Annotated in this window: 46 protein-coding genes and 1 riboswitch (2 of these 47 only partly in view); of the genes, 26 read left to right on the top strand and 20 right to left on the bottom strand. The window is 48.2% G+C overall.

The features are described 5' to 3' along the window. The 9 genes from F0316_RS18165 to F0316_RS18125 form a co-directional block, all read left to right on the top strand. Positions 1–857: the 3' portion of a TolC family protein gene (locus F0316_RS18165; RefSeq protein WP_149560799.1), read on the top strand. It extends 523 nt beyond the left edge of the window; the window shows 857 of its 1,380 coding nt (coding positions 524–1,380); its start codon lies off the left edge, out of view; its stop codon occupies positions 855–857. A gap of 4 nt (positions 858–861) precedes the next feature. After that, the gene (locus F0316_RS18160; RefSeq protein ID WP_149560798.1) at positions 862–2,571 is read left to right on the top strand and encodes an efflux RND transporter periplasmic adaptor subunit; all 1,710 of its coding nucleotides are present in this window, start codon (positions 862–864) and stop codon (positions 2,569–2,571) included. Beyond that, complete coding sequence (locus F0316_RS18155) at positions 2,568–5,693, top strand: efflux RND transporter permease subunit (RefSeq protein WP_149560797.1); 3,126 nt, start codon at positions 2,568–2,570, stop codon at positions 5,691–5,693. Before F0316_RS18160 ends, F0316_RS18155 begins: the two co-directional genes overlap by 4 nt. Positions 5,694–5,766: 73 nt before the next feature. Further along, positions 5,767–6,318, top strand: a complete 552-nt coding sequence (copI, locus tag F0316_RS18150) for a copper-resistant cuproprotein CopI (RefSeq protein WP_149560796.1) — start codon at positions 5,767–5,769, stop codon at positions 6,316–6,318. A gap of 195 nt (positions 6,319–6,513) precedes the next feature. Further along, positions 6,514–7,026, top strand: a complete 513-nt coding sequence (locus F0316_RS18145; RefSeq protein ID WP_149560795.1) for a cupin domain-containing protein — start codon at positions 6,514–6,516, stop codon at positions 7,024–7,026. 102 nt (positions 7,027–7,128) lie between these two features. Further along, entirely contained in the window at positions 7,129–8,583 is a 1,455-nt protein-coding gene (locus F0316_RS18140; RefSeq protein WP_149560794.1) for an ATP-binding protein, read from the top strand. Next, complete coding sequence (locus F0316_RS18135; RefSeq protein ID WP_172626083.1) at positions 8,580–9,230, top strand: response regulator transcription factor; 651 nt, start codon at positions 8,580–8,582, stop codon at positions 9,228–9,230. Before F0316_RS18140 ends, F0316_RS18135 begins: the two co-directional genes overlap by 4 nt. After that, positions 9,227–10,057, top strand: a complete 831-nt coding sequence (locus tag F0316_RS18130; RefSeq protein ID WP_149560792.1) for a DUF2861 family protein — start codon at positions 9,227–9,229, stop codon at positions 10,055–10,057. The genes F0316_RS18135 and F0316_RS18130 overlap by 4 nt, the downstream gene beginning before the upstream one ends. A 103-nt stretch (positions 10,058–10,160) precedes the next feature. Further along, the gene (locus F0316_RS18125) at positions 10,161–12,392 is read left to right on the top strand and encodes a glycoside hydrolase (protein WP_149560791.1); all 2,232 of its coding nucleotides are present in this window, start codon (positions 10,161–10,163) and stop codon (positions 12,390–12,392) included. A gap of 118 nt (positions 12,393–12,510) precedes the next feature. Here F0316_RS18125 and F0316_RS18120 read toward each other — a convergent pair whose 3' ends face one another. After that, a complete protein-coding gene (locus F0316_RS18120; RefSeq protein WP_000078533.1) occupies positions 12,511–13,161 on the bottom strand; it encodes a CatB-related O-acetyltransferase in 651 nt (216 codons plus the stop codon). A 380-nt stretch (positions 13,162–13,541) separates the two neighbouring features. Between F0316_RS18120 and F0316_RS18115 the strand changes: the two genes are divergently transcribed. Further along, complete coding sequence (locus tag F0316_RS18115; protein WP_149560790.1) at positions 13,542–14,942, top strand: alpha-amylase family protein; 1,401 nt, start codon at positions 13,542–13,544, stop codon at positions 14,940–14,942. Between the two features lie 173 nt (positions 14,943–15,115). Continuing rightward, a complete protein-coding gene (locus F0316_RS18110) occupies positions 15,116–15,649 on the top strand; it encodes a cytochrome b (RefSeq protein ID WP_114741440.1) in 534 nt (177 codons plus the stop codon). 99 nt (positions 15,650–15,748) lie between these two features. Here the strand turns inward: F0316_RS18110 and ulaG are convergent, their stop codons facing one another. After that, positions 15,749–16,816, bottom strand: coding sequence for an L-ascorbate 6-phosphate lactonase (ulaG, locus tag F0316_RS18105; protein WP_149560789.1), 1,068 nt, complete (start codon positions 16,814–16,816; stop codon positions 15,749–15,751). Between the two features lie 125 nt (positions 16,817–16,941). Next, positions 16,942–17,697: an HTH-type transcriptional regulator UlaR gene (gene ulaR / locus F0316_RS18100; RefSeq protein WP_142564571.1), complete on the bottom strand. Its 756-nt coding sequence runs from the start codon at positions 17,695–17,697 to the stop codon at positions 16,942–16,944. Between the two features lie 365 nt (positions 17,698–18,062). Between ulaR and F0316_RS18095 the strand changes: the two genes are divergently transcribed. The 7 genes from F0316_RS18095 (at position 18,063) to F0316_RS18065 (ending at position 24,092) form a co-directional block, all read left to right on the top strand. Next, positions 18,063–19,823 (top strand): PTS ascorbate-specific subunit IIBC, encoded by a 1,761-nt coding sequence (locus tag F0316_RS18095; RefSeq protein WP_149560788.1) that lies wholly within the window; start codon positions 18,063–18,065, stop codon positions 19,821–19,823. 97 nt (positions 19,824–19,920) lie between these two features. Beyond that, entirely contained in the window at positions 19,921–20,427 is a 507-nt protein-coding gene (locus F0316_RS18090) for a PTS sugar transporter subunit IIA (protein WP_000523577.1), read from the top strand. Positions 20,428–20,435: 8 nt separating this feature from the next. Next, entirely contained in the window at positions 20,436–21,128 is a 693-nt protein-coding gene (locus tag F0316_RS18085) for an L-ribulose-5-phosphate 4-epimerase (RefSeq protein ID WP_000286770.1), read from the top strand. A gap of 5 nt (positions 21,129–21,133) precedes the next feature. Further along, entirely contained in the window at positions 21,134–21,955 is an 822-nt protein-coding gene (locus F0316_RS18080; RefSeq protein ID WP_053055850.1) for a Cof-type HAD-IIB family hydrolase, read from the top strand. A gap of 5 nt (positions 21,956–21,960) precedes the next feature. Beyond that, positions 21,961–22,608 carry a 3-keto-L-gulonate-6-phosphate decarboxylase UlaD gene (locus F0316_RS18075; RefSeq protein ID WP_000165653.1) on the top strand — a complete coding sequence of 216 codons (648 nt, stop codon included), beginning with the start codon at positions 21,961–21,963 and terminating at the stop codon, positions 22,606–22,608. Between the two features lie 11 nt (positions 22,609–22,619). After that, the gene (locus tag F0316_RS18070) at positions 22,620–23,504 is read left to right on the top strand and encodes an L-ribulose-5-phosphate 3-epimerase (RefSeq protein WP_142736371.1); all 885 of its coding nucleotides are present in this window, start codon (positions 22,620–22,622) and stop codon (positions 23,502–23,504) included. A 156-nt stretch (positions 23,505–23,660) separates the two neighbouring features. After that, on the top strand, positions 23,661–24,092 hold the full coding sequence (locus tag F0316_RS18065; protein ID WP_000770688.1) for a hypothetical protein: 432 nt from the start codon (positions 23,661–23,663) through the stop codon (positions 24,090–24,092). A 2-nt stretch (positions 24,093–24,094) separates the two neighbouring features. On the opposite strand, the gene F0316_RS18060 is transcribed toward F0316_RS18065, so the two are convergent. Together F0316_RS18060 and F0316_RS18055 are read right to left on the bottom strand one after the other, a co-directional pair. Next, the gene (locus F0316_RS18060; RefSeq protein ID WP_001221471.1) at positions 24,095–24,769 is read right to left on the bottom strand and encodes a response regulator transcription factor; all 675 of its coding nucleotides are present in this window, start codon (positions 24,767–24,769) and stop codon (positions 24,095–24,097) included. Continuing rightward, positions 24,750–26,360 carry a HAMP domain-containing sensor histidine kinase gene (locus F0316_RS18055; protein ID WP_000490338.1) on the bottom strand — a complete coding sequence of 537 codons (1,611 nt, stop codon included), beginning with the start codon at positions 26,358–26,360 and terminating at the stop codon, positions 24,750–24,752. The genes F0316_RS18060 and F0316_RS18055 overlap by 20 nt, the downstream gene beginning before the upstream one ends. Positions 26,361–26,643: 283 nt before the next feature. On the opposite strand from F0316_RS18055, the gene F0316_RS18050 reads away from it, so the two are divergent. Further along, positions 26,644–27,213 (top strand): phosphoribosyl-AMP cyclohydrolase, encoded by a 570-nt coding sequence (locus F0316_RS18050; RefSeq protein WP_001189466.1) that lies wholly within the window; start codon positions 26,644–26,646, stop codon positions 27,211–27,213. 117 nt (positions 27,214–27,330) lie between these two features. Here F0316_RS18050 and F0316_RS19910 read toward each other — a convergent pair whose 3' ends face one another. From F0316_RS19910 to vctA, 4 genes are all read right to left on the bottom strand, one after another. Then, the gene (locus F0316_RS19910; RefSeq protein ID WP_172626082.1) at positions 27,331–29,970 is read right to left on the bottom strand and encodes a hypothetical protein; all 2,640 of its coding nucleotides are present in this window, start codon (positions 29,968–29,970) and stop codon (positions 27,331–27,333) included. A 435-nt stretch (positions 29,971–30,405) separates the two neighbouring features. Beyond that, positions 30,406–31,599: an acetate/propionate family kinase gene (locus F0316_RS18035; protein ID WP_149560787.1), complete on the bottom strand. Its 1,194-nt coding sequence runs from the start codon at positions 31,597–31,599 to the stop codon at positions 30,406–30,408. 269 nt (positions 31,600–31,868) lie between these two features. After that, entirely contained in the window at positions 31,869–32,189 is a 321-nt protein-coding gene (locus F0316_RS18030) for a DUF2218 domain-containing protein (RefSeq protein WP_000098211.1), read from the bottom strand. A 57-nt stretch (positions 32,190–32,246) separates the two neighbouring features. Next, positions 32,247–34,226 carry a TonB-dependent iron chelate receptor VctA gene (gene vctA, locus F0316_RS18025; protein ID WP_149560786.1) on the bottom strand — a complete coding sequence of 660 codons (1,980 nt, stop codon included), beginning with the start codon at positions 34,224–34,226 and terminating at the stop codon, positions 32,247–32,249. Positions 34,227–34,312: 86 nt separating this feature from the next. Between vctA and F0316_RS18020 the strand changes: the two genes are divergently transcribed. Beyond that, positions 34,313–35,329, top strand: coding sequence for a helix-turn-helix domain-containing protein (locus F0316_RS18020; protein ID WP_001181425.1), 1,017 nt, complete (start codon positions 34,313–34,315; stop codon positions 35,327–35,329). Positions 35,330–35,375: 46 nt separating this feature from the next. Here F0316_RS18020 and vctC read toward each other — a convergent pair whose 3' ends face one another. The 5 genes from vctC to F0316_RS17995 form a co-directional block, all read right to left on the bottom strand. Then, positions 35,376–36,140 carry an iron chelate ABC transporter ATP-binding protein VctC gene (gene vctC, locus F0316_RS18015; protein WP_000615306.1) on the bottom strand — a complete coding sequence of 255 codons (765 nt, stop codon included), beginning with the start codon at positions 36,138–36,140 and terminating at the stop codon, positions 35,376–35,378. A 2-nt stretch (positions 36,141–36,142) separates the two neighbouring features. Continuing rightward, complete coding sequence (vctG, locus tag F0316_RS18010; protein WP_001154099.1) at positions 36,143–37,093, bottom strand: iron chelate uptake ABC transporter permease subunit VctG; 951 nt, start codon at positions 37,091–37,093, stop codon at positions 36,143–36,145. Beyond that, entirely contained in the window at positions 37,083–38,021 is a 939-nt protein-coding gene (gene vctD / locus F0316_RS18005; protein ID WP_000735136.1) for an iron chelate uptake ABC transporter permease subunit VctD, read from the bottom strand. Before vctD ends, vctG begins: the two co-directional genes overlap by 11 nt. Before the next feature lie 52 nt (positions 38,022–38,073). Then, on the bottom strand, positions 38,074–38,985 hold the full coding sequence (gene vctP / locus F0316_RS18000; protein WP_000842240.1) for an iron chelate ABC transporter substrate-binding protein VctP: 912 nt from the start codon (positions 38,983–38,985) through the stop codon (positions 38,074–38,076). A gap of 335 nt (positions 38,986–39,320) precedes the next feature. Then, positions 39,321–40,079 carry a class II glutamine amidotransferase gene (locus tag F0316_RS17995; protein ID WP_000336883.1) on the bottom strand — a complete coding sequence of 253 codons (759 nt, stop codon included), beginning with the start codon at positions 40,077–40,079 and terminating at the stop codon, positions 39,321–39,323. Between the two features lie 592 nt (positions 40,080–40,671). Here F0316_RS17995 and F0316_RS17990 point away from each other — a divergent pair. After that, on the top strand, positions 40,672–40,944 hold the full coding sequence (locus F0316_RS17990) for a hypothetical protein (protein WP_032471107.1): 273 nt from the start codon (positions 40,672–40,674) through the stop codon (positions 40,942–40,944). Between the two features lie 84 nt (positions 40,945–41,028). Beyond that, the gene (gene prtV / locus F0316_RS17985; protein ID WP_148526693.1) at positions 41,029–43,785 is read left to right on the top strand and encodes a M6 family metalloprotease PrtV; all 2,757 of its coding nucleotides are present in this window, start codon (positions 41,029–41,031) and stop codon (positions 43,783–43,785) included. Between the two features lie 75 nt (positions 43,786–43,860). On the opposite strand, the gene F0316_RS17980 is transcribed toward prtV, so the two are convergent. From F0316_RS17980 to hlyA, 4 genes are all read right to left on the bottom strand, one after another. Then, on the bottom strand, positions 43,861–44,715 hold the full coding sequence (locus tag F0316_RS17980; RefSeq protein ID WP_149560785.1) for a lipase secretion chaperone: 855 nt from the start codon (positions 44,713–44,715) through the stop codon (positions 43,861–43,863). A gap of 9 nt (positions 44,716–44,724) precedes the next feature. Beyond that, the gene (locus F0316_RS17975; RefSeq protein WP_001033424.1) at positions 44,725–45,663 is read right to left on the bottom strand and encodes a lipase family alpha/beta hydrolase; all 939 of its coding nucleotides are present in this window, start codon (positions 45,661–45,663) and stop codon (positions 44,725–44,727) included. A 346-nt stretch (positions 45,664–46,009) separates the two neighbouring features. Then, positions 46,010–47,656: a methyl-accepting chemotaxis protein gene (locus F0316_RS17970; protein WP_095464793.1), complete on the bottom strand. Its 1,647-nt coding sequence runs from the start codon at positions 47,654–47,656 to the stop codon at positions 46,010–46,012. Positions 47,657–47,956: 300 nt separating this feature from the next. Continuing rightward, positions 47,957–50,182 carry a cytolysin VCC gene (gene hlyA / locus F0316_RS17965; protein ID WP_001125272.1) on the bottom strand — a complete coding sequence of 742 codons (2,226 nt, stop codon included), beginning with the start codon at positions 50,180–50,182 and terminating at the stop codon, positions 47,957–47,959. 972 nt (positions 50,183–51,154) lie between these two features. Between hlyA and F0316_RS17960 the strand changes: the two genes are divergently transcribed. Beyond that, positions 51,155–52,411 (top strand): SGNH/GDSL hydrolase family protein, encoded by a 1,257-nt coding sequence (locus tag F0316_RS17960; protein WP_149560784.1) that lies wholly within the window; start codon positions 51,155–51,157, stop codon positions 52,409–52,411. 120 nt (positions 52,412–52,531) lie between these two features. Then, positions 52,532–53,611 (top strand): GGDEF domain-containing protein, encoded by a 1,080-nt coding sequence (locus F0316_RS17955; protein ID WP_000178904.1) that lies wholly within the window; start codon positions 52,532–52,534, stop codon positions 53,609–53,611. Here the strand turns inward: F0316_RS17955 and F0316_RS17950 are convergent. Further along, positions 53,602–53,868, bottom strand: coding sequence for a hypothetical protein (locus tag F0316_RS17950; RefSeq protein ID WP_000949610.1), 267 nt, complete (start codon positions 53,866–53,868; stop codon positions 53,602–53,604). The genes F0316_RS17955 and F0316_RS17950 overlap by 10 nt on opposite strands. A 252-nt stretch (positions 53,869–54,120) precedes the next feature. On the opposite strand from F0316_RS17950, the gene emrD reads away from it, so the two are divergent. Together emrD and F0316_RS17940 are read left to right on the top strand one after the other, a co-directional pair. Beyond that, positions 54,121–55,326: a multidrug efflux MFS transporter EmrD gene (gene emrD, locus F0316_RS17945; protein WP_001276492.1), complete on the top strand. Its 1,206-nt coding sequence runs from the start codon at positions 54,121–54,123 to the stop codon at positions 55,324–55,326. 152 nt (positions 55,327–55,478) lie between these two features. Continuing rightward, positions 55,479–55,651, top strand: a riboswitch (Lysine riboswitch). A gap of 78 nt (positions 55,652–55,729) precedes the next feature. Beyond that, positions 55,730–57,310: a Na+/H+ antiporter NhaC family protein gene (locus F0316_RS17940; RefSeq protein ID WP_001046719.1), complete on the top strand. Its 1,581-nt coding sequence runs from the start codon at positions 55,730–55,732 to the stop codon at positions 57,308–57,310. 77 nt (positions 57,311–57,387) lie between these two features. On the opposite strand, the gene F0316_RS17935 is transcribed toward F0316_RS17940, so the two are convergent. Beyond that, a protein-coding gene (locus F0316_RS17935; protein WP_149560783.1) for an ABC transporter substrate-binding protein crosses the window boundary here: on the bottom strand, positions 57,388–57,671 show its 3' portion. Its footprint extends 691 nt past the window's final position; only the last 284 of its 975 coding nucleotides appear in the window; its start codon lies beyond the right edge, outside the window; its stop codon occupies positions 57,388–57,390.

The raw sequence follows: 57,671 nt of genomic DNA, 5'->3' as shown, positions 1-57,671 counted from the left end.
GCACCAACTACTCCATCGGTAAAAATGAAGCGCAAGATCTGCTGAATGCTCAACTGCAAGTCAGCCAGTTAGAAGAAAAACTGCAAGCGAACCAGCAAATGCAGCGTCGGCTTCTCTCGCAAATGTCTGAATGGTTGGGCAGTGAATGGCTCTCCAATCAAGTTCAGTTGAAAACCAGTAATCAGATGGATTGGCAAAAGCTGGATGATTTGCTCGAAACCACGTCATCAGGCAAGTATTTCCCACTCTTGGCGCAGCACCCTATGGTGCGTATGGCCGATGCCAATATTGCGGTGAACCAAACTCAAGTGGAATTGGCTGAGCAATCGTACACACCACAATTTGGGGTGGAAGTGATGTACGCCTATCGCCAAGCCAACAACATGAAGGGAGAACCCGCTTCCGATCTGGTGAGCGCCTATTTAACGATGGACATCCCATTGTTTACGGGTAATCGCCAAGATCGCACCCATGCCGCCGCGCAATACCAAGTGGGAGCCGCCAAATCGCAAAAAGATCTGCTCCTTGCGCAGATGAATGCCAAGGTCAATGCCCTATTGGTTGACCGAACCAACCTTGAGCAACGCCTCGAACGTTACAAAACCACTTTGCTTGATCAAGCCAAAGCGCGCACCAAAGCAGTGGAACGTGGCTATCAAAATAATACTTCGCAGTTCAACGATGTGATTACCGCCACTCGTGATGAACTGGCTGTCGAATTGGAATGGCAGCGTCTCATCACTGACTACAACCAAGTCAGCAGCAATTTAGCCATGTTGCTTGGCGGGTTTGATTACTCCGTCACCCAACCTGAACTGAATGCTGAATCTAGTCGTCGCTCATCTGCCAAGGAATAACCTCATGAAAACATTAAAAACCACAACCATTGCTTTACTGATTGGCGGCGCACTGGGCTTTGCGGCTAACCAATACTTCAATAGCCACGATATGAGCGCGATGGCTTCCACTGCTGACAACAAAGGGGCGAATGAACCACTTTATTGGGTTGCGCCAATGGACCCGAATTACAAACGCGATAAACCGGGCAAATCACCGATGGGGATGGATTTGATCCCAGTTTATGCCGAGGATTTGGCGAGCAGTAATGATAAGCCGGGCACAGTGAAAATCGATCCGGCGGTCGAAAATAATCTGGGCGTGAAAACGGTGCAGGTCGAACTCAGCAAATTGTCACCTCGTATTGAAACTGTCGGTTATATCGCGTTTGACGAAAGCCAACTTTGGCAAACCAACGTGCGCGTGTCCGGTTGGGTAGAAAAGCTCTACATCAACGCCGTGGGCGAGCAAGTGAAAAAAGGCGATGTACTATTTACCCTCTACTCTCCCGAGTTGGTCAAAGCACAAGAAGAGTTGTTGAACGCGGTGCGAACTGGTCGTGAGGGTCTGGTCAAAGGGGCAACCGAAAGGCTCAGCTCACTTGGCGTAGACCGCGAACAGATCAATCAAGTGATTCGCCGTGGCAAAGCTTCCCAAACCATCGAAGTGAAAGCGTTAGCCAACGGCGTGATTGCCAGCCTGAATATTCGTGAAGGGGGATATTTATCTCCAGCGCAAGCCGTGATCAGCGCAGGCCCACTCAACGAAGTGTGGGTGGATGCCGAAGTGTTTGAGCGTCAGGCTCACTGGTTAAACAAAGGTAGCCAAGCCAGCATGACTTTGGATGCCCTTCCCGGCCAAGAGTGGCAAGGCAAAGTCGATTACGTTTACCCCATTCTTGATCCTAAAACGCGCACACTCAGAATGCGCCTGAAATTTACTAACCCGAATGGCGAACTCAAGCCCAATATGTTTGCCAATATCACCTTGCAGCCGGTGAGTGATTCCAAAGTGCTTACGGTACCAAAATCGGCCGTGATCCGCTCCGGTGGGATGACTCGTGTGGTACTGGCAGAAGGCGAAGGCAAATACCGCTCAGCGCGTATTGAAATTGGCCGCGAAGCAGATGACAAAGTCGAAGTGCTGCAAGGCTTAACGCAAACCGATCGCATCGTCACCTCCGCGCATTTCATGCTCGATTCAGAATCAAGTCAAACGGCAGATCTTTCGCGCATCAATGGTGTTGAAGCCCCTGCAGAAACAGCATGGGCCAAAGGTGAAATTACCGATGTGATGGCCAATCACGGCATGTTAACCATCAACCATCAACCGGTTTCTCAATGGAATTGGCCCGCCATGACCATGAACTTCAATGTCGCCAAAAGCGTTGATCTGAGCGGACTGAAAAAAGGTCAGCCGATTGAGTTTGAAATGCAGAAAAACGACTCCGGCCAATATGAGATCATCGATGTCAAAGCCGGCAACTCGCAAGTCGCGGGGGAAATGTGGATCAACGGCGATGTGTCCACCTTAATGGCCGAATTCGGCATGGTGACGCTATCGCACCTTCCGGTTGCCGAATGGAGCTGGGATGCAGGTCAAATCAACTTTTCCGTGGGCGATAACATCAACCTTTCCGGCTTTGAAGAGGGTCAGAAAGTCCGATTTCTAGTGGCTAAAAATGGCTCGGAATACTCACTGAAACAACTGGAAGCCATCGGAGGTCAACAATGATCTCTGCCATTATTCGTTGGTCTCTCAACAACCGATTTCTCGTGCTCATCGCTACCCTTTTTCTCACCTTGGGTGGTCTTTATAGTGTGAAAATGACGCCGGTGGATGCCTTGCCGGATCTGTCGGATGTACAAGTCATCATCAAAACCAGTTATCCCGGACAAGCGCCACAAGTGGTGGAAGATCAAGTCACCTACCCGCTGACAACCGCCATGTTAGCGGTGCCGGGGGCAGAAACCGTTCGCGGCTACTCGTTCTTTGGCGATTCGTACGTTTACATCATTTTCAATGATAAAACCGACATGTACTGGGCACGTTCGCGCGTGTTGGAGTATTTAAGCCAAGTAGCCCCGAAACTGCCTGCCAATGCTAAACCGACATTGGGCCCAGATGCCACTGGGGTGGGCTGGATTTACAGCTATGTGTTGCAAGATAAAACCGGCAAGCATGATTTAGCCCAACTCAGAAGCCTGCAAGATTGGTTCTTAAAATACGAACTGCAAACGGTGGAAGGAGTATCGGAAATCGCGACCGTTGGCGGCATGGTCAAGCAGTATCAAGTGCAGATCGATCCGGCAAAACTGCGCGCGTACAACCTGACTTTGCAACAAGTCAACATGGCGATTCAAAACGGCAACCAAGAAACCGGAGCATCGGTCATTGAGGTCGCCGAAGCGGAGCACATGGTGCGCACCACGGGTTACTTAACCAGCATTGAAGATATTCAATCAGTGCCACTTAAAGTGACCGATAAAGGCACACCACTGCTGCTTGGCGATATTGCCGACATCAACATCGGCCCACAAATGCGCCGTGGCATTTCCGAGTTTAACGGCGAAGGTGAGGCGGTGGGTGGCGTCATCGTGATGCGTTTTGGTGAAAACGCCAGTCAGGTGATCGACAACGTCAAAGCCAAGTTGGCAGAACTGCAACGCAGCTTGCCGGAAGGGGTAGAAATCGTCTCCACCTATGACCGTTCAACGTTAATCAATGCTGCGGTAGAGAACCTTTGGAAGAAACTGGCGGAAGAGTTCATCGTTGTGGCGATTGTCTGCGCGCTGTTCCTGTTCCACATCCGTTCTTCCTTGGTGATCGCGCTGAGTCTGCCTGTCGGTATTCTTTCCGCCTTTATCGTTATGCATTGGCAAGGTATCAACGCCAATATCATGTCACTGGGGGGGATTGCGATTGCGATCGGTGCGATGGTGGATGGTGCGATCGTAATGATCGAAAACGTTCACAAGCATATTGAGCGAACGCCACTCACGGATAAAAACCGCTGGCAAGTGATTGGCAAAGCGGCAGAAGAAGTCGGCGCGCCACTGTTTTTCTCGTTGCTGATCATCACCTTAAGCTTTGTGCCTGTGTTTGCTCTGGAAGGTCAAGAAGGGAAAATGTTCTCTCCCCTCGCCTTCACCAAAACCTACGCGATGGCGGCGGCAGCAGGTCTAGCCATTACTTTAGTGCCAGTACTGATGGGGTATTTCATCCGTGGGAAAGTGCTTTCTGAGCATAAAAACCCAGTCAACCGTGGTTTAATTGCTCTGTATCGCCCGCTTTTAAACCTCAGCCTGAAATACCCGAAATCCATGATTGTGTTGGCCTTGGGTTTGATGGCCTCAGCTTACTACCCCACCAGCCAACTCGGCAGTGAGTTTATTCCACCATTGGACGAAGGCGATTTGATGTACATGCCCACCACATACCCGGGCATTTCGGTTGGTAAAGCACGTGAGTTGCTGCAACAAACCAATAAGCTGATCAAAACCGTGCCGGAAGTACAAACGGTATGGGGAAAAATTGGCCGTGCGGATTCCGCCACCGACCCTGCGCCGCTCACCATGATTGAAACTGTGATTCAGTTGAAACCTCGTGACCAATGGCGTGAAGGTGTCACCACCGAATCGCTGCGTAAGGAGTTTGATAATCTGGTGCAGTTCCCCGGCTTAACGAATGCTTGGGTTATGCCGATTAAAACACGTATCGACATGCTCGCAACCGGTATTAAAACGCCCATCGGGATCAAAATCTCAGGCCCAGAGCTGAAGGAGATTGAGAAAATTGGTGCGCAACTTGAGCCGATCCTGAAAAGTGTTCAAGGCACGGCATCGGTTTATGCCGAGCGAGTGGCGGGTGGACGCTACGTGACCATCGATATCAAACGCCGCGCCGCCGCACGTTATGGCTTGAGCATTAAAGATGTGCAGCAAGTTATCTCCACCGCTGTTGGCGGAATGAATGTGGGGGAAACCATTGAAGGACTGGAGCGTTACCCGATTAACGTTCGCTACCCGCAAGATTACCGTGACTCGGTGGTAAAACTGCAAAACTTACCACTCGTCACTCCAAACGGTGCGCGTATTGCGCTGGCTGATGTCGCTGACATCCGCTACGAAGATGGCCCACCGATGATCAAAACCGAAAACGCACGCCCGAATGGCTGGGTGTTTGTGGATATTGATGGTCGAGATCTGGGGACTTACGTGCAAGAAGCACAAAAAACCGTAGCCGAGCAACTGGTTCTGCCTGCAGGTTATGCGCTGACTTGGTCTGGTCAATACGAATACATGGAACGCGCCAAAGAGCGTTTAAATGTCGTGGTGCCAATCACGCTCGCCATCATCATGCTGCTGCTGTATTTCAGCTTCCGACGCGTGGGCGAAGTGCTGATCATCATGGCGACACTTCCTCTCGCCATGGTGGGTGGCCTGTGGTTAATGCATTACCTAAACTATAACTTATCGATTGCAGTTGGCGTTGGCTTCATTGCTCTTGCTGGGGTTGCCGTTGAAATTGGGGTGATCATGTTGGTTTACCTCAACCAAGCATGGCACTACAAAAAGTTGGATGCCGAAGAGAATCATCAGCCACTGAGCATGAAAGATCTCACTGAGGCTATTCGTGAAGGGGCCGGTTTACGCGTACGCCCAGTCATGATGACGGTTCTGACGGTGATCATTGGCCTTATCCCCATTATGTATGGCGAAGGTACAGGATCGGAGGTGATGCAACGCATCGCAGCCCCAATGATTGGCGGTATGGCATCCGCACTCTTGCTGACTCTGCTTGTGTTGCCCGCCATTTTCAAACTCTGGAAAAGTAAAGAGCTTCCAAAACACTAGGATCGCGGGGCAAACCGCCCCGCTCAATAACCTAAAAATCAAACAAAGCGAAACCCAAAAAAGGAACATAACAATGATGAAGAAAACACTGATTGCGATGGCACTGACTTTCACCGCAACCACCACTTTTGCTAACACTATGGATCACTCCAAGATGGATCATGGCAACATGGGCAAATCCGAAATGAGTGGAAAAATGGACCACAGCATGATGAACATGGATCATTCCCAAATGATGGGTATGGAAGGTATGTCTGATGTGGGGATGCCAGCACCGGGCGCGAAAGCAAACAAAGTGGTGCACGTCATTTTGAGTGATGACATGAAGATCACGTTCAAGAAAGACGTAACCATTGAACCTAACGATGTGGTTCAGTTTGTGGTGATGAACACAGGCAAAATCGATCACGAATTTTCGATTGGCTCAGCCGCGGAGCAACTGAAACACCGTGAAATGATGCGTCAAATGGGTAACCATGAACACGACAGCGGCAGCACTGTCACCGTGAAACCGGGCAAAGCCAAAGAGCTGTTATGGCATTTCCAAGGTGACAACAAAGTGGAGTTTGCTTGTAACATCCCCGGCCACTCTGAAGCGGGAATGGTGAAAAGCATCGAGTTATAACCGCTTGACCTGAGTCCATATCGGGCAATGATTAATCCACTATTGGCAGCAACGGAGAATGTAAAAACAGACTTTGCTGCCAACTTCCCTCCTCTTTCCTGTTTGTTGACACTCGGATTACAAATCAAATTACAAAGCCATTACTATGCCTGAAATTGGATTACCTCAGCACTGGCGCAACAACAGGAGAAGAAAATGGATCGTCATCCCTGCATCAAACATTGGAGTGAACTACAGGAAAAGGAGCCTCGTTACTACTCTGGTAGCCAAGAGCCGCTGTCTATTGGCTGCGCGCTTGGTCACTATTTTGGCTTCGCGCGGATCGGCATTCACCATGAAATTGTCGAGCCCGGACATCGCACCAGTTGGCCTCACGCGGAAAAAACGGAAGATGAATTTGTGCATGTATTAGAAGGCACACCCGATGTCTGGCTGGATGGCGTCCTCTATCGACTACACCCGGGCGACTCGGTTGGCTTCAAAGCGGGTGATGGCCTCGCACATACCTTTATCAACAATACCGAGCAGATCGTCCGCTTATTGTGTATCGGAGACACCGAACGAGAAGATAACCGCATTCACTACGCCGTTCATCCCGAACGTAATGCGCGCCTTGGCAAGCTCAACTGGCATGATGTGCCCGATCGCGAGCTGGGTGATCACGATGGTCTACCGGACAGACTTCGTGCTAACAACGGGCCGTTCTAAGCGATCACGGCGTTTGACAAGCAGATTTGTTGACACCCAAATTACAAATCTTGTGATGAAGCGGCTACTATTGGCATGAACCCAATTCTAAGTGTTTAGATCATGACCTTGCTGCTGACTCACCGCTGGTTAAGCCTCTTACTGTGTAGCTTATGGGCAGTTCCCACACTGGCCAGTATTGACCTGCCTGAAACTCAGCGTTGGTCGATTTTTTATCGCGCAGCACTTGAGCAGCAAAGCACCCCTCTAGTGGCGAGCCAAACCCTCAATCAATACCCGTTTGCGCTACTCAGCAGTCACAGTCAATATCCTGATTTTACTCAATATATGTGGCAAGACATCGCAGATTTAGCCGCCACAGCCAAGCAGTGCCAGCCGCTAAACTCCTCTTCGCCGTATTTGGCGAAAGCGGTCGAATTTGAGTTGGCGTTATGTCGCCAAACGCCGCTCGACGCAGAGTGGTTTCAACGTGTTGCGTGGCAACATCCGGCGGGAGGCAGCTACGCAGATCGCTATATTGAACACTTACCAGATGCAGAACAGGCAAGCTTTGCTTCGACGCATCCAACACGTTTTACTTTGGCGAGTCGCTATCATCCGTTGCATACCTTGTGGCAACGACCGGGCGCTGCGGGGGTAGATGCACTGCTCAACGGTTTTCGTCTCTATCTTGCGCCAAATGATGAGCTGTGGCTAAGCAGCGAAGCGGGCTGGCATGTGCTTTCGAGCGTGCAGTGGCGCGCACTCACCGCACCACTGCCATTCACGCTTGAGCCTTATCAAGCACAAAAGCCTTGCGATGAGCGTTACAGCAACCTCTGCTTTAATCAGCGAGTCAGCAGTCATGCGTTGCTGTATAGCGTTTTGGTGATCGGCGTGTTGCTTGCGTTTGGCGCTGCGCTGCGTTCACTTTGGCTGCGCTATCAAGAAGGACGCGAGCGGCGCTTTATTTTGCAACTGCTGACTCACGAACTGCGCACGCCCATCACCAGTTTAGGGTTTACCGTCGAATCACTACGCAGCCAATTTGATGAGTTATCCCCTAAGGCGCAAGAGAGCTTATGGCGATTAATGGCCGATCATCAGCGACTGGCACAACTGAGCGAAACCAGTCGCCACTACTTGAGCCCGAGCCACGATACTATGGCGAGCCACCCAGCGCAGTTGAGTGACTTTATCGAGCATTGCATTGAGGACTTTGAGCTTGAGCTTCATCTCAAACACGATCCGATACTCGAACTGCCCTATTACTGGCTTGGACTGTGCGTCACCAACTTACTCAGCAATGCCAAACAACATGGTGCGCCGCCCATTCGCCTTACGGTGAGTGTGGTTGCACAAACGCTGCGCATTGAAGTGGATGATTGCGGTGAATTTCCCTCTTTCTACCAACGTCTGTACAAACGCTTCTCGATGCCCAGAAGCATAATCTCTCGTCCAAGCCCGGATAACATGGGGGTTGGCTTGCAGTTGGTGCGAAAACTCATCACCCAAATGGGCGGCAAACTGGTTATCCGTCGTCATCCAACCCGTTGTATTTTGGAGCTGCCGCTATGAAGCGTATTTTGCTGATTGAAGATGACACCTTACTCGGCCAAGGTCTGCGCGATTATCTGCATGACCATGGTTATGCATGCGAGTGGGTAACGCAGAGCCAACAGGTCGAAAAGCTCTGGTTCAGTACCGATCTGGTGATTTTGGATCGGCAATTGCACGATGGTGACAGCTTGAAACATCTGCCGCACTGGTTGATGCTTAAAGCCCTGCCAGTGATCGTACTGACCGCCAAAATTGAAGTGGAGCAACGGATTGAAGGGCTCAAAGCGGGGGCGAAAGATTATGTGCTCAAGCCCTTTTCCCACCAAGAGTTGCTGGCACGCATCGAAGCGCAACTGCGCCCGCTCGGCAGTAGCTTACTCAGCTACGCGGATATTGTGGTCGATGTGGCTAATCGATCTGTGCTGCATAACCAAACGCCGGTTGAGCTCAAACCGAAAGAGTTTCAACTGCTGCTGATGCTATTGCAAAATCCGGGGCGCGTTTATCACCGTGATGAGCTGCTCAATCTTATTTGGGGTTATCAATATTTCCCAACCACGCGCACCGTGGATAACCACATTTTGCATTTGCGGCAAAAACTGCCACAACTGGATATCGAGACCCTGCGCGGCGTGGGTTATCGCCTCAAAGGAGCCTCCGTATGATCTGCGCCTCTTTTCGCAATCACGTTACGCAACTTGGTATGCTCAGCGCGTTAGTAAGCGGCGCCGCGATAGCGGAAACGCCGCCAAGCCCCACCCATGCTTGGTTTCGCACCACACCGCTGCAAAGCAGTTACCAGCTATTGGTTGAGGGGCATCCCACGCAAGCATGGCACGAGCTCATCCACACACTGTCTACCACGCCCGTAGCCGAGCCTTTTTGGCAACCAATTAAAGAGGCCATTCTCAGTCAAACCCAATGCGGACAAGCACTTCCAAGCACATCGCATAACGATCTCGCGATTGCGGTGACTTTTATTCATAAGTTCAATCAGACCTTTCAAGGCTACCAAGTGAGGCTGAGCGCCGAAAACCTCACCCAGCCGCTGGCGGTGCGTCTGGCTTCTGCGCAAGGTGCAACCTTGTTAGCAGCAGAGCTTGCGCCTGCCGATTACGCCGAAGTGGAAAGTCGCGATCTGCTTTCACCGTATGCCGCAGGTGTCTATTGGCTCACTCTGGGCGAGCAGCGCATGGCGCTGCTGATTTCGGCCCCTTCCAGCACACCGTGGATTGAACAATCCAGCGCGGCCGATCTCACTATCCGCTTCCCCGCCACGCCTTCGGGCTGCGCATCGTCACTGGCTCGTTGGCAATTTTTTGATCAAAACTTTACCCTGCTGCACTCACAAACCGTCAACCGTGATCAGCATCCTGCCCCACCCACAGCCCCTTCTCAAGCGCGCTGGCGTAGCCTCAGCGTTATCCAAAGTGAATACCAAGGCACCATTCGCGTGGAGCAAATGCAGCGTCTGACGATACCGATTGACTAAACCACCTTTCACTTTGTTCAGGCAAAAGTGGGAAAGACATACTGGTGACAAAACCTATCGATGGACGAGGTTAAATATCTGTGTTACTCGATAGGAGACCGATATGAAATTGACCTTTTCCTCACTGGGGCTACTGCTGCTGGTGAGCGCGCCGAGCTTTGCGTTGACCTTAAAACAGGGCGATCAGTACTGGCAGATTGACCCCGACACACTGGCCATCAGCCTCAAGCAAGACTCACAAACTTTCGCTATCAACCAAGGCAGCTTACAGATTGATGGACAGAGGCAACAGGCAACGCAATTAACCCAAAGCGCCGAGCAAACAACATGGACACTTAAGCCAAGTGGCGTGCAAGTGTCTGCACAGTTACAACAAGGGTTGAACATCGATTTTCGCTGGCCAAGTGCTCGTGAGATTGAACGCCAAGCTCCTAAAGCACTGCGCTGGTTTGATCTCAGTGAAGCATCGACCCAAACGCTGTTACTGCCGTTTGACGAAGGAATGCGAGTGCCGACCGATAACCCGACTTGGACACGTTATTTGATAGACAATCATTCGGGTGCCAATACCACGCAAGATCTCAAAATGCCGTTCTGGAGCGCGCAACAGGGCGAACACTTCATCAGCTATCAACTGCTCAACGCCACCAATAACCAGCTGCACTTTAGTGAGCAGCAAAATAAGCTGGACTTACAAGCGGAGCACTGGTTTACCCCGCTGAACCAAAGTGAGCCTTTTAGCGTGCGCATCACCGTGGGCGATGAGATGCTGGCCGGAGCCAAAGCCTATCGCGACTGGCGCGAAGCCGCGGGGCTGCGTGTTTCACTTGCGGAAAAACGCAAGGCAAATCCGCAGATCGAAAAAATGATTGGCGCAAGCCACGTCTATCTGTTCGGGCGTGATTTAATCGCAGTGCAAGATGTGGTGGATTGGTGGGGACTGCGCGATTGGTTTTGGCGCTCTGAGTTTACCCCTTCACCAGAATTACAAAAGGAATTGGCGAGCCTAAAAAAAGGCCAAGACTGGCTTAATCAGTATCAGAAAAAATTGCTGGTCGGTGAGATAAACCAAGCCTTGAACCAGAAGTTCAACGCCGACCCATCGTCCATTCAAGCGCAGTACCAAGCCGCGCAGCAGCGCAAAGCGTGGCTGACTGAACACGCTGGCGTATACCTCAAACCGAGCGATCATTGGGGACAAGGATTAGCGCAACCCATGATCAGCACCCTCAAGAATGCGGGATTAAGCAAACTCTGGCTAGGTCTCGATAACTGGATGCCAGCCTTTTATCAGCCGCAAGTGGTCGATAGCGCCAAACAAGCCGGCTATCTGATTGGCGTGTATGACTCATACAATACCGCGATTGAAAAAGGCATCAACGACAGTTGGCTGACCGCGCAGCTGCCGGATCGCATGCGCGCAAACTGCGCGATTGAAAAAGCCGATGGCACGTTGCAACTGGGCTTTCGCGGTAACGGCTTTTATCTCAATCCCTCCTGTGAACTCGGTTACGTTAAACAGCGCGTGCAAGATATTCTCCATTTCGGGCGCTTTAACAGCCTGTTTCTCGATGTGGATGGCACCGCCATGGCGCGTGAAGATTACCGCTCGCGCAGCAACGAAACCGCGATGCTAGCCGCCTTTAACACCCGAATGCAGGATATTGCAAACACGCAGAAGCTGATTTTGGGATCGGAAGATGGCAATGCCCTGACCACTCAAGGGCTGGTGTTTGCTCATGGTATGGAAACAGTCGGCTTTGGCTGGAGAGACCAAGCGATGAAGAGTGACAAGCAGTCACCTTATTATTTGGGCAACTGGTATCCCGATGAAAAGCCGGATTTTTTCTTTAAATCAGCGCAAGTCAAAGAGCCTTATCGCAGCTTACTTTTTGCCCCAGAGTACAAAGTGCCGCTCTATCAAGTGGTGTTTCATGATGAGCTGATCAGTAGCCACCACTGGCACAGCGACAGTTTGAAGTTTTCGAATGTCAAAGCCGTGCGTGATTTGCGTGCCATGCTGTTTAACACTCCGGCGATGGTGCATTTAAGCCGCGATGAAGCGCGTAAAAACTCCGCGCGTATCGAGCAGCTCAAGCACTATCAACAAGGGTTTTTGCCCTTGCATGAGCAGTTGTGGGATAAAGCCTTGGTCGATTTTCGCTGGCTGGATAAGCAAGGCCAAGTGCAACAAACGCGCTTTAGTGATGGCTCGATTCTCAGTGCGAATTTTAGCGCGCAGCCGTTTAAGCTCGCAGGAGGAGAAGTGATCGAGCCACACAGCCTATTGGCTCAATTGGCGAATGGGCAAACCCATCAATGGCAACCTAAATAGAAATCGGACAAATAACAATCAAACGAATAACCATCGCGAGCGAAAACCGCGCGATTGGGCAGTTCAATCAAGGCTGTGACCTTATGGGTTCACAGCCTTGTGATGAAGCAATGAAAAGCTAGCTCAATGGGTTATGCGGCTCGGCATCATATTGGATGACCGCTTGCTTGAGCGCCGCCAAATCCGATGCGCATAAGTACGATTTGAGCGCCGTAAATTTCTCCGGCGGCCAGTCGTACACTTTCAACGCAAGCAGCTCGTCAATCACCTTTGCGTCAAAACGGTACTTCACCAACTGGGCTGGCGATCCCGCCACAACGCTGTAAGGCGCCACATCTTTGGTCACGACACTGTTGGCCGCCACAATCGCCCCTTCACCAATCTTGACACCCGGCATGATCATAGCGCGCATCCCTAACCATGCACCATCACCAATCTCGGTATTCCCTTTTCCTACGTAGGCTTGTTCAATCACATCCATAAATGGATAGAGACAGAACCAATCGGCTCTATGGGTATGATTACCGCCCATTAAAATCACGACTTCCGCCCCGATACAAACGTAGTCACCAATCACCAGTTGATCGATTTCCCATAACGGGTCCCAACGTTGGCTAATCTCATCGCCATGTAAATAGCGCACAACCGACGCTTCAAAACCGGCATCCCAGCAATCGCTGTAATAGCTGTGTTTACCTTTGATAATGATGTTTGGATTTTTCACTACTTCATGCAGCAGTTGGACTTTTGACCAATGCTTTTGACTCATATTCCACCTCAAATTCGTGGTGTGCAGACGCTTTCTACTTGCTCTCAAGTAGACCTATTCAGAAAAAATGATACGAATAAGCAAAGTCAATGAATTCGGGGCTGTTTTAATAACGGGATGAGTTTCATGCAAGATCCAAAAATAAGCGGCGGCTAAAGATACCACAGCCTAGGCACACACCCAAAACCAGAGATAAATCACTATTTGTAGCCATACGAATAACCGACAACAAGCTGTACAAATTTTCAACTGTGCCACAATTTTTTGACTTTCAGCCCTACACAGCTTGAAGGTGATCAATGATTCTTCACACTTAACATTCACAGTATCAATGTGAGCTTTATGATGCTTCAAAATACCGTAAATAAGAGAGGCATCTTATGAAATCATCGTATCTTGTTCTTTGTGCCACATTCGCGGCAGCAAGTTTTACTAGCAGCGTACAAGCAGAAGCCATTTTGCATGCTTTTAACTGGAAATATGCAGATGTCACTGCGAATGCAGCACAGATCGCCGCCGCAGGTTATAAAAAAGTGCTGATCTCACCAGCATTGAAATCCAGCGGTAATGAATGGTGGGCTCGCTACCAACCTCAAGATCTGCGAGTCATTGACTCACCTCTTGGCAACAAAACCAACTTACAAACACTGATCAAAACGCTGCAAGATTACGGTGTTGAAGTATATGCGGATGTGGTGTTTAACCATATGGCAAACGAAAGTTGGAAGCGTAGTGATCTCAATTATCCGGGCAGCGAAGTACTAGCCAGCTACACTAACCAAGCTTATTACTATCAACAACAGAAACTGTTCGGTGATTTGTCGCACAATCTCTTTTCACAAAATGATTTTCATCCTGAAGGTTGTATTACTGATTGGGGCAACCCCGGTCATGTTCAGTATTGGAGGCTATGCGGTGGCGCAGGTGATCGCGGTCTACCAGACTTGGATGCCAACGCTTGGGTCATCAATCAACAGCGAGCCTATTTACAAGCGCTTAAGCAAATGGGTATCAGAGGATTTCGAATTGATGCGGTTAAGCACATGAGTCAATACCACATTGACCAAGTCTTCACACCAGAGATTATTTCGGGCATGCATGTGTTTGGCGAAGTGATCACGAGTGGGGGTCAAGGTGATGGCAGTTATGATGCCTTCCTAGCTCCTTATCTGAATAACACCACACACGCCGCATACGACTTTCCTCTATTTGCCTCCATTCGTGCCGCATTTTCTTATCAAGGTTCGATGAGTCAATTGCATGATCCACAAGCCTATGGACAAGCATTACCAAACGCCCGCGCCATCACGTTTGCGATTACCCATGATATTCCCACTAATGATGGATTCCGTTATCAGATCCTCAACCCGCAAGATGAGCAACTCGCTTACGCTTATCTACTCGGGAAAGATGGTGGAACACCGCTGATTTATAGTGATGATCTGGCTGATCACGAAGATAAAGATAATGGTCGTTGGGCGAATGTTTGGAATCAACCATCAATGCAACATATGCTGCGCTTCCATAACGCAATGCAAGGTAAACCTATGACGGTTATGTATAGCGACTCATGTTTGCTGCTCTTCAAACGGGGTAAGGAAGGTGTCGTAGGTATTAATAAATGTGGTGAGTCAAAAAATGTCACCATAGATACTTATCAGCATGAATTTAACTGGTATCAGACCTATCAAGATACTTTAAGTGACGACCGCTTTAGAGTGAGCAGTCGCTACCATACGTTAACTATCCCAGCACGTGTTGCGCGCATGTGGATGCTGTAACACCATCAAGAGTGATCTCTGATCACTCTTTTTCATTCCCGTTATTTCTCCCAATACTCATCGTTAGTTACCTTGACTGCTAGCTTTACCTAAATTTACTCAGACAAACTGTTCACAATCTAAGCTAATCGCGCATAATAGCCATACCCTTATGAAACTTGTGGAAATGGATTATGGATAACACAAAAACCTATTCGAAAACCTCGATTGCTCTGCACTGGATAGTTGGTCTGGCCTTTATTGGCGTATTTATAGTCGGAGCCTATCTATCCGACTTACCGCGTGGGCCAGAAAAAATGGAACTGGTGGCGCTGCATAAATCGTTTGGCATGCTGATCTTGCTGCTCGCGCTCGCGCGGGTCTTTTGGCGAATCAAAGAAGGGGCGATTCCGCCAGCCTCTGTGATGCCAGTTTGGCAAGAAAAAGTCGCGAAAGCGGTTCATGGTTTATTGTTGCTCGCCACGCTGGCAATGCCACTTTCTGGGATCGCGATGAATATCGGCGGAGGGCGTGCACTGGAAGTGTTTGGTTATACGCTGGTTGCAGCAGGTGAAAAGGTGGTTTGGTTGCAAGAGCTTGGCGCAGCCGTTCACAAAACTGCGCCTCCCATCATTATCGCTATCGTGCTGCTGCACATCGCGGCGGTGCTTAAGCATCAACTGATTGATAAAGATGCCACTATGGCTCGTATGTTAGGCCGTGGTTAATATCCTAGCCTCTCATGCTGTCCATCGTGCCTAGCGGAAATTATTAGGTGCAAGCATAGAAAAAGCCACCAACGCATGGTGGCTTTTTATCATTCATCCTTACAAGAAGGCTTTGTAAGGCAGTTCTGGTTCATTTTTGAAGATATCTTGGAAGCCGCGGAAATGCTGGTAATGCATGCGTCCTTTATCAGCTGGGTAGGTGTATTTACCGCCAACTTGCCAGAAGAACGGCGCAAATTGGTACTGTAAGCGATCTTTTTTCATATTCCACAGCACTTCGATTTCACGCGGATCATTTTGGAAGTTCGCCCAGATATCGTGGTGGAATGGCACGACAACTTGGCAATCGAGCGATTCTGCAGCGCGCAATACATCCGAAGAGGTCATTTTATCGGTCACTCCGCGTGGGTTCTCACCGTATGACAGCAGCGCCACATCAATCTGGTAATCGTTACCGTGTTTCGCATAGTAGTTTGAGTAGTGTGAATCACCGGAGTGGTACACAGAGCCACCAGAGGTTTCTATCAAGTAGTTGACGGCTCGCTCATCCATACCATCCAAAATCGCTTTGTCGTAAGACGATACGCCTTTCGGTAGTGTCACTAACGCCGTGCGATCGAACGAATCCAGCACGCGAATCTTAACATCGCCGATTTCAAGCACATCACCGACTTTTGCCACAATGCAGCGCTCCTGCGGTACACCCCATCCTAGCCACAAATCAACACAGGCTTGTGGGCCAATGAATTTTACGTGCTCGCCGCAGTTTTGCAGCACCGCTGCAGCAACGTTAACGTCAATGTGGTCAGCGTGATCGTGTGAAGCCAGCACCGCATCAATCTCTTTAATCGCAAACGGATCGAGTGGGAAAATCGAGGTACGCAAGTTCGGTTGCAACGCTTCCACACCACCCATACGCATCATCTGATGCTGGGTATTCATCAAGCGGTTTTTCTGCGTTTTTTTACCGGTTCCGCACCAAAAGTCGATGGAAAGGTTGGTGTTGCCAGCACTCTTTAGCCAAATCCCCGTACAGCCTAGCCACCACATCGAAAAGGTATTTGGCTCCACAACCGTTTGCTCAATCTCTTCATTTAGCCAAGTTCCCCACTCAGGGAACGTACTCAAAATCCAGGATTCGCGAGTGATTTCATTCACTTTACTCATAACAACACCTCTTGTTTCACAACGTTAAGATAAATTTTGGATGTAGGGAGCCAAGCGCCGAAATCCTGAGGATTGGCACTGGCCAGTTGGGTTAGTTTTTTAATTTGGTAAAAGTGAGTGAAACGCTACACTAAAATCACTTGCGTCCCTTGCGCTTCAATGGCTTTCACCACTTCAGCATTCGCCTTTTTACCGGTGATGACGATGTCAATTTTGCTGGTAGGGCAAAACAGCATGCCGGTACGCTGCCCGACTTTTGAGCTGTCCACCACTACAACTAGCTTATCGATCTGCTCTAGCATCTGCTGTTCAGCAACCGCTGTGAGCATATCGGTTTTGTACAATCCCGCTTCGGTTAGCCCTTTGCCAGAGGTAAACATCCATTTCCCCGCATAACCGCCAAGAGAATCTGGCGCGGGGTTGAGGAAAATGCTTTGCGCTCGATTGTATTGTCCGCCAATGATGATCACATCATCGTGATCTTCATTGATCAGATAGCTCGCCAAAGGAAAATAGTTGGTCACAATCTGTACATTTTCGCCACACAACTGCTGGCCCAGCAAAAAGGCGGTCGAACCACAGTTGATCACCACGCTATCACCTGGTTGGCACAGCTCAGCCGCTTTCAAGGCAATCAGCGATTTCTCTTCATAATGCTCTGTGCTGTTAATATTGAGCGGTGACCATTTTCTTTTTTGATTTTCAATGCGCTCTGCCCCATTACGCACTTTGCGCAGTTTACCTAGCTCATCAAGCTTAGCGATATCGCGCCGCGCCGTGGCTGGAGAGACATTAAAGCGCTCAATAATGTGCGAAACGTTAATCGCTTGATTCTCTTCAAGCAGAGACAAAATACCGTTATGTCGTTGGACTTCATTCATACCATCACCTAACTGAGAAAAAACTCACCGAATGTCGACTTAGTGATTATTTGGTGATTAATCTTGATTGGTTTTGATTCTATTAATCATCGTAAATCTTGTCAAACTTTCTGCACATAGAAATCATACATTTATCACAATTAAATTTAAGTTATTGATTTTTAATAAAATCACAAAAACCAAAGTGATCTACCTATCATTTGTGTGGTTTTCTTTTGGGCAAAATTGATAAAAATCAAAATAATCACAAATGAGCATTGAATGATTACTTTTGATTGTTAAAGTCTATTCCGTGAGCAAAAGGAGCGATTTTACGCACCACCAAAAATCACTCTTCCTACATCAAAACAACTAAGGGTAGAGATATGGAGTTCTTGTACGACGTTTTCTATATTTTTTACAGCCAAGTAATGACCAAAGCCCCTTTGCTGCTAGGGCTAGTCACCTTAATCGGCTATTGGCTGCTAAGACGCGATGCGACAACCATCATTAAAGGTTCAATCAAAACCATTGTCGGTTTTATGCTGGTACAAGTGGGCGCAGGCACACTGGTCGCCGGCTTTAAACCTGTGATTGAAAAGCTGTCGCAATACCACGGTTTAACCGGATCAGTGATTGACCCCTACACCTCGATGATGGCCACCATGGAAACCATGGGCGATAACTATTCATGGGTCGGGTACGCCGTGCTGCTAGCACTGGCGATCAACATTCTGTTGGTGCTGTTTCGCCGCTACACCGGCATTCGTACCATCATGTTGACTGGACACATCATGTTCCAGCAAGCGGGGTTGATTGCGGTGTTCTACTTTGTGCTCGGCGCTGGCATGTGGGAAACCATCATTTATTCGGCGGTATTGATGGCGCTCTACTGGGGCATCTCTTCTAACATCATGTTCAAACCGACCGAAGAAGTCACTGGCGGCGCGGGTTTCTCCATCGGCCACCAACAGCAAGTCGCTTCATGGATCGCCACCAAAATTGCTCCCAAATTGGGGGATAAAAAAGACAGTGTTGATCACCTGCAACTGCCTAAATGGCTGCATATTTTCCACGACAGCATCGCTGCCACCGCGATTGTGATGACGGTGTTCTTCGGCATCATTCTGCTCTCTTTCGGTCTGGATAATCTGCAAGAGATGGCGGGCTCCACCCACTGGACTATCTACATCCTCGAAACGGGTCTTAAGTTTGCCGTCGCGATCCAAGTGATTGTGGCCGGTGTGCGTATGTTTGTCGCCGAGCTGTCCGAAGCCTTTAAAGGCATCTCCGAGCGCGTTATTCCTAACGCAGTACTCGCGATTGATTGTGCGGCGATCTACGCCTTCTCCCCCAATGCCATGGTGTTTGGCTTTATGTGGGGCGCACTCGGCCAGTTTGCAGCAGTCTTAGCCATGCTGGCGTTTAATGCGCCAATCATGATCATCCCCGGCTTCATTCCTATGTTCTTCTCCAACGCAACGATTGGCGTCTTTGCGAACCATTTCGGCGGTTGGAAAGCGGTGATGAAGATCTGTTTTGTGATGGGCATTATCGAAGTGCTCGGCTCGGCATGGGCAATTCACCTCTTCACCCAACAAGGCACCGAATTCAGTGGCTGGATGGGCATGGCCGACTGGGCTTTGGTCTTCCCACCGATTATGCAAGGTTTGTCCGCCTCGAAACTTTTCTTCTTCGTACTGGTTGCACTGGCGTTGGTCTACATGTTCTTTGCTTCCAAACAGTTACGCGCCGAAGAAGATGCACAAGGCAGCATCACGGTCAGTGACGAGCCGGAAGTGATTGAAGCGGTTGAACAAACTCTACAAGCCGCGCAAGGCACTCGTCCAGTGAGCATTCTGGCAGTGTGCGGTAACGGCCAAGGTTCATCGATGATGATGAAGATGAAAATCGGCAAGTATCTGGAGCAAAAAGGCATTCCACACGTGATGGATTCTTGCGCGGTGTCTGATTACAAATCCAAACTCGCGACGACCGACATCATTGTCTCCTCGAAACACCTCTCAGCCGAGATGGAACCGGGCGAAGGTAAGTTTGTGCTCGGGGTGCAGAACATGCTTAACCCAAACTCGTTTGGCAATGAACTGCTCGACATTATCCATAACCATTTTGTGAAAATTCGCTAGCTCGACAGGCGGTGGGCAGCCGCACCACTCTGGTTGCCTACCGCCCCCTACGACAATAAGAAGCTGGTTTGATCAGCTCTACTCTGGAGATAGAACCATGGGACTCAAACAATCCTTAATCGAAAACAACTCAATCCAACTGCAAGCCAAAGCCAATAACTGGCGTGAAGCGATCAAAATTGGTACCGATATGTTGATTGCCTCAGGGGCAATCACGCCAGCCTATCACGAGGCGATCATCGCCAGTGTCGAGCAGCTCGGTCCCTACATCTGCATCGCTCCTAATCTTGCCCTACCCCATGCGCGCCCTGAAAACGGCGTGTTGAGAACCGCTTTTGCGCTGGTGACCTTACAAGAGCCGATCTATTTCGAAGGCGAAGATGAGCCAGTGGATGTGCTGATTACCTTAGCCGGCAGTTCCTCCGATGAGCATATGGAAGGACTGATGGAAGTGACGCAAGTGCTGGATGATGAAAACAGCGCCAGCGGAGTCGATCTGGATAAGCTTCGCCGCTGCCGCGATAAACAGCAAGTGTATGCGGTGATTGATCAAGCCCTCTCGCAACAAGCTTCTGCCCAACAAGAATTAGCGCACATCGCGTAGGAGGGAGTATGTACAGCGAACTGAAACAGCGCGTATTCAACGCCAATCTCAAATTGCCCAAATACGGCTTAGTGACTTTTACTTGGGGCAATGTGTCGGAAATTGACCGCGAACGCGGCGTACTGGCGATAAAACCGAGCGGCGTCGAATACGATGCGATGCGCGCCGAAGATATGGTGATTGTAGACCTCACGGGCAAAGTGGTGGAAGGCAAATTGAACCCATCGAGCGATACCGCAACCCATATTGAACTTTACCGCGCCTTTCCCGACATCGGCGGCGTAGTGCACACCCATTCGCGCAGCGCCACGATTTGGGCTCAAGCGGGCATTGATATTCCCGCGCTCGGGACAACCCATGCTGATTACTTTTACGGCGACATTCCCTGCACGCGTAAGCTTTCGCACAGCGAAATTGCTGGTGAGTATGAAAAAAACACCGGCCTAGTGATCGTCGAAGAGTTTCGTCATCGTCATATCGATCCGATGGCGGTACCGAGTGTGATTGTGGCCGGACACGCGCCTTTCTCTTGGGGCAAAAATGCCGAAGATGCGGTGCACAACGCCGTGGTGCTGGAAGAGATCTCCGCAATGGCACTCGCCACTCGCTCGCTCAATAGCGGCATCAAAATTCAGCCCGAATTGTCCGATAAACACTACCTGCGCAAACACGGCGCGAACGCTTACTACGGCCAGAGGTAATCGCTATGTATAAAGTGCTCGCCTTGGATCTTGATGGCACTGTGCTCAGTGACGATCACACCATCCATCCACAAGTCAAAGACGCGATTCGCGCAGCTCAGCAGCATTGTCATGTGCTTATCGTCACGGGTCGTCACCACACCGCTGCGCGCCCTTACTACGATGAACTGGGTCTGACCACGCCCATCATCTGTTGCAACGGCACGTATGTGTATGACTACGCAAGCGAAACGGTGCTGGAGCACAATGCGATCGATAAGCAAGATGCGCTGACCTTTATCGATCTGGCCCAAGAGTTTCAGCTCAAGCTGGTGATGTACATCAAAGATGCAATGACTTACTCGCAGCGTAGCCCCATCGCGTACATGCAAGCATTGGAAAAATGGGCGCAAGCGGCCTCTCTCACTCATCCGCCGCAAATCTATGCGATTGACTCCTTTCACCAAACTGCGCGCGACTCTGAGTTTGTGTGGAAATTTGTCGTCGAAGGTTTACCAAGCTCGGTCGAACGACTCCTAGAGCATCCGTGGGTGAATACCCGTTTTAATGGTGAACGCTCTTGGTCAAACCGCATTGATTTTGCCGCCAAAGGCAACAGTAAAGGCCAGCGCCTTGCGCAATACGTCGCTCAGCTTGGCTACGCCGCCAACCATGTGATGGCGATTGGCGATAACCACAATGACATCTCCATGCTGTGCTATGCGGGCCACGGCGTGGCCATGGCCAATGCCGATGACACCGTGAAATCTTACGCGCGCAGCCTTTGCCCTACCGATAACAACCAAGCTGGGCTTGCCCAACTGATACGTGAACATATTCAAGGATAAACAGTATGACCAAACCAATGATTCAAATCGCCCTCGACCAAACCAAACTAACCGATGCCGTGGCCGTAGCAAGTAATGTCGCCAGTTACGTCGATGTGATTGAAGTTGGCACCATTTTGGCTTTCGCGGAAGGAATGAAAGCGGTGTCGACTCTGCGCCACAACCATCCGGATCATATTCTGGTGTGTGACATGAAAACCACCGATGGCGGAGCCATTCTCTCGCGCATGGCATTTGAAGCGGGGGCGGATTGGATCACCGTCTCAGCCGCCGCGCACATCGCGACCATTGCCGCGTGTAAAAAAGTGGCGGATGAGTTAAATGGCGAAATCCAAATCGAGATTTATGGCAACTGGACAATGCAAGATGCTAAAGCGTGGGTCGATTTAGGCATCACTCAAGCCATTTACCACCGCTCACGCGATGCGGAATTGGCAGGGATTGGTTGGACAACGGACGATCTCGACAAAATGCGCCAGCTCTCTGCGCTAGGCATTGAGCTTTCGATAACTGGCGGCATCGTACCAGAAGATATTTACCTGTTTGAAGGGATCAAAACCAAAACCTTTATTGCCGGACGTGCATTAGCAGGCGCCGAAGGCCAACAAACTGCGGCGGCTCTGCGTGAGCAGATCGACCGTTTCTGGCCATAACAGGAGGCAGCATGTATCAACATTTACTGCGCCACCGCGTTGGCTTGTATGAAAAAGCGCTGCCCAATCACTTAAGTTGGGAGGAGAAACTGGCCTGCACCAAAGAGCTCGGTTTCGATTTTCTGGAGATCTCGGTGGATGAAAGTGACGAGCGCCGCAGCCGCCTCGATTGGGATGATGCCACCATTTATTCATTGCGCCGCCTTTGTGAGGAGTATGGCGTGCCGCTGCAATCCATGTGCCTTAGCGCTCATCGCAAGTTTCCGTTTGGCTCGGCCGATCCCGCGCTGCGCGATGAGGCACTGAAAATTATGCAAAAGGCGATTACCCTCGCCTACAAATTGGGTATTCGTACCATTCAGTTGGCAGGGTATGACGTCTATTACGAGCCCGCCAACTCAGCCACTGATCAGCGTTTTATTGAGGGCATGCAACACGCCGCCCGTTTAGCTGAGCGCGCTGGCGTGATGTTAGCCGTTGAGATCATGGATACCCCTTATCTCAATGCGCTGAGTAAATTTGAAGTGTTGAATCGGCAGATCCAATCGCCCTTTTTTACGGCGTATCCAGACGTTGGCAACATCTCAGGCTGGAATTATGACTTGCTGACCGAACTCTCGTTAAGCAAACCTCACATCACTCAAATCCACCTCAAGGACACTTACAAGGTGAGCGAACAGTACGCCGGACAGTTTCGTGATTTAGTGATTGGCGAAGGCGACGTCGACTTTGATGGGTTGTTCTGCCGCTTAAAAGCACTGGATTGCGTGGTGCCGTTAGTGATTGAAATGTGGGCGCACGACGAACAGTGGCAACAGCATATTCACACCGCGCAGCGTCGATTAAACCAAGCTTGTGATCGCGCCGAACTCCCTCGCTTGTTCCCTCATCTTTAAGCTCCTGAGCCGCGCAACGCGGCACTTCCCGAACAGGGAATGTGCGGTAGGTTTCCCCCAACCTACCGCACTTTTTCAAGCTCATCTTCATGGTTGACTTCATCCGCACCTTGACGCACAGTGGCGGCTGTTTGTTTGAAATTCCAACCGGTTAGCATGAAATTACTCCACCTTCAGCTGTTTTGGTACGAAAAGCACCACACCCTACTTGAATTAGAGGCCCTGCCACAACTGAGCCCGGCACAACAGCAAGAACTTGAAGAGTGGATCAAAACACGGCGCAAAATTCTCAGTTATGAAGTGCATCAACACGCGTGGATTAAGGTCAACGCTGATGGTTTTTCATCACTGCTGACCTTTAAACCCAACGGCACCTTGATTGAGAAAGACATGTTCAGCGACAAAGCCCTGCATGGTTTGTGGAAAGTGATGGATGGCTTTTTATTCGTCAAAGTGATCAGCGGCGAGTTTATTGTCGAATACCAAATTGTCGGCCACCAACCTCACCCAGTGCACTGCGGCATTGAATACATCAATGGCCGCGTGAGTAGCTACAGCAAGTTTGCCCAATTGGCGTCAAAAGAATAGGGTTAAGCGTCACCTAAGTAATACCCCATACCCCGCTTGGTTTGGATCAGCGGCTGGGCAAAAGGCATATCGATTTTCTTGCGTAAACGACGCATATAGACATCGACTACATTGGTCAGCGGATCTTGGTGAATACCCCACACATTCGCCAAAATTCGCTCCCGGCTAAAAATATGCCCCGGTTTACGCAAAAAGAGCTCAAGTATTGAAATCTCTTTTGCCGTCAGCTCTATCGGTTGATCGGCACGATACACGCGCATGGTGGATAGGCAGAGCTCTAAATCAGCAAAACGCAGTTTATTGCTGGTGTGGGTTTGAATATTACGCCGCTGCAGTGCCTCGATGCGTGCCAACAGCTCTTCAAAATGGAAAGGCTTGGCGAGGTAATCATCCGCACCGGTGCGCAATCCTTGGATGCGTTCCTCCACCTCGCCCAAAGCGGATAACATTAGGATTAAAACCTGATTACCCGTCGCACGGATTTGCTGGCATAGGGTTAACCCATCCACATGGGGCAACATGCGATCTAAGATCAGCAAGTCCGGCTCGCTGCTTTTCACGGTTTCTAATCCGTATTGACCATCTTTCAAACGGTGGATTTGGTGCCCTTCCGCTTTTAAGCCTCGCTCAATAAAACGGGCAATTCTTTCATCATCTTCAATCAATAAGATTCGCATCTTGCTCCTCTCCTCGCGGAAAAGTTAACGTCACCGTCGTGCCTTGTTCCAACACACTTTCGATGCGGATTTCACCATCCAGTTGTTTTACGATACTTTGCGCCAGCGTTAAGCCAATGCCTAGCCCATCAGGGCGATACCGCTTGCCATTTTCTGCACGAAAATAGCGTTCAAAAATCACACTCAGATCCGCTTCAGCAATCCCAATACCTTGATCTACCAATTGCACACGCCATGCCTCTTCATCCAGCTCAAGATTCAATCCTATCGGTCGCTGCGTCGGATCATAGCGTAAAGCGTTATCCACCAAGATACGGATCACCATCAGCAATTTATCGCGATCCGTATAGCAAAGCTGTGTTTGCCACTCACCCTGCGCTGGCGTATTCACCGTCAACTCAACTTGCTGCGCGTGAGTCAACAAACTGGCTTGCCGCACCACTGCTTGCCAAATTTCACCTAAGAGCAACTCGGTTAACGCAGGATGAAACAGGCGCTCATCGTGTCGGATCAACATCAATAAATCTTCAATCCGAAATGCCAGTTGCTCTGCCGACTCACTGATCCGCAGCAGGGTTTGCCGATATTCGTCATCACTATTGTGCCGACTGCGCAGAGTAATTTGCGCCTCACCTAAAATCGCAGTGGCAGGAGAGCGCAGTTCATGGCTGACATTAGCGAAGAACTCTTTTTGTTGATGTTTAGCTTTCTCCAACGTTTGTAAAGCTTGCGCCAGCTCTTGGGTTCGGTCTGCCACTTCTCGCTCAATTAATTGGCGTGACATCCGCTCTTTTTGCTGCGCTTGCTCAAGACTTTGCGCCATATAGTTAAAATGGCGCGCCAGCGTTTTAAGTTCATCAGGCCCGCTGATCGAAATGCGGTGATCCAATCGGCCCTGCTCTAGGGCGGTAGTACTTTTCACCAACTCAGCCAGCGGCTTAGAAAGGGTACGCAATAACCAAACGCCAAGCAGAGCCCCCGACACCATGCCAAAAACCGCTAAGCTGGTGATGACCGCTCTCACATTCGATAACGCATCCAACGCTGCTTCTTCATAACGCGAGGTACGTTGCTGCTGGAGGCTAATGGCTTGCGTCAACAGCTGGCGTAAATCGGTATCATCGACCCGATCGAACGACTGGCTCAACAATAGCCAGCGTTCATCATCGTCAGTAATTTTGGCAATTTCCCATGAACGCAACGCCTTTTTTAAGCTGGCAAAGTTGGTTTCAAACAGGGAGATTACCTTGATCTGCTGGTTTATTTCTGAGAAATCTTGCACGGTTAAGCTGTGCTGCTGAGCTTGCTCCGTCAAAAGATTGAGCTTGTGTAGCAGCGCTTCAATTTTGGAAAAACGCATATCCCTTTTCAGGGTACTGCCATCTTTAATAAGAAGATACTCGGCGAGCCAGACTTTAAGTTGCTGTTTCTCGGTACTCAACTGCATAAAACCTTGCAGAATTTGGCTTGAGATTTGCCCACGCAGCAGATGCTGATTCGCAACTTGATTTGACCAATAAGCCACCCCGGCCTGCGCCAAAATCAAGGTCAATAGTAATGCGAGTACAAACGCAAGCCGATATCGAAACATAGTCATTTCCCAAAATTGTCTTCTTTCTATGAGTCTCAACTACTCGCAGTGGCAAATAGGCGACCAATGAGTCCATCTCCATCAGCATAGACACACTCGGTGTTTAAGATGAATCAGCGTCGCCAAGACCGCGTTAAGTAGCAAGGAGATATGCAGATTACGTGATCCTCTACCCAAGGGTAAATCTTGTTAATCTGAGGTTAATCTTTGCGCTCGGTTTACATTCATCGAAACCTCGTAGAGTAGCGCTGAACCTACTGCAAACATTTAAGGAAGGCAGATTATGCAACGTATGACTCGTACTCTATCCGTTTCCGCCCTGATTCTGTGCGGCTTATTACCTTTCACGACTCAAGCTGCCGATCTTGTCGTGAATAACAACATCACTCACGAAGATGTGCTGAAAGCCCAACAAGCTTGGGGCGAAGCGCTGATTAAAATCAGCGATACTTATCAAAAACAAGGCATCAAAGCGGCAACTGAGCTTGCGAACCAAGTGTTAGATCAAGCCTATGGCTACCAACAAGGCGCAGTATTGTTTAAACCGACCCTAGCCAGTGGCAAGCAAACCTTCCGCACCGATACAGAAGGCGCACTCTCTTACTTTGTTGGCAACAATAAAAGCTACCCGCAAGATTCGGGCTTTGCCCTAAAAGGCTGGAAGGAATACCGTTTTGAAAATGCCGCGGTTTACATTGATGGCGATCTTGCACTCACCACAGGCAATGTCTTCCTAGTGAATGATAAAGGGCAGGAAACTGTGGTAGATAAAAGCTGGGCTTTTAAGAAAGATGAGCAAGGCCAACTGCGCATTGTACTGCACCACTCCTCGCTGCCTTATCAGGCGAAGTGATGCCATTAGCACCGATATTAGTTTTGGGATAACAGAATATCCGAGCGCACTACGCGCTCGGATTGATTGAGATGAGTTATAAACTTTGATTTATTCTCATCGTCAGAGAAAAAGCAACTAGTTAATAGCAGGCAATGACTTCGCTTCCATGACGAGATAAGCATCCCAAGATTGTTCATCACGAATACGTTTTACGAAGCCGCGGTTGGTCAACCAGCTTTCACTCGTCTCTGTAATAGCAGGCTTAGTCAGCTTAGTTTCACGCGTCACTTTACAAGCTTCAAACGTGCCTGCTGCAACTACAACAGTTTCTTTACCCACATAGGTATCCGAGTAACTAAAATCCGAGTTAGGCCATGCCTTAGTAATCTCCGTCAAATCTGTTTGTTGGGTTACAGTGCGTAAGCCTTGCACAGTTGAATCGCCAGCGTTAAAGCTCGCCAAAGGCGCATTGATTGCAGGACCTGAAGTGACTGGGATGCCCAAACGTTTTTCACTAGCGGAAACTGATTTTTCTAAAGCTACCTTGGCAATGCCCCAACCAAAGGAACCATCGGGGTTAAAACCTTCTTGGCCCAGATCGTAGCCCTGTGCAGAATAAGCCTCTTCATAGCCTAATAAATTCCCATTCAGGTCCTTAACATCGATGATGGTTTTTTCCAGTGAACCATTCCACTTATTGATCCAACTTGGCATTCCTGAGACTAAATTCACCTCCGTGAGCCAAGAATAATGGTTGCCAGAATAAGAATATTCAAAGATCAATTTTGAAGGTTTGTCACTAACCGTGCGATCAACAGCATATACCACTTTGTCTCCCACTTGCTTTGTATAGCCAGCATCAGGTAGCGAAGCTAAACATGCTTCTAATGTTGCCGGTGATGTTGGTGTGGGTGGTGTTGACTGTGAATAATTATCAACAATCAACTGCGCAGCAGTAGAATCAAACAGATAGTTTGAATCTGATTCATCCTTTTGATCTACAAAATGGGCAATTCGCACGAAACCATCGAATTCCGTAAGGTACAGTGTATTATCCGCTGTGTTGAAATTGCTCCAAGTTGTCTTGCCAGCAATAGAAGCAGGCAGTGTCACTTTGCGTAGCGCTTTTCCATGGTGAGTAATCTCTTGCCACTCACCTTGATCGGCATACTTAACAAAGTTCTCATTCCAGTCCCAACCTCTTGAGTAATACACCACTTTGCCATTAGATAATAATTGAGCAAAAACATGACCATCAGCCAAACCTGCGATTGGAATTAAGTCAACTGAATTAGTGGTACCTTCACGGCTTTGGGCATTAGCGGCTACCGTATCAACCAATGTGGCAATCCATGTATCTTTCTCATTTTTAATAGCACTGATGCCATTACACATTTGATTTAAGGCTGCATAGCGCTCAGGGCTGTCCTCCTTACACCAACTTCCTTTATTAAAGGTATAAAAGCCACCTTCTAGTTTTTCGGACGAAACCAAGTAGCCATAAGTGTTGGAAGGGAACATCAAGTCTTGTGGGATAACACTTGCCCACACTTCATCGTCAGCACTCTTCTTAAGCACCGAGCTCACATTCAGACCACTGAGATCCATTTTTTTCGCTGAAACTTTTTCATTCTTTGACGAATTACCCGTTTCTAAAATAATAGAACCATCATTGTTGAGGGTGATTTTTACAATGGCATCAGTCTCAGCTTCCCAACCCTCTTTATCTAGAATTAATTGTTCAGGATTAGCCATGTTGGTAACTGGAACAAACGAATCTGAGGCATGATCAAGCTCATATTCTTGATCGATCACCTCATCATTCTTACCCAGTGCCACAAAGCCGTAGCTCAATTCTTTGAGACCGTTTTCTTCTTCGCCAGCAAACCATGTCAATGTTTCATTTTTAATCAATTCAGCTAAGTTAGCCTCAGTGGCACTCTTCGCAGCTTCGTTGATATTCACTTTATCTTTTAGGTTCTCAACACTGATGCCCACATGCTGTTTATCAATGTCTTGGCCTGCTTTAATAGGGTCAAAATTCTCCCCTGCAGTTTCAACCGTAGTCACGACATTTGAAAGCACCTTACTGACTTCAGTTGCAATCAGCGACGTTAGCTTGTCAACACTGATACCTGCATTGGCAGCTGCTTGCTCTAACTTATCGGTATTTTCGGCCATGATGGTAGCGGTGACTTGTGCGATGCGGTGAAGTCTTGCGAATTCTTTTTGATCGGCAGCGCTAAGCTCTTTTGATGATTTACCTGCGACATAATCCGCGGCTAAATCGAGCTTCGTACCTAGCTTAGCTTGTACTGCTGCTTTAGCTTCTTCAAGCGTGCGACCATTTTCAATTTCGTTATGCACTAGCGTAGTCAATGGGCTGATAAATGGAGAGCCTGAAGGTGCACTTAAGCGGTAGCTTTTTGTCAGTGGCTTGTCACCATAATCAGCATCTTTGGTTTGACCTGCGACAACCTCAATCAACAGGCTGCCTTTAGCAATCTGATCTGGAGTCAAACCTTGTAGCGTGAACTGCCCATTTTCACCAGTGGTTGCCGAAGGCTCATCACGATCACACATTTTATTGGCATTAAGGTCTAAACACGCATTTGCGCCAATTAGATAGCCGTCTGCAGCACGCGCTGTCAGCGACATATCTGGACTTGGCTTATCAGCACTTGGTTGGCTAATATTTGACTGAGGGCTATCACTTCCACACGCAGCCAATGTTAGAGCGATCGCCATAGCCAATACTGAACGTTGAGGGCTCATAATAATCTCCATTAATATAAAAATTTCGCAGTTATCCGTGACAGCTAGTCTATTTAGCCATCATTACTTATTACCCTGAGTAATCGAATCGCAAAATAACAGAACGAATTTTTATCTAACCTCTGTGTGATCATGATTCATAATCAGAAATTATAGAAATAATGTTTTTTATTAAATTTTTGCGAGTCACTTCTAAATGCTCAATAAAGTAACCCACTGATTTAATATGACTATTACTTACATTTTTAATGACTGAAAATGCTTTGTTCATCTCTTCTAGAAAGCGAATTTATGATTTATCCAACCGGAAGTTTGGTCAGCTTCTTATCAAATCGATTTATAATTGACCAAATACAAAGCATTTAGATTTTTAAAAGCAGGAAAAAACAAAGGCGAGCCAACGGCTCGCCTTTTATCGATATTTCGTCGTAACTATTACAATAGCTCAACCGACTGCTGGGCAATCACGAATTCTTCATTGGTCGGGATCACCATGGCTACGGCGTTAAGCAGCTCAGATTTTGCGATGATGCCCGCTTTACCAAAACGCGCTGCTTCGTTGCCTTTTTCGTCTTCCACGAAACCAAGCAGATTTAGGTTGCCGAGAATTTCGCGGCGAATCGGCAGTGAGTTTTCACCAATACCACCGGTGAAGATGATCGCATCCAGATGATCTAGCGGGATCAGGTAAGAGCCGATGTATTTGGCGACACGGTAAGTAAACACTTCAAACGCCAGTTTCGCCCCTTCGTGACCGTTTTCCATCGCTTCCAAAATACCGCGAGCATCTGAAGTCAGGCCAGATACCCCCAAGAAACCGGATTTCTTGTTCAGGGTTTCAAAGACTTTCTCTTGGCTCCAGCCTTTTTTCATCAAAAATTCGATGATGCCGGGATCTAAGTCGCCAGAACGTGTACCCATCATCAGACCTGCCAATGGGGTGAAGCCCATGGAAGTATCGACCGATTGACCATTGCTGATCGCACAAACTGAAGCGCCGTTGCCCAAGTGAACCGAGATGAAGCTCGCTTGCTCAATCGGCTTGTTGAGCATTTTGGCCGCTTCACGGCTAACGTAGTAATGGCTGGTGCCGTGGAAACCGTAGCGGCGGATACCGTATTGTTTGTACAGTTCATGAGAGATAGCACCAGTGAATGCCTTTTTCGGCATCGTCTGGTGGAAGGCGGTATCAAACACTGCGAACTGTGGCAAGCTTGGGAAAGCCGCCATCGCCGCTTGGATACCTTTCGCACCGGCCGGGTTGTGGAGCGGAGCAAGATCGGACAAGCTTTCGATTTCTGCCAGTACTTCTTCATCAATACGAACGGTCGAGGTGAATTTCTCACCGCCGTGCACAATACGGTGTCCTACCGCTACTAAGTCTTGAGCGAAGCCCAAGCTTTCCATTAAGCCCACAATGCGGTTGATCGCATGTTGGTGATGATGATCGGCGGCGGTAATCGCCTCTTCCGTTTTCTCACCCTGATATTTCCAACTGATCACGGCTTCAGGCATGCCGAAGCATTCGCCAAGGCCTGAGATCAGCGCTTCCCCCGTTTGGGAATCAATCACTGCAAATTTCAATGATGAGCTACCAGAGTTTATGACCAACACATACGAGTTCGACATGGGGGCTGTATCCTGTTTCAGACGTTAAGGGGAAGCGTTTTCGCTTCGTCATTATAGAGATAGCATTATTCAATAATTTTTGAATCTTTCAACTTTGTTTTAGTTTTTTGTGCGATAGAAACGTTTTTTTGTTGATCTTAAGCAAGAAGAGATTTCTTTTTAGCCGAGAAATATTTCAATTTTTCATCAAAGAAAACAGCGTTCGCCGAAGATGACGAACGCTGATGCAGTATAGGATGAATGCCGAGAGGCAAGATGATGCAGAGCCACTATGCAAGCGGTGTCGTTTGCCATTCCAGTTCAATGGATTCTCGGCGTGAAAACATATCGATATGCGAATCGATCACCGCGCGTTGTGCGGCCACATTTTTCTCGCTGTCCCCCTGACAAACAAACGTCAGCGTTTGGTTTTTCTCGCACACGGTTAAGGTGGTCACTCCCACAGGAAACTCGATTTGCCCTTGTGTTTCATCCCAAGTCGCAGGGACTTTGCGGGCAAAATGGCGACATAAGGTGACTAAATATTTGACCACATGCTCAGAGTGCAACGTGGCTTGGGATTGGTACAACGCTTGAAATTGAGACGACATAACAAAATCTCCAGTGCAAAAGCCCGCACAAAGCGGGCTTAAATAGAGTAAGAATGATTAGAATTGGTAAGCGGCGGATAACTTATAGCTGCGTCCCGGCTCGTAATCATCGGCTACAAAGCTTTTCGCTAAACCAACACGTGAGGCATGAGACACATAAAGCTCATCAAACACGTTATCCACGCCGAACGTCAGCACTAGGTTCGGGACGGAATATGGCGTCCACTGAGCATACAGGTTATGCACGTCATAGCCTTCTTTCTTGGCGGCGCCAGCCACTACGTTGTCTTCATCCAGAACCACTATTGAAGTCCAGCCAAACAGGGTATCAATCGAATCCGCTTGATAACCTAAGCTGAGCGCGATGCTGTCACCCATATCGGCGCTGTTACCAACGGAATTGAGCATTGGGCCACCATTTGTAACATCATTCGCATCCGAGTGCGCGTAAGAGAGCTTGGCGCTCGCGGCTTGGTAAGCGTAAGTTGTGCTCAGTTCAAAACCTTTGATTTCCATATCCCCTACGTTACTGATCAGGTAACTGTTACTAGTACGAATATGGTCATCAATCTGGGTTTTAAACAGGGTGAAGTTGGCACCCACAAAGTGATCGCCATAAGTTTTATCAAAGCGCACACCACCTTGAGTGTTTAAGCCCGTTTCAGGTTTGATGTTATCCGCTAAGCGAGCTTGATCTTGGTAACGAACAAAGGTCTCCAGCAGCTCTGGGCCTTTGAATAGCGAGCGGGCGTTGGCAAACAGCGTCCAATCACTGGTCACATCCCATTCCGTACCCAGTGACCAAGTCACCTCATCAAAATCTTTCGTGCCTGTCATAGCTTTACGTTTGAAATCATCAAAACGCAGACCGGCGGTCACTGACCAAACGTCATTTACATACAGTTTGTTCTCCGCAAACACAGCGGTAGAAACTGCAGATTCTTCCATAAATGAGGTGCTGCCATAGGTCGCTTTGCTGGTTTGATCGACATAATCCATACCATAGCTTACTTGGTTACGGTGCGCGGCCAGTTCATAGTCAGATTGGAAGAGCGCGTTAATGCCAACATTGCGGTTTGTCGCCGTATTGCGTGAAAGGCGGTTGCCCGGCCAAACACCCGCCATCACACTTTCATCACGATCAATTTCGGTTTGGCTACTGTAGAGGGTGACTTTGCCGCGATGCTTATCTTGCTTGAGTTCATAAGAGCCAGTGATGGTATCGCGATCATAATGCGTCGGAATCAAACGGTTTTTGGTCAAACCTTCGTTGGCGCTTCCTGCCATATCAGGGCGTGGGCTATAGTCCCCTTGATCACGATAGACATCATAGGAAACTTGGAATCGATGACCAACAGCCGGTTCAAAGCCGACTTTTGCAAGAACGTTATAGGTATCCCCTTTCACGCCAAAAGTTTCTTTACCGGCACCATCTTCAAAGTTATCGCGTGAGATACCTTGACCATAAACCATGGCGTCAACCGTTTCGCTCAATTGACCGTAAACCGTGAGTGAACCTTGTTGGTTATCGTTTGAGGCATAACCGCCGAAGATACGGGCACCAAACTGCTCACCACCCACCAGCAGATCTTTCGCATTCTTGGTTTCAAAATAAACCGAACCACCGAGGCCACTTTGGGTCACCGAGTTGTTACCCACCTGCACATCGGCTGATTTCAAAATGTCTGGGTTAAGCGTTAAGTTACCAATGTGATGGAACATATTGGCGTGCTGTGAAGCGCCATCCAAACGAATATCCAGGTTGGTTTCACCCAATCCGCGAATGTTAATTCGTTGGTTAACCGAGTGCGTTCCGCCTACATCAACCCCGGGAATATCACGCAGCAAGTCCGACATGTGATCGGCTTGTTTGAGTGATAGATCGTCCGTGGTGAGAGATTCCGAGCTGCTCGATACTTTCGTACCCCAGATCACCACATTTTCCTGCTCCGGTGTCGCTTTCTGCTCAGCAACCGCGTTGGCCGACATCGCGGCAGTGATCGCAAGCCATAACGCAGACTTCTTGCAAATATCCATACTGACTCAATTCCTCAAAAATACAAATGATAACGATTCGCATATATGTTAAATTGAGCTCAACCAATAGAGAAGTTGAATTGATTATGCAAAATCGCACATCAGTTATGGAAAACACGCAAAATCAACATAAGGTATTAACCAAAAACGGCGCACGCCAAACGGTCACCTTGTCACGTCATGTGGTCAAGGAGCGAGATGAGCAAATTGTTGCGCAAAATTTGAATCAACCCGTGATGGCACAAGGCCACTTTGTGGAATACGTCAGTCCAAACGGGTTTACCTTGCATGGAGGGTCTAGCCTTGAATTGGCCGATTGCGATGTGATGACCACCAGCGCGCCAGCCCTTGTCATCATTCTCTTGCTGGAAGGCACCTTACGCTTTGCCTATGATGACCTCAAACTTGAATTGTGTGCCAATCAGCATCCACAAGCTTTGATGGTCAATTTGCAGCAGCCGTGCATCTTCCATCGCCGTCTGCATCAAGGGATGACAGTACGCAAACTCAACATCGTTTTATCGCCCGATACATTGCAAAAATTCGCGCAACACTCCTGCCCATTGCAACATTTTCTGCAACAAGACAAAGCACTGGTTCCACTTTCACTGAACGAGGAAAGTTGGCAAGCCGTTGAGTCTCTGCTCAACCGTCGTGTGATCCACACCATCAGTGCGCATATTGCTCGGGAAGCCACGGTTTGGCGCTTGGTGCATGACGCCGTGTTGCAATGCCCTGAACACGCCACCTCGTTATCTCAGCACCAAGAGGGACAATCTGAGCAATGGATTAATCAGTTGCTGCACTATATCGATCAGCATTTGCATGAAGAGATTTGCTTAGAGCAACTGGCAGAACGCCATGCGATGAGCGTTTCCAACTTACAACGCAAATTTAAAACTCGCCTGAATATGACGATTGCACACTACATCCGGCACCGACGGTTACAACTGGCGCGTCAGCAATTAGAGCGAGGTTTGGTCACCATCACAGAGGCCGCGTATGAAGCAGGCTATCTGCACCCTTCCAACTTTACCGCAGCGTTTAAAAAAGCCTTTGGTATCTCTCCGCAGGCTTTTGTGGAATTGAAACAGGCGGGTTAATTGCCATGATTCTGGCCAAGCTTATCCCCTACTTGGTGCTTCAGCCTCACGTCGGAAGAGTATAGAGACATAAGCGCTGCCCCTGCATCTCAATCACATTAAACGGGGTATCGTAAATGGCGCTCAACACTTCAGATTGGATCACGTCACGCACCGAGCCTGTGGCTACGACTTCGCCTTTTTTCAATGCGACGATTTTATCGGCGTAGCAGGAAGCAAAGTTGATGTCGTGGATCACCACCACCACCGCCTTATTCAGCTCATGGGCTAAACGGCGCAGTGTAGACATGATTTGCAGCGAATGCTTGATATCCAGATTGTTTAACGGCTCGTCGAGGAAGACGTAATCGGTATCTTGCGCCATGACCATGGCGATAAACGCGAGTTGACGCTGCCCACCACTCAGTTCATCCAGATACTGATACTGAATGGTTTCGAGATCGAGATACTCAATCGCTTGATTGATGATCTGCTCATCTTGTGCGGTCAATTTTCCTTGGCTGTAAGGAAAACGGCCAAAAGCCGTCAACTCTCGCACCGTAAAACGCATATTGAGCACATTCGATTGACGCAACACCGCCAGCTTTTGGGCCAGCGCCTTGGTGTTCCACTCCACCAACTCACGCTGCTCAATCCAGACTTTACCCGCATCCCGATTGACCAAACGGCTCGCCATTGAAAGCAGCGTACTTTTGCCTGCGCCATTAGGGCCGATAATCGCCGTCACCTGCCCTTTATCAAACTGAGCACTGGCGTCATGTACCACGCGCTTGGTACCAAAATGTTTGGTGAGCTTTTCCAGTTGAATCATTGCTAAACCACTTTATTGCGAAGTAACAGCGAGAGGAAATAGATCCCGCCGATAAAATTGATCACCACACTCAAGGTGGTCCCGAAATGAAACACTTTTTCGATGATCCACTGGCCTGACAATAGTGCGCACACCGACATCGCCGACGTGGCAAGCAGCAAGGTGGAGTGACGATAAGAGCGGAACCATTCGCGAGTCAGGTTTGTCACCAGCAGCCCAAAAAACAGAATGGGCCCGACCAGAGCGGTGGAAATCGAAATCAGCAGCGCGCTGATCAGCAAAACATTACGCGTCACTTTGTGTACATCGACACCTAAACTCACCGCGTTATCTTTATCTAACCAGAACACATCGAGCACACGATGCTGACGGAACAGCAGCACGCAAGCCAACAGCAGCAGAGGCGACACCACATACACCAACTTGGTGTTGACGTTATTAAAGCTGGCGAACATGTTGGCCTGTACCGAAGCAAAATCGTTCGGATCCATCAACATCACAAAGAAAGAGGCGATGCTAGAAAAAAGCTGGCCTAAAATCACCCCAAGCAGTAACAGCACAATCAAGTTGCGATGCCCACTTCGGAAATAAAAAGTAAACAGCAGCGTCGAGAAGCTGAGCATCGCCGCCACCGACAGTGAAAAATTCCAGTACACGTTCATCGCAATACTGCTCATGCCCCCAAACAGCACCACGACCAACACTTGGGTGAACATGTATAAAGCATCAAACCCCATGATACTCGGCGTTAAAATACGGTTATGGGTGATGGTTTGAAACGCCAACGACGACTGCGCAATCGCAATGCCAGCAAAGACCATAGCCAACACTTTCGGCACGCGACGCGATAAAAAATACTGGTAGTTGTCCGCATTGAGCCCGACGCCAATAAACAGCGCCGCAAACAGCAGAGAAATCGCGATCAGCAGCAGTAATTTCGTTCTATCCTGCATGACGCTGCCCTCGCAAAATCAAGGCAATAAACACCGAACCACCTAAAATACTTATGATCATAGAGATGGGGACTTCATACGGGAAGATGATGACGCGCCCCACTAAATCACATAACAACACGAACATCGCCCCGAAAATGGCAGTGCGCGGAATATTTTTACGCAAATTATCGCCGTAATAGAGGCTGACTAGATTAGGCACAATCAAACCCAAGAAAGGCAGTTGACCGACAATCATGACCACGGTCGCCGACATGATGGAGACTAAGGCCACACCGATGATCATGACCTGTTGATAATTCAAACCCAGATTGGTCGCAAAATCTTTCCCCATCCCCACGGCAGAAATGCGTGCGGCATACAAATAGCTGAAAATAGCCACCGGGATTGCGATATAGAGCAGTTCAAAATCCCCTTTAAGCAGGTTGGCGAAATTGGCAACAGCCCAGCCGGAGAGATTTTGGATAGCATCATATTTGTAGGCAATAAAGGTCGCCAAAGAGTCAATCACATTGCCAAAAATGATGCCGATCAGCGGCACAAAAATGACGTTTTTAAACTGAATGCGCTGAATGAAAAACACAAAGACCAGCGTACCCAACATGGAGACGCCGAAAATCAACCAGAGGTTTTGACCATGGCCAAACAGAACTAGGCTAAGCACGTAACCGAGCATGGCACACTCTATCGTGCCGGAAGTCGATGGTGAGGCAAATCGGTTTTGACTCACTTGCTGCATGATAAGACCCGCGATGCTTAAACCCGCACCGGAGAGCAAAATCGCTAATAATCGGGGGACTCGGCTAGTCAGCAGTAACTGCCAAGCTGACTCATCACCTTGAAACAAGGCTGCGAGGGATAAATTGCCCACGCCAACAAACAGGGAACAAAAACTAATAACAACTAAAACAAGCAATAACTTTTTCAAAGTAAACCTCAGCCTGTCAGCAAGAGGAGAGTTTCCCCTCCTCCGTGCTTATCTACTGCATACCAACTGACGCTTTCATGTCGGCAACCATCTGCTCTGTCGCTTTCACGCCAGAGATAGCGATGTACCAAGCATTCACATCGAGATAAGCAATATGGCCGTTTTTGTAAGCTGTGGTGGCTTTAACCAGATCATTTTCAAAGGTTTGACGAATATTGGTTTCACCTTTAGTCACCACTTTATCTCGGTCAACCACCAGCAAGGTTTTCGGGTTGTGTTCACGGATGTACTCAAATGAGATCAGATCACCATGGCTGCTCTCTTTGCTGACTGGCACGGTTTCACTAAATCCAAAATCTTTGTACACCGAAGAGAAGCGTGAATTGGCACCAAAAGTCGTCAGGTTGCCGCCAGAGCTCATGACCAACATCGCATCACTTTTATGTTGTTGGTTGTATTGCATGATGGATTTAAATTGCGCGTCAACTTGCTCAATTTTGGCCTCGACCGCAGGTTCAATCGCAAACACTTTGCCTAGGTTACGCCACTGCTGTTGAGTGCTTTCCCAATAACCTTGGTCAGCTTCAGCAGCAAAAACGATGGTCGGTGCGATTTTTGATAGCTCGTCGTAGCTTTTCGATGCACGCGGCCCAATCACAATCAGATCTGGTTTTTGGGTATAAATCGTTTCAAAATCTGGCTCAAATAACGAACCTGCACTTGGATACTTATCACTCTTGTATTTGGCAAGATAGTCAGGAGTACCATCAAATTTGGAAACGGCAACCGGCTCAATACCGAAACTGTCGATAGCGTCCAGAGCACCCACACCAATAACCACTACACGTTGCGGTTTCTGCTCAAGGGTGGTTTTACCCAAGCGATGTTCAATCGTTACTGTCTCTGCTTGTGCAGCAAACGCAGCCAATAATCCTAATGCAGCCCAATGAATACGAGATTTCATATGTTCCTTCCGAAAGTGGTTGAGATAAGCAAGTGGAATCATTTTGATACTTATTCTCATTAAGAGAGTGCGTACTATAATCAAAACCAACTTGGCAATGCAACTGTGTGAGGGAAGATATCGTTGAACAATTTAGAAATGCACAAACCCTCGCCAATTCTTATCAATAGCAAGGGTCTACAAGATTCATTTAATGAATTTGATTTATACCCAAACCACTTGAAGTTGCAGGTAGGCGGCAAGTGAGTGAGTGCCTATGAGCATAGATAGACTATGTGATTGGGGAGAACGAACGTAGCCAACACCGCTGCAGCTTCAAGTAGGAAGGGGATAGCTTAAATAAGGTATGACTGACACTCTGCCCCAAGCACATGCGTAATGGTTTGCGGCTCTACCAATAACCAATTAGGACAAGCATCCAAGGGCTCGGAGGCTAAGATGATTCCATCTTGCCAAGGTTTGCGGTAAACCGTCGGCGGTTGACCATCGGTACTGTAACGAACCAGCCAGAACTGTTGACCATCAGAGAGACAAATAGAGGCTTTAAACGGTAACACGACGCTTTTTACGACCATCAAGGCTTCTATTTCCGCAATGGTTTGGCGAATAGCTGCCACCGGATCTCGCTCTAAACCATTTTTGAGCATCAATAGGAAAATCAATTCACTGTCCGTCGTACCGATGCGCCGAATGTATAAATGCTCAGGCAGTGAGCGCTCCAGCTCATATTTCACCGCACAATAGTCACCAATTTGGCCGTTATGCAGAAACATCCAGTGGTTATACATGAAGGGATGACAGTTTGAACGCGATACTTGCGTGCCCGTCGATGAACGAACGTGAGCCATAAAGCGATGTGAGCGAATATGGTGAGCCAATGAGCGTAGATTCTCATCTCCCCAAGCCGGTAACACTTCGTGGAAGCGTCCCGGCGTGCTGCGCTCTGTGTACCAACCTAGGCCAAACCCATCCGCGTTGACCCGAGTTACCGCTTTACGCGCTTCCAGACTTTGGTGAACTAACGAATGCTCTGGTTGATAAACCAACTGCTCTAAATAGATGGGGCTCCCTTGATAAGCCAGCCAGCGACACATAACCACGTCCTGTAAAAAAGTATTTCTGATTTCAATAAAGCATGTTTAGTTACAGGGTGCAATACGGGGTGAAAAATATAACTGAATTCTAGCCAACGCTTGCAGTATAAGGCTTCAATCCGCTCTCGATTCGTCGCCCTATCCCCTCTTTGTGACAGATCAACACCGCTGCAGCGTCAAGTAGGGAAGGGATAGAGTGTACCAAAACCGCTCACACCACGACAGCGTCAAATCGAAACAAAATCAATGAAGCAAGATCAAATTATTTCCCTTTATTTTATCGTCAATCGAGTGATGGGATTTCGCATATATTGATGGCATGTTTAATTTCACTGATTATTTATTGCGCTCTAATTGCTTTATTTACTAGACCTAACTAACAATTACGATATTTTATATCGACACAGATATCATTTATCTATGTCGTTATTGTGCATAGTTAATTGTCTTATTAGTCATTTATTCGATTGATGATTTGTTTACTGAATGTGTTGCAAATGTGATGCTATGCCAAACAATGAATAATTCAGGCTTGCTATGAATTATCACCAGCCATAAATTGTTACAAATACTTTACATATGGATATGTACTATGCGCACCCTATTTGGATTATGGGTAATCTGCTATTCCACCTTATTATTTTCCAATACTCAGCCTAATGATGAAAAGCTAATTAATGCCTTGATTGAACAAGGCATTATCTGCGAAGGGCTTTCTTATGAGCAGCAACAAAAAGCATTATCCCTCTACTTACAGCAAAGGTTTAATAATAAGAATAACGATATCAAAGCTGATAGCGAATCCTCTTCTTCAGGTGAAAACCCTGAATTAAAGCCACGCTGTATTAATCCAGAGTCGCCATAGCCATAACCCAATCTGGTTAACCGAAGATTGTTATTTTCGGCTGGCCTTTTCACACCTTAAATAAGGAAATATTAAGGAAATAAAATGAAAACGATCAAAAAAACGCTATTAGCTGCCGCCGTAGCCAGTTTTTTCAGCAGTGGATTATACGCTCAAACACCCATTGATTTAGGCGTGGTGAATGAGGATAAATTAATTGAAATGTTAGTCCGCACCGGACAAATTCCTGCCGATTCCTCTGACGTTGATAAACGTATTGCGCTAGAACGTTATCTGGAGGAGAAAATTCGCTCCGGCTTCAAAGGTGATGCGCAATTTGGTAAGAAAGCGCTCGAGCAGCGTGCAAAAATTCTTAAAGTGATCGATAAGCAAAAAGGCCCGCACAAGGCGCGTGTTTTTGCTTTAGATGTTGGTCAAAAGCGCACGGACAAAGTGCTCGCGCTATTGATCGATTTCCCGGATCTCCCTTGGGATGATAACCGCCTGACGAAAGAGCATACTGAGATGCTCTACGATCGTTATGAGCCTTCTCATTACCAAGATTTGCTGTTCTCGGACAAAGGCTATACCGGTCCAAACGGTGAAAACTTTATCTCAATGCGTCAGTATTACGAGAGTGAATCTGGCAACAGCTACAGTGTCTCCGGCCAAGCAGCAGGATGGTATCGTGCCTCAAAGAATGCGGCTTATTACGGTGGCAACTCTCCCGGTACCAATAATGATATGAATGCTCGGGAGCTGGTTCGCGAAGCACTGGATCAACTTGCGCGCGATCCAAACATTAACCTTGCCGATTACGATATCGAAGATCGCTATGACTACAACGGTAACGGTAATTTCCGTGAGCCAGATGGCGTGATAGATCACTTGATGATTTTCCATGCCTCTGTGGGTGAAGAAGCGGGTGGCGGTGTGTTGGGCGCGGATGCGATTTGGTCACACCGTTTTAACCTCGGCCGTTACCATGTTCTTGAAGGCACGAAAAGCAACGTTCCTGGGCGCTTCAATGGCCAATTCGCTGCCTTTGATTACACCATTCAACCGATTGATGCGGCTGCCGGCGTGTGTGCCCACGAATATGGTCACGATTTAGGTCTGCCCGATGAATATGACACCCAGTACACAGGTACGGGAGAGCCCGTCTCTTATTGGTCAATCATGTCATCTGGCAGCTGGGCGGGCAAAATTGGCGGTACACAGCCCACAGCTTTCAGTTCATGGGCTAAGCAGTTCTTACAAAACTCGATTGGCGGACGCTGGATTAACCATGAGCAGCTTTCGATTAATGAGTTAGAAGCCAAACCGCGCGTGGTTACGCTATTCCAAACCACAGATAACTCACGCCCGAACATGGTGAAAGTGACTCTGCCGATGAAACGGGTTGAAGGCATTAAACCTGCAGAAGGTGAGTTCTCCTTCTACTCGAACCGTGGCGATGATCTGAAAAACCGCATGAGCCGTCCATTGGCGATCCCAGCAGGCAGCCAAGCCACGTTGCGCTTTAAAGCGTGGTTCCAGATTGAAAAAGATTACGACTACGCGCGTGTGCTGATTAACGGCAAACCGATTGCCGGTAATATCACGACGATGGATGATCCGTTTAAATCAGGTTTAGTACCTGCCATCTCAGGCCAATCTGATGGCTGGGTAGATGCGCAATTTGATCTCTCTGCTTGGGCAGGCCAAACCGTTGAACTGGCATTTGATTACTTGACGGATGGCGGTCTGGCCATGGAAGGTCTGTATGTCGATGACTTACGCCTTGAGGTGGATGGCAATCAGAGCTTGATCGATAACGCAGAAGGCACATCCAGCTTTGCGTTCCAAGGTTTCACCAAAAACGGTGGCTTCCACGAAGCCAATCACTATTACTTGCTGCAATGGCGCAGCCACAATGATGTTGACCAAGGCTTAGCCAATTTGAAACGCTTCGGGCAACTGATGTCATTCGAGCCGGGCTTGCTGGTGTGGTATGTGGACGAATCTTACGCGGATAACTGGGTTGGCAAACATCCGGGTGAAGGCTGGCTAGGCGTGGTCGATGCCGACCAAAATGCCTTGATCTGGTCAAAAACAGGGGAAGTGGCACAAACGCGTTTCCAAGTGCGTGATGCAACCTTCTCACTGTTTGATCAAGCGCCGCTCAAATTGGTCACGGCTGATGGCAATACGCTGGAAGATATGAACTTAACCGCGAATGCCTCGTTCTCGGACGATCAAGATTACAGCTCGCCTCAAGCTCCAGATTCTGGCCGCAAAGTGATGCCATTTGGTTTGAAGATCGACCTGCTCTCACAAAGTAAAGAGAATGAGTACGGTGTTGTTCGCTTGTCGAAAGTCACCACGGAAAATATCGCGCCTGTGGCTCGCTTTGAACTGAAAGTCGAAGGGCTCTCTGTGACGTCACAAAACACCAGTAGTGATAGCGATGGCAATATCGTCAGCTATTTGTGGGACTTTGGTAACGGTCAAACCAGTACCGAAGCCGCGCCAACTTGGTCATATACCAAAGCAGGCAGTTACTCTGTCACTTTAACGGTGACGGATGACAAAGGCGATAGCGATACTCATCAGCAAACCATTAAAGTGGACACACCGAATGCGTTACCACAAGCCAGTGCCAACTATATCCATTTAGGTCGCTGGGTCACCATGTGGTCAACCAGTACCGACAGTGATGGCCGCATTGTCGACACCGAATGGACACTGCCGAATGGTAAAATTAAGCGGGGTCGTATGTTTACTGCGATTTTCCCAAGCTATGGGCACCATGATGTGCAGCTCAAAGTGATGGATGACCGCGGCGCAGTCACCACCACCACCATCAAAGTCAAACTGTAATTCTTCCTTCTCCTTCCATGGATTTGGGCACCTTCGGGTGCCCCTTTTTTAAGGCTCATGCTAATGCGAAAAGCCTTATTCTCCGTTATCTTTCAGCCGCTCTAACGCATCAATACGGCGCCACTGCTCAGGCGCAAAGTGCTGCTCTCGTAACTGCTGAATTTGGGTTTGCTGCTCACTGGCCGAGAGCTCGTTGCGAACTAATATAGCGGCCCGCGCTTGATAATAGTCCTGAAACTGCTGTTCAAACGTCGCACGGGAATCATCGAGCTCCGCTAAACGCTGCGCCCCTTGCTCACCCACCAAGGCAACGCGAGCCAAATAGCGTTGCTGCGCATCCCCCTGCCCCGCTTGAGTTAACTGCGGCAATAGCTGCGCTGTCGCCTCACTACGCTGAATAAAATCGGGCTGGTCGAGCAACAGCGCTTGCCAAGCTCGCTGCGCCTCTTCACTTTGCCCATACTGCTCATAAATTCGGCGCTTTTCGATCGCCAATTCGCGCAGCCGATTCTCCTCTGCAAACAGCGCTTGCTGCTCAGCAGAAAAATAACGAGCTTGCAGATCTAACAAGCTCTGGTGCAATTGCCACCACTCTTGGGTCGAAAGCCCCCCGCTGGCTTGCGGCAGCGTCAGCTCAGATAACGCCGCTTTATACTGCACATATTGTGCAAACAGACTGCTATCAATGAGCAAGCCTTGGTTTTCCTGCTCATAACGCTGCACTTGCTGCTGAATCACGGGTAAAGACGTTTCACCCAAGCCTGAGAGAAAATATTCCAAGAGATCGCGCGGACTCGATTGATCTGCTTGTATATCCGCCTGCGATGGCGTGGTCACTAAAGGCCGAGAGGGATACCAAGATGGCCAAACAATCGCACAGAGTGCCCCTATGGTCACCACAATTCCCAAACTCCATGCGATTTTTTTCATGGCAAGCTCCTACAACCCAGCTTGTTTGAGACGATTCGCATGCTGGCGATATAACGTTACCGGATCGGTTTCAAACAGGGAGTGAATACCCAGTAGACCGTTGATCTCATCCAAATGGTTCATCCGGTAGTCATCACGGATCACTTTGCCAAGATGAGTACTGCAGGTTGCGACCAAGCCATCATTCGGCTCATTAAAGACCAACCCAATCAACCCCATCGCCACATCGCTTGGATCAAGAATATTGGTGACGGTCGCTGCGCCACTCCATGAGTAGTAACGCACCCCATTCACTTGGTACGCCCCCTCTCCACACGCTGATGTCGGAACACCTTCAGGATAATACTGATTGAATTTCAGCGATCCTTCGGTGGTGAGCGCCGCCAGCGAAGCAAGGGGATCTTGTGGATGCGCTTTTCCGCCAGAGAGCAGATCAATCAAAGCCACCAAGCCTTGGGTTAACCCAACCGCTACCTGCTCACTCACGGAACCCGATGGAATCACACCACGCACTAAGTCGGCAACGGCAGAGCCTTTATGCACCCCGCCAATACTGGTCACTGAGGCGACTAAATCCGGACGCACTGATGCCACATAGCGAATGGTGGGGCCACCATGACTATGCCCAATCAAGTTCACTTTTTTCGCTCCGGTTACCGCCAGTAGCGATTCCACCTGAGCCAATAACTGCTCACCTCGGCGCTCAGAGCTGTTGGTCGCTGAAACCTGTGCCACATACACTTGAGCGCCATCTCGGGTCAGTGATTGTGGAATGCCGTGAAAGTAATCCATCCCCGCCAAGGTGTCGAAGCCAAATAGACCATGAACTAAGACAATCGGATAACGGGTTTGGGTATAGCCTTGTTGCGATAACGCGTGAGCACTGGTTCCGGCCCAGATTGAGGAAGAAAACAGTGAGAGAGCGATTAATATAATGATTTTATTCAAGGGATATTCCTTCTCGTTCTTGTCTTCAGTCTTGGAATCACACGAAGTGGCGTGAGTCTCATTAACTGAAAACAGGGTCATTACTCGGTAGAAGTCAGACCTCTTACCGTTAATTAAGCTAGAAGAGAAGTGGCGGATTTCCGAATCTCAAAAGGTCAAAATGTGAACAAAATATAAAATTAATAACATTTCATTAACACACAATGCGTACAGCCCCAACTTTGGTTGAGGCAACATAAAAAAGCGAAGAGCGATAAAAAAGCGGCCTAGAAAGGCCGCTTAGTGAGAAATAGAATATCAACGTCATCAGCAAACGACATGAATGCTTGCTTAGCGTAGTCATTGGTTAAAGTTCAAAACTGCCCACCAGTTTATCCAGTTGCGAAGAGAGACGTTGCAAGCTTGTACTGGCTCGGCTTAACTCATCCGCAACATGCGAGGTTTCTGTCGTCAGTTGGTTGATGTCTTCAACGTTGCGATTAATGTCTTCCACCACGGTTGATTGTTCCTCTGTCGCGGTCGCAACTTGAATATTTTGATCATTAATCTGATCAATTTGGCTGTTGATCTCTGTGAGAGATTGGTTCGCTTTAGCGGAAAACTCAACCACCACATCACTTTGCGAGCGACCTTTTTCCATTGCTTCTACTGCGCGAGTTGACTCCGTTTGAAGGCGATTAATGACTTGCTGGATCTCTTCCGTCGATGCCGCTGAACGACTTGCTAATGTGCGAACTTCATCCGCCACCACCGCAAAACCACGACCTTGTTCACCCGCTCGCGCAGCTTCAATCGCAGCGTTGAGCGCCAATAGGTTCGTTTGCTCAGAAATACTGCGAATGGTATCGAGTGTTGAGCTAATACCGTTAATTTGGGTCGCCAGTGATGAGACAACTTGAGTGGCATTATCGAGTTCATTGACCAGTGTTTGGATCCGATTTTGCACTTCACCCACCACCTTTTTCCCTTCACCAGAATGCAGCGTCGCTTGCTTCGCGACATCGGCAGCCATAGCCGCATTGGAGGCGATTTCGGATACGGTAGCACCAAGCTCATGAATCGCCGTCGCAACTTGTACTGTTCTATCTCGCTGCGAAGCACAGTTAGATTGCGTCATGTGCGCGCGCTGCGACACACTAGAGGCCATCGTCGCCAGCTCTTTTGAGTTTTCTGCCACTTCTTCAATCGAGTGATGCACTTTATCAATGAAAGCATTGAAGCTTTTACCGATGTCACACAGTTCATCGTTACCATCCAACTCCAATCGAGTACGCAGTGAAAGATTCGCCGCCGCAGAACTCATACGATCTTTCAGGTAAGCCACTCGGCTACGTAAGTTCGTTATGATGATCAGTGAAGTGATGAATGAAATGATCAAGCCTGCTGCAATGATCACCATTTGCTTGGTGCGTCCTGCTTCGAAACTTTCCACGCTGGCACGGTTTTGCTGCTCCGCTTGCTGCAAAAGCGTATCGAGGATCTGGTTGGCTTGTTTACGCATTTCACCGTAGGTCGGCGCGTATTTATCGCGGTAAATGTTTTGCGCCGTGGTCATATCGTTATTGGCGAAAGCTTGCAGCATAGGCTCTAACTCTTCACGCACCATTTGTTCAAAACGAGCTTGAAGTTTGCGTGCCTGCTCTTTGAGTTCCGGATTAACCTGAGAATCAACCGCAACTTGCATTGCTTGACGCATTTCTGGGATATCTTCGGTTCTTGCCTCTTCGACTCGTTTGAGAACCCCTTTCGCATCCTTGAGCGCCGTTTCTTGCAGTAGCATCATATCAATTCCAACCCGCATCCGAGGAATACGCGACGTCGCCTCTGCCATGGCACGCATTGGTGCAGCCGTGTTGGCATACAAGCTGTTGGACTGCGCTTGCATCACTGACATGGTGTTTAGACTGGTGAAAGCCACAAACAGCAGCGCAATCGCAGGGATCGCCACCGCAATTGCGAGCATCCATTTCAGAGAAAATTTATTGATGATCATGTCTCGTACCTATCGTTCAGAAGTTATCGTGTTTGCCGACATGTTACGGTGTAGGATCATCGGCAAACATCAAAAGCGCGTGGATCGCGCCTTATATTGTTATTGCGTATGTTTACCCTAATGTGAAAGGGCAGGCTGATCACCCAAAGAAAATCAACCTTTGAAGTAGTATGGCAAAATTATTCTGTTTCTGAATTGTTAAGTCGATAAATGACTAAATAAAAAACATTAAAGACATAAAATGCCCTGAAATTTCAGGGCATGCTTCCATTGTTTAATGGCTATGTTGACGGTCTCTTTTTAGTTCAAATCAAATTGAACCCCTTTCACCAACCAATCATCAGCCCAAATTTTCAGTTGAGTGATCTTAGCGGCATCCGGTAAATCGAAACGATCTTCATGAGCATTGGTGACATACGCTTTCGAGCCTACCGTTTGCTGACGTCCATCTTGGTAGGTGAATGTCAGCGCCACCAACTGCTGACCGCCATATTGGAAATCACCAGAGGTTGCCGTGATGGATTTCACGCCGGACAGATCCACCGAACTCAAGCTACCACCATTGCCACCAACCAATAAATCGGAGGCGGACCCTAATGCATCAATCGCAGCACCCGCTCGCACATACAAACGATGATCTTGTCCCACACGCTGCTGATTCATTTTCCCTTGTGTGTAACCCAGAATCGGCGAACTTTCTTGCGCATTAAACACATCGGTATAAGCGGTGATGGTACGTAAACTTACCGCATCGTTGCTGCTCGCATACAAACCAAGCTCACCGGTTTGTTTGTCATGTCCAAGCGACTCACCGCTGTAGACATTGGTCAATTCATCTGTGCCTTTACGCCACTCCCAACGCTGAGTCAGGTTTTGGTTACAGGTTTGCAACGCGTCTAATGCCGCACCATCAAGACAGAGCTTAGTGTTACTCGCACTCACATAACGACCAAGCTGATCATAGATGAAAGATTGCGCTGATTGCTGGCTATCGCACGTATTGGCCGCCAAGCGACCTTGAGCATCGACTTGAATACAGCGGTTGTTAAAGCTGGCAAGTTGTAGATTGACCGGGCGGCCACCCGTGAATACAGGGTGATCCCAATCGACCGTAAAGCTTGCCGATTTCGTGATTCGACGACGTGGGGTATCTTCAAAGCCATGATAGGACTGATGAGCACCGACCACATAGTAGTGCTTATAAGCACCGTTATAGATTGGGCGGATATTGACCGAAGAGTCGATGATAAAATCCGTACTGCCTGTCTCTGTGGCAGAGGCTTTATAAATCACATCCATTTTCGGCACAAAACTCGCGTAACTCAGTGGGCTAATACGGTTCACGTCTACCGGGTAGGTATTCACCCACAAAGCATCGGTCGAACGATTGAGTAGCGATTCTGCTGTCGCGTATTGTTGACGATTCCATGTAAAGCTAACCGCTTGCGCATTCTTCGCATTACGCTCAATACGATAGTCTTGTGTGTTGTAGGTTAACCAGCGACTCTGGGTATAACTTGCTCTCGCCTCGAGTTTAGCTTTCGGGCCATCTCCACTGACTTCAACCCCACCAGTCACCCCAAGCTCAAAACCTGAAACCTCTTTGCGCTCAAATTTCTCGTTAATGTTATCGACCGGAAAGGTTTTCAGGATCTGCGCTTTATTGTTCGATGCGTTAAACACGAAGCGATAATCTTGGGCAATCGCATCGGTTGACCACTCACGGAAATAGGCATCTAACGTCGTATAACTGGCTCCAAACTGACGATAACCGAGTTGATCATTTAGATGAATGCCTGCTCCCGTGCTGTCATCATCTAAGCTGATACGCACAATTTTGGCATCTGGTGTCGCGGAACCCACAATGCCGTATTGCAACGAACGCTCTAGGTTAACCCGATAAATCAATGAGATATTGGCATCTTTACAGAACGGACGGCTGCCCTTTTCGTTTTTCCACAACCAAGAGTTGTTGAAGGTACATTCTTCATCGCTGATCGCACGGTTGACACTGATGTAGAAAGCGACATGCGGCAAGGTATTTGTTTCGCTGTTTGCCGGTGCCGGACTTGCAAAACCAGAGCGCGCTAATAAGCGAGCGGTTCGCGGCGCTTCGAGTAATTGAGGGTCAACCTCTTCTGCCTGATCAAAAGGTGTAAACAGCAGCTCCCCTTTATGTTCAGTGATGACAATAAATTGATTAGCAAAACCCACCCCATAAGCCTTTCTGAATTGGGCTTGCATCTCTGCTTGACCTTCAGCATCACTGATCTGACTGAAATCAACCAAAACGCGTTTTTGCTGGTTAATCACCAAATCGCGCAGCTCAGCTAAGCTCGGTAATGCGTTGTCTTCGGCTTGCCAATCAGCAGCATTATAATATTTTATTGCATGACTATCAGCGACTTGACTAATAATATCCGCCGCTTCACCACTTGGTTCATTGATATTTGCCAACAGGGTTGGGCTGGATATTGCGCTTAATATTGTGAATATCGCGATTGCGCAACGATTGAGTTTTGGCATATAAACCTCACTGACTCTGTTATTTTTAGTGTTATTACAAGAGAGATTTTCAAACAAAGTGACTTATACTCAAATTACTGAAAAAACAAGAAATATATCAAACACTCAAATTAATAGTTGCTGATAAACTCTCTTCTATAATTCTGAGTTGAGTAATATTCTTATATTTTCAAGTAATTAGAACATACCCATTTTGCATGTGTCTCATGGGTTACCCTCGTCATCCTTGAGTTTGCGTGTGGCTGTACTGCTACGGCTTACCGCGTATCCTTTTAGCAGAAATGCATATCCCCTTCTTACTCGAAGCGGCAGCGGTGTTGGCCACGTTCGTTCATCCTAATCACACGGTTTATCTATGCTCATGAGGATTCACTCTCTTGCCGCCTATCTGCAACTCCAAGGAGTTTTGGTATATATTTTCTGCCACCACATACTTACTGAAATATCACTTATGTTTCTAAATGTAAAATACGGTAAAATTGAAAATTCACAGCGGATCACAGATTTTAGCCTCTAAAGACTTTTTATTTGCTGTAAAATAATTTCTTCCTAAAATAACAATTACTGATATTCATATTATTTAATGAGCCTAATTTAATTTGGGCTAATTTAGTCTGAATTAATTTATAAGGTTGATTTAAAGATTAATTGAATAATTTAAAAAAAGTTAAGTTCTCCATTTTAACTCTAAAGATTTCAATACGCTTACACATAAGAAAAGGCATGATTTAAGAGTCAGTGAACCCGTATAAGCATAGATTGACTATGCAATCAAAATGAACCCGTCTAACCGACACAGTAGCCGCTTCAAGTAAGAAGAAGATAGTGATGCTTTCATCAACTAGACTTGATCTTACTTCCAACCTAGGGAAGCCGCTGGGTGTTTTCATTGACCAGATGAATACCTCATTCACAATACCCACAGATCTGACCAGATCCTCACTCTGATTACTCAATGATAAGAAGTAAACGATGAAAAAAAGACTCTCTATTATAATCGCTGGCTTAGCTAGCTTATCGGTTAATGCCGCTACTGAACCATGGGCTTCCCCTGAGGCAGAAGTGCTTAGCCGCGCGCAAATTCAACAAGTGCAAGGTAAACAAACCTATACCTATGTGCGTTGTTGGTATCGTCCTGCAGCCACTCATGATGACCCCTACACCACTTGGGAGTGGGCAAAGAATGCGGATGGTAGCTATTACACTATCCAGGGTTATTGGTGGTCGAGTATTCGACAAAAAAACATGTTTTACACGACGGTTCAGCCAGAAACCCTGTTAGAACGCTGTGAAGAGACGCTTGGTGTCAACCACGAGTTTGCCGATATTACCTATTTCGCGGCCGATCATCGCTTTTCATACAACCACACGATTTGGAGCAATGATCCGGAGGTTCAGTCCAACCGCATCAGCAAAGTGATCGCGTTTGGCGATAGCCTTTCCGATACTGGCAACATTTTCAATGCCTCACAGTGGCGCTTCCCCAACCCTGACTCATGGTTCCTAGGCCATTTCTCGAATGGATTCGTCTGGACTGAATACCTAGCACAAGGTTTGAATGTACCTCTGTATAACTGGGCCGTCGGTGGTGCGGCAGGGCGTAACCAGTATGTGGCATTAACGGGCGTTTATGAGCAGGTCAGCTCTTATCTGTCTTATATGCGACTGGCTAAAAACTATCAGCCAGAAAACAGCTTGTTTACCTTGGAATTTGGTTTGAACGACTTTATGAACTACAACCGTTCCTTGGCAGAGGTGAAAGCCGATTATAGTTCCGCGCTGATCCGTCTTATTGATGCAGGAGCAAAAAATCTTGTCCTAATGACCTTGCCGGACGCAACGCGCGCGCCACAGTTTCAATATGCCACGCAAGAGCAAATTGATACTGTACGCAGCAAAATCATCGGCATGAATGCCTTTATCCGTGAGCAAGCACGTTACTACCAAATGCAAGGTATTCGCATCGTACTGTTTGATGCTTATACCCTGTTTGACAGTATCACTACTCAGCCAGAGCAACATGGATTTGCCAACGCGAACTCCCCTTGCTTAGATATTCGACGCAACTCTGCCGCCGATTACCTATTGTCACATTCACTCTCTGCGGAGTGCGCCAAGCAAGGCTCAGATCGCTTTGTGTTTTGGGAAGTGACTCATCCCACCACCGCGATTCATCACTATCTTGCAGAGCAGATTTTGGCCACCGAAATGGCACAATTTCCGCTTTAATGCTCACCGTATCCTGAGGATGGCGTAAATCCATCCTCAGTCTCACAGCTTAGTCATCGGTTTCTTTGCTTTATTGAGCATCTCTTCATAGCCTTATAAAAAATGATGAGATGACACAACATGACGATGACAAAATCGACTCACTCTCCTGCTTTTACCGGTTCAGAGTTACTGAACACTTACTATCAACGTCGGGTGTCGCTTTTTATTGGTTTTATTTCTAGTTTGGTTTTCTTTCCACTCGCCGTTAAAAACTTGCTGATTGACTACGTTCTTCTTGGCGGGTTGATCATCGTATTCCAATGCACGCTCCTCATTGAAATTACGGCTATCTATTATCAAAAGAAAACACCATGGGGTTTTAGGCTTCCACTGGCATTGGTGGTAGTCATCGTGGTGATGGCTATTCACATTTTCGGCACCCTCGCCAGCTACTGGCTATTTCCCGTGCTCATTGCGATTGCTTTTCTACTCCCCCAGAAAGATAACTTATTGACCATCACCATTATCATTCCAGCCAGCATATGGGTTTTAATTCCCCATCAAACCGCCGAAGTCACCTTGCGCTTTAGCCTTGCGATCAGCGCTTGTGCCGCCATCATGTATGTGGTGGTAGATGCTATCCGTAAGCTGCACACTGAGCTTTTTTATCTTTCCACTCGTGATGCATTAACGGGCACATTGAATCGCCATCAACTGGATGGTTTTTTGAAAAAATGTCTTCGCCACCGCCAGCTCGCCAATGAATCGGCGGTGATCGCCGTGATCGATATCGATCACTTCAAATCTGTTAATGACCTTTATGGACACGACACAGGAGATAAAGTCATTACCCAAGTTGTTGAAATAATGAATACTCACTGCCGTGAGTTAGATCTGTTGTTTCGATTAGGGGGCGATGAATTTTTACTGCTGTTTGAAAATACGTCGTTAACCGACGCTACACTCGTGATGAGTCATATTGGTTGTCGGATTCAACAAACGCACTACCCATACCATGCCAAAGTCACCGTCAGTGTCGGTTTGGCCGAAGCACTGCGCACCGATGATCCGGAGCAGTGGTTCAAACGCGCAGACCAAGCACTCTATCATTCGAAAAAAATGGGGAAAAACCGCGTCAGCTTCGATGAAGAGCATGTCATTGAACTCAATGGCGACCATTGTCATGCGCTATTGGGTTCAACTCATGGTCATCGCTGATTTAACATCACGAATTGCACTAGTTGGGGCAACAAGCAACCAACACCGAACAATATGCTCTGCCATGGCGCTCGTTTTGTTGCCAGCAAGAGCGGAGACATAAAGAACAGCACCACCAACACTGGCAATAAGCTGACGTTACCAAGCCAGCCTAACAATAGCGTCAGTATGATTAATCCCATCAACAACCCATAAGGCAGTTTTAATTTAAATCCGAGCAAACTCATGAAAAGTAGTGGTACAGCAAGTGACAACATGTTTACGGCATCTTTATGATATTAATTCTCATTTATCATAGTCTGCCTTGAGTTTTGGTTCAAGGCACAATAAAACCAAAATTTGCATTAGAAAAAATAATCAAAGCCATAGATATTTATCGTGAGCAAAACAGCAATAATCGTTTGCTAGATAAGGCCTACAGCAATAACATCTCGCGCCGAGAGCTAAGCTCTTTCAAGAATTTTCATTAGATGATTTTAATAAGATATTGTTTTTATCTGGAGATAACGATGTCTGCCTCACTTTCTGTCGCAAAACTGACCTTCTTTATCGCTATTCTGGCTGCTGTCGGCCAAGCGACACAAACCATGTATGTGCCTTCTATTGGTTACATGGCGCAAGAGTTTTTGGTTTCACCAGCAGCGCTGCAAGCTGTGATGGCGTGCTACCTGATCCCTTACGGCTTGTCGCAATTTGTCTACGGTACCCTTTCTGATCGTATTGGTCGCAAACCGATCATTATTGCTGGATTGGCGATCTACATTATCGGTTCTTTGATTGCGCTCTTCGCCCATCAGTATTCATGGTTTTTGATCGGTAGCTTCGTGCAAGGTCTTGGGATTGGTTGTGGTGGCGCGATGTCTCGTACGCTCTCTCGCGACTGTTTCGAAGGCGCTGATCTGCATAAAGTCAACAGCTTAATCAGTATGTGCCTGATTTTCTCACCGCTGGTTGCGCCGGTCTTAGGTGGCTACTTAACCGAAAGTTTTGGTTGGCGTTCAAGCTATTTGTTTCTGTCACTCTTTGCCATTGCCGTGGTGATCACCATGATGACGAGCATGGTAGAAACCTTGCCAGCGACAGCGCGTAAAAAAGAGCCCGTGCTACGCAGTTATCATTACGTGCTGTCGGATCGTCGCTTCCAAGGTTACTTAATCTGTCTTGTCGCGACCTTTGCAGGCTTAGCCGTGTTCGAAGCGGCGGCTGGCGTGTTATTAGGCGGTGTATTAGGCCTACCTGCGACGACCGTGAGCTTGCTGTTTGTGTTACCCATCCCCGGTTATTTGGCGGGCGCTTGGCTCTCTAACGTGATTGCTCGCCACTGGCGTGAAAAAACCGCTATGTATATCGGCTTACTCGCGATCTTAACGGGCTCACTGGTCATTATGCTGCCCGGCTTATTGGGTATGACCACGGCCCTATCACTGATTGGCGGCGCAACCATTTACTTCTTAGGGGCCGGCATTTTATTCCCAGCCGCTACCACAGGTGCACTTTCTCCTTTCCCTTATCACGCGGGAACGGGCGGTGCAATTTTAGGTGGCATGCAAAATTTAGGGGCAGGTCTGGCTACGCTGTTTGCCGCCATGTTCCCAGCATCCGATCAACTACCACTCGGTATTATTATGCTTCTGATGTCAGTACTGGCGTTGTGGGGACTTAAACGCGTTTACACCAAACAGCCACCGTCAGATGAGATGCCGATTGCGATCTGAGGTGAGAAAATTCTGACCCTTTAGCGAATATACCGGATGAGATCAATTTCACTGCAGAAATGGGGAAATTAAATCTTGTCGTCACCTGAAAAGGCAGTAATATACGTCGTGTGTCACAGTTTTTGAGCCTAGCTCTTCGACGGGCACAAGTTCCTTTAAGTAGAGGCGCGCTGTTCATGAGTCGCCAGTCGTAGGTTGACCCCGATGATGACTGGTTAAAGGGTACAGCGCCGAAGTGATCGTTGCGTCATCAACGTTCGCTGGGCCAGCATTGAACAAATGCCGGACTGCCATAGTGTGTTGTCTATGGAGCGCTACCTTGAAGGATAAGAAGTGTTATTTCGCTGAAATGTGTTTTTTATCCTGCTGGTAGATCTCCACCTGAAAAGGTGATGTGAGATCCATGAATTTAGCCCCTTATTCTGACTCGGTTTACTCGGTCATCCCACCGCTACTCGCGGTGCTGCTCGCGATTACCACACGCCGAGTATTACTCTCTTTAGGCGCTGGCATTGTTGCTGGTGCGGTTATGCTTAACCATTTTTCCCCCCTGAGTACAGTGCAATACCTGTTTGGAAAGATCAGCGGTCTGTTTTGGGCGGAAGGTGCAGCCAACAGCGATAACATCAATATGCTGCTGTTTATGCTGCTGCTGGGTGGTTTGATAAGCTTAATGACGGCCTCAGGCGCAACGCGTGCTTTCGCGGTATGGGCTGAGCGCAAATGCAAAGATCGCCGCAGTGCAAAAGCTCTGACGGGTTTGATGGTATTTGCTTTTTTCATTGACGACTTTTTCCATAGCCTGTCTGTGGGTGCGATTTGCCGCCCAGTGACGGATCGCTTCCAAATCTCGCGCGCGAAACTCGCCTATTTGCTCGACTCTACCGCTGCACCTGTGTGTGTGATTACACCGATTTCCTCTTGGGGCGCTTACATCATCGCTCTCATTGGCGGCATTTTAGCGGCACACGAAATGACGGAAATCAGTGCGATTTCAGCATTTGTACAGATGATCCCGATGAATCTGTACGCCGTGTTTACCCTGCTTATGGTGCTCGCGGTGATTTTCCTGCCGATGGATATTGGCCCCATGCGCCAACACGAAGCGTGGGCTCGTGAAGGTAAATTGTGGGACGAAAGCAAAGGCCGCCCTGCGGGCTTAGATATGGAAGGTGGAGAAACCGCTCGCGGCACCATGATTGATATGGTGTTGCCCATCGCAGTACTGACCATCACCACCTTGATTTTCATGATCCAAACCGGTAACGCCGTCTTAGCTGCTAACGGTGAGGCGTTCTCTTTGATTGGCGCACTCGAAAATACCAATGTGGCTCAATCACTGGTTTATGCGGCGCTGTGTAGCTTGGCGGTCTCGATTGTCCTGTCACTGCGCTTAAAACTCTCGGCGCAAACTTGGCTATCCACGGCTCCCAAAGGGGTTATGGCGATGATGCCAGCAATCATCATTCTGCTGTTTGCTTGGACGATTGGTGGTGTGGTGCGCGATCTGCAAACCGGCATTTATCTCGCGTCTCTGACTCAAGGCAATCTACCGGTTGAACTGCTCCCCGCCTTGGTGTTTGTACTTTCTTGCTTAATGGCATTCGCCACTGGCACCAGTTGGGGCACCTTTGGGATTATGCTGCCACTCGCGGGTGATATCGCTGCGGCATCAGACATCAGCCTAATGCTACCGACTCTCTCCGCCGTATTGGCCGGCGCAGTGTTTGGCGATCACGCCTCACCGATTTCCAGCACCAGCATCTTGTCAGCAACCGGTGCGGGTAGCCATCATATTGACCATGTCGTGACTCAGCTTCCTTACGCGATCAGCGCAGCAATGGGCGCACTACTGGGTTATTTGGCGATGGGCTTATTGCACTCCGTTTGGGCTGGTTTGGCCGCCAGCAGTGTATGGTTTGTGCTGTTTTGTGCCTTCAATCTACGCCAAAAACGTTGGCAGCAAGAACCTGTTGAAGCCTAAGTTCTTTCTCACACCGCCCTTTATGGGCGGTGTTTTTATCTACAACACACCTTCGACTTATAAACTAAGTGCAGCGCTTATTCATCGATAGGTGTCCAATCTTTGGGCGGCGTTAACCCCCAGCGCGCAAGCTCTTCTGGCTGATAAACACCTCTCCCTTGGCGGTTAATTTGGATCGGAATATATTTGGCAAGCTCTTGCTTATCCAAAATACGCGTCACCAGCTCAGCAGCCATCTCTCCTTGTTCTAACCCAAATAACACCACGCCACCCGCCGCTTTTCCTTTGCCGATCGAGAAATCCCAAAAGCCAAACAGCGGCAGTTGAGAATGCTCATTCGTCCAACTCACAATATTTTCAG

Origin of the sequence: Vibrio cholerae (genome assembly GCF_008369605.1) — a bacterium.
GTDB lineage: Bacteria > Pseudomonadota > Gammaproteobacteria > Enterobacterales > Vibrionaceae > Vibrio > Vibrio cholerae.
The sequence above is the reverse complement of the archived record's forward strand: the minus strand, read 5'-3'. Positions and strand labels throughout refer to the sequence as shown.

Coding starts and splice junctions, on each gene's coding strand:
- F0316_RS18085 (WP_000286770.1), top strand. CDS start 20,436: ATGTACAGCGAACTGAAACAGCGCGTATTCAACGCCAATCTCAAATTG.
- F0316_RS18120 (WP_000078533.1), bottom strand. CDS start 13,161: ATGAGTCAAAAGCATTGGTCAAAAGTCCAACTGCTGCATGAAGTAGTG.
- F0316_RS18055 (WP_000490338.1), bottom strand. CDS start 26,360: ATGTTTCGATATCGGCTTGCGTTTGTACTCGCATTACTATTGACCTTG.
- F0316_RS17960 (WP_149560784.1), top strand. CDS start 51,155: ATGAAAAAAAGACTCTCTATTATAATCGCTGGCTTAGCTAGCTTATCG.
- F0316_RS18065 (WP_000770688.1), top strand. CDS start 23,661: ATGAAATTACTCCACCTTCAGCTGTTTTGGTACGAAAAGCACCACACC.
- F0316_RS17990 (WP_032471107.1), top strand. CDS start 40,672: ATGCGCACCCTATTTGGATTATGGGTAATCTGCTATTCCACCTTATTA.
- copI (WP_149560796.1), top strand. CDS start 5,767: ATGATGAAGAAAACACTGATTGCGATGGCACTGACTTTCACCGCAACC.
- F0316_RS17955 (WP_000178904.1), top strand. CDS start 52,532: ATGACGATGACAAAATCGACTCACTCTCCTGCTTTTACCGGTTCAGAG.
- F0316_RS18145 (WP_149560795.1), top strand. CDS start 6,514: ATGGATCGTCATCCCTGCATCAAACATTGGAGTGAACTACAGGAAAAG.
- F0316_RS18060 (WP_001221471.1), bottom strand. CDS start 24,769: ATGCGAATCTTATTGATTGAAGATGATGAAAGAATTGCCCGTTTTATT.
- F0316_RS18130 (WP_149560792.1), top strand. CDS start 9,227: ATGATCTGCGCCTCTTTTCGCAATCACGTTACGCAACTTGGTATGCTC.
- F0316_RS17950 (WP_000949610.1), bottom strand. CDS start 53,868: ATGTTGTCACTTGCTGTACCACTACTTTTCATGAGTTTGCTCGGATTT.
- F0316_RS18090 (WP_000523577.1), top strand. CDS start 19,921: ATGGGACTCAAACAATCCTTAATCGAAAACAACTCAATCCAACTGCAA.
- vctA (WP_149560786.1), bottom strand. CDS start 34,226: ATGGATATTTGCAAGAAGTCTGCGTTATGGCTTGCGATCACTGCCGCG.
- vctG (WP_001154099.1), bottom strand. CDS start 37,093: ATGCAGGATAGAACGAAATTACTGCTGCTGATCGCGATTTCTCTGCTG.
- prtV (WP_148526693.1), top strand. CDS start 41,029: ATGAAAACGATCAAAAAAACGCTATTAGCTGCCGCCGTAGCCAGTTTT.
- vctC (WP_000615306.1), bottom strand. CDS start 36,140: ATGATTCAACTGGAAAAGCTCACCAAACATTTTGGTACCAAGCGCGTG.
- ulaR (WP_142564571.1), bottom strand. CDS start 17,697: ATGAATGAAGTCCAACGACATAACGGTATTTTGTCTCTGCTTGAAGAG.
- F0316_RS18020 (WP_001181425.1), top strand. CDS start 34,313: ATGCAAAATCGCACATCAGTTATGGAAAACACGCAAAATCAACATAAG.
- F0316_RS17995 (WP_000336883.1), bottom strand. CDS start 40,079: ATGTGTCGCTGGCTGGCTTATCAAGGGAGCCCCATCTATTTAGAGCAG.
- F0316_RS18115 (WP_149560790.1), top strand. CDS start 13,542: ATGAAATCATCGTATCTTGTTCTTTGTGCCACATTCGCGGCAGCAAGT.
- F0316_RS18160 (WP_149560798.1), top strand. CDS start 862: ATGAAAACATTAAAAACCACAACCATTGCTTTACTGATTGGCGGCGCA.
- emrD (WP_001276492.1), top strand. CDS start 54,121: ATGTCTGCCTCACTTTCTGTCGCAAAACTGACCTTCTTTATCGCTATT.
- F0316_RS18155 (WP_149560797.1), top strand. CDS start 2,568: ATGATCTCTGCCATTATTCGTTGGTCTCTCAACAACCGATTTCTCGTG.
- F0316_RS18030 (WP_000098211.1), bottom strand. CDS start 32,189: ATGTCGTCTCAATTTCAAGCGTTGTACCAATCCCAAGCCACGTTGCAC.
- F0316_RS18095 (WP_149560788.1), top strand. CDS start 18,063: ATGGAGTTCTTGTACGACGTTTTCTATATTTTTTACAGCCAAGTAATG.
- F0316_RS17980 (WP_149560785.1), bottom strand. CDS start 44,715: ATGAAAAAAATCGCATGGAGTTTGGGAATTGTGGTGACCATAGGGGCA.
- hlyA (WP_001125272.1), bottom strand. CDS start 50,182: ATGCCAAAACTCAATCGTTGCGCAATCGCGATATTCACAATATTAAGC.
- F0316_RS18070 (WP_142736371.1), top strand. CDS start 22,620: ATGTATCAACATTTACTGCGCCACCGCGTTGGCTTGTATGAAAAAGCG.
- F0316_RS18125 (WP_149560791.1), top strand. CDS start 10,161: ATGAAATTGACCTTTTCCTCACTGGGGCTACTGCTGCTGGTGAGCGCG.
- F0316_RS18050 (WP_001189466.1), top strand. CDS start 26,644: ATGCAACGTATGACTCGTACTCTATCCGTTTCCGCCCTGATTCTGTGC.
- vctP (WP_000842240.1), bottom strand. CDS start 38,985: ATGAAATCTCGTATTCATTGGGCTGCATTAGGATTATTGGCTGCGTTT.
- F0316_RS18075 (WP_000165653.1), top strand. CDS start 21,961: ATGACCAAACCAATGATTCAAATCGCCCTCGACCAAACCAAACTAACC.
- F0316_RS18135 (WP_172626083.1), top strand. CDS start 8,580: ATGAAGCGTATTTTGCTGATTGAAGATGACACCTTACTCGGCCAAGGT.
- F0316_RS18035 (WP_149560787.1), bottom strand. CDS start 31,599: ATGTCGAACTCGTATGTGTTGGTCATAAACTCTGGTAGCTCATCATTG.
- F0316_RS18140 (WP_149560794.1), top strand. CDS start 7,129: ATGACCTTGCTGCTGACTCACCGCTGGTTAAGCCTCTTACTGTGTAGC.
- F0316_RS17970 (WP_095464793.1), bottom strand. CDS start 47,656: ATGATCATCAATAAATTTTCTCTGAAATGGATGCTCGCAATTGCGGTG.
- F0316_RS18110 (WP_114741440.1), top strand. CDS start 15,116: ATGGATAACACAAAAACCTATTCGAAAACCTCGATTGCTCTGCACTGG.
- F0316_RS19910 (WP_172626082.1), bottom strand. CDS start 29,970: ATGAGCCCTCAACGTTCAGTATTGGCTATGGCGATCGCTCTAACATTG.
- ulaG (WP_149560789.1), bottom strand. CDS start 16,816: ATGAGTAAAGTGAATGAAATCACTCGCGAATCCTGGATTTTGAGTACG.
- F0316_RS17940 (WP_001046719.1), top strand. CDS start 55,730: ATGAATTTAGCCCCTTATTCTGACTCGGTTTACTCGGTCATCCCACCG.
- F0316_RS18080 (WP_053055850.1), top strand. CDS start 21,134: ATGTATAAAGTGCTCGCCTTGGATCTTGATGGCACTGTGCTCAGTGAC.